The following is a 57671-nucleotide window of genomic DNA, read 5'->3' on the forward strand; positions in this document are numbered from 1 at the left end:
TAGATTGTGCTGACTATGCAAGAATAGGGAGCATATCGAATTGGGTATCGCCGAATGCTAACATTTTGAATATTGATCATCATCCTACAAATGATCGTTATGGTGATGTCGCGCTTATTCGAGAAGACGCGGCAGCTACAGCAGAAATTTTATTTGATTTGTTCGAACGGGGCTCAGTTCCATTGTCAACTGAAATCGCAACCATTTTGTATACGGGGCTTTTGACCGATACAGGAGGTTTCCGTTATAGCAATACGACACCACATGTGATGGAAATCGCATCTAAGCTGCTTGCTTTCGGTGTGAAAGGTAACGTGATTGCTGAACGTTTGCTAGAAGCGATTTCGAAGCCGCAGATGGATTTGATACAACGTGGTTTGAGCAGATTGAGCTATGCAGCCGATGAGCAAATTGCTTGGCTGTATATTACTCCTGAAGATATGCAGCAAACAGGTGCTTCTAACGAGGATCTTGAAGGATTGGTCAACTATCCGCGAAATATCGAAGGAGTAGAGGTTGGCTTATTGTTTAAAGAAGTCGTGCCTGGAAGAGTCAAAGTGAGCATGCGCTCAGCAGGTGATGTAAATGTAGCTGCGATTGCCCAAATATTCGATGGCGGCGGGCATGTTAAGGCTGCGGGGTGCACTGTGCACTTGCCGTTGGAAGAAGCAATTCAAGCAGTAGTAGAGCAGGTGAAACAAACGTTATGACACAATGGAACGGCGTGTTGTCAGTGTGGAAGCCAGAAGGATGGACTTCGCACGATGTAGTTGCAAAAGTACGAGGGATCTTAAAGGAAAAACGTATTGGGCATACAGGTACGCTTGATCCACAAGTAACAGGAGTTCTTCCTCTTTGTTTAGGCAGAGCAACGCGTATTGTAGAATATTTACAAGAACAGCCAAAGCAATATGAAGCAGTTATTTGTTTTGGTAAAGCAACGGATACAGAAGATAGCACGGGTGAGATCAAGGACACTGCTGATTGTTCTCATTTGACGGAATCTCAAATTCGTGAATCCATTCTTTCTTTTGTAGGTGAGATTGAGCAAACGCCTCCTATGTATTCTGCCGTTAAGGTGAATGGAAAGCGATTGTATGAACTCGCTAGAGAAGGAAAGGTCGTTGAGCGTAAGTCGAGAAAAGCTACGATACATGATATTTCTATCCTTGAATGTCTAGGGATTGGAACAAGTGAACCTACTGTTCGATTCCGTGTAACTTGTTCAAAAGGAACGTATATCCGTACGTTGTGTGTAGATATTGGGCGTTCGCTGCAAGTACCTTCTACGATGGGGAAGCTTGTACGTACATTATCTGCAGGACTTGAAGAGAATGACAGCTTGACGATTGAACAAATTCAACAAGCTGTAAGTGACGGTTCTTTAGAAGAGCATTTGATTTCTATTGAAAAGGCAGTCTCTTTTATCCCTTCAATCCAAATCCAAAATGAGTATGCGACTTATGCGACGCAGGGCAAGGGAATTCCTTTCCGTGCATGTTCGTTTACACCTTTAACGCAGCAGTTGTATCGACTGCATGATGAAGAAGGAACGTTCTACGGATTATTTCAAGTTCCAGAAGGACAGTTTGCTTTACGGGCAGTAAAAGCATTTCTTCCATCCTAATAGGGTTGTAGTCTGCTGGTCATCAGATGTATAATGAGTACGGTTGGCTGATGTTTAACATAGCCCTTAATTGCTCGTATGCGTCCTGATGACGCTGAACTTGTGAATAGAGGAACAACCCCTAGAACTGGATGTAGGAGCTCGATGACATATGGAAACGATAGCTTTACAACATATATTGAATGGTTCGGCTTGGCAGCTGCATTCACAGCCACAAGTTGTTGTGCTAGGACACTTCGATGGACTTCATACCGGGCATATTCATGTAATAGAGCGTGGTCTTGCATATAGTCAAGAGCATAATATACCACTTGGAGTTATGACGTTTCATCCTCATCCCAAATACGTATTTGGAAGACAAGGCTATGAACGATACTTAACCCCGCTTGCCGAGAAAGAGCGTCAGTTAGCGAAGCTTGGAGTCGATTTTATGTATGTCGTTAATTTCGATCTTGAATTCGCGCGTATTTCACCTCAACAGTTTGTTGAAGCATTGTGCAAGCTGAAGGCTCAGCATGTCGTATGTGGATTTGACTATCGTTTTGGCTTCCAAGGAGTAGGTACGGCTGAATCGCTGCGTGAAATAGGAAAAGATTGTTTCACAGTCGATATCGTCGAGCCGTTCGATGATAAAGGGCAAAAGGTTAGTAGTACCCGTATTCGTGCGTGTCTAGATGATGGAGATATGGTTCAAGCCAATCACTTGCTTGGCCGTCCATATACGATTACAGGTACGGTGGTGCACGGTGAGAAGCGTGGACGCACGATTGGATTTCCTACTGCTAACGTAGATCCGGCAGAACCGTATTATATTCCGCGTTTAGGCGTATATGCAGTACGTGTTCAAGTGCGTGGCGAGATGTATGATGGTGTGCTTAGCATAGGTTTGAAGCCTACTTTCCACAGTCATATATTAGCACCGATTGTTGAAGCGCATTTGTTTGACTTTGATGCGGATATTTATGATGAAACGTTGACCGTATCGCTGATTGCGTATTTGCGTTCAGAGAAGAAATTTAATGGCATACAGGAATTAATTGAGCAGATCACACGAGATGCTGAGGATGCACGTGCAGTGTTGCGAGGCTAATTGGCATGAAGCAGGTGCTCTGATTAGGTGTCCTGAAATTGTTGAGTTTACTTTCTCTTATAATGATGCTATACTAATATCGTTGTCTACGGACAACACTTGTCCATTGCTTGGTTACTTGATCTCACCATCGGTAACGAGGCTGTTGGAATACACTATGAATAATGAAATTGGAGGTGAATAGGATGGCATTGTCTCAAGAACGTAAGCAACAGCTTATCGAAGAGCACAAGACTCACGCTTCTGACACGGGTTCCCCGGAAGTTCAGATCGCTATCCTTACGCAAAACATCGTTAATTTGACTGATCACTTGCGTACGCACAAGAAAGATCATCATTCCCGTCGTGGTTTGTTGAAAATGGTTGGTCAACGCCGTAAGTTGTTGGCTTACTTGAAAAACAAAGATGTTAAGCGTTACAGCGCATTGATCGAGAAACTCGGTTTGCGTCGTTAATAGCTCTAACCCAAGCAGCCTGGTTGTATATCGCCGCCGTGAGCGGCATGCAACTGGGTTGCTTTTTATCGTATAGTCAAATTTATTTACATACCTATTTTTAGTTCTGACTGAATGAATGCTAGACAAGCTGATATTTATCGTGTCTCTGCATGAGAGACGGTTTTTGCAGCGTAAAGCAGGAAATAATGGTACACGTACAGAATTGGAGTATGGTTATACATTAAGGAGGGATTCCATGCATCGCATCGAGATGGACCTCGGCGGAAGACCGCTTGTACTGGAGACAGGACAGTTGGCTAAGCAAGCTAACGCGGCGGTAACTGTTCGTTATGGCGACACAGTTGTATTGTGTACCGTCACAGCGTCCAAAGAACCGAAAGACCTAGATTTCTTCCCGCTAACGGTCAACTATGAAGAACGTTTATATTCAGTAGGTAAAATTCCTGGCGGATTTATTAAGCGTGAGGGAAGACCAAGTGAGAAAGCTATTTTGGCAAGCCGCCTCATTGATCGTCCGATTCGTCCATTGTTCCCGGAAGGATTCCGTAACGATGTTCAAATCGTCGATCTTGTGATGAGTGTGGATCAAGATTGCCCGCCTGAGATTGCAGCAATGATCGGTACTTCTGCTTCCTTGGCGATTTCTGATGTTCCGTTCAATGGTCCAATTGGAGGCGTTATCGTTGGTCGTATTGACGGTCAATTCATCATCAACCCTACAGTTGAGCAAGAAGAGAAGACTGATCTTCATCTCGTTGTAGCGGGTACGAAAGACGCTATCATGATGGTAGAAGCTGAAGCAAATGAAGTACCTGAAGAAGTAATGCTTGAGGCTATTCTATTCGGTCACGATGAAATCAAGAACATTGTTGCTAAGATTGAAGAATTTGCAGCAATTTCAGGAAAAGAAAAGATCGAAGCGAAGCTTCATGCGGTTGATGAGGAAGTGAGCGCGGCAGTACGTGCATTCGCTCAATCTCGTCTAGTTGAAGCTATTCGCATTCAAGAGAAGCATGCTCGTCAAGATGCTATTGATGCTATTAACCAAGAAGCAGCTGAGCACTTTGAGCAGCTCTATATAGAGCAACCTGAAAAGATGGATGATGTTAAAGAGACATTGTACGATATCGTTAAAGAAGAAGTACGTCGTCTTATTACCCATGATAAAGTACGTCCTGATGGTCGCCAATTGAGCGAGATTCGCCCAATTGAGAGCCAAGTAGGCTTGCTTCCTCGTACACACGGTTCAGGTCTGTTCACACGTGGTCAAACCCAAGCACTTAGCATTTGTACGCTCGGTGCTCTTGGCGATGTACAGATTCTTGATGGTGTAGGTACGGAAGAGTCCAAGCGATTCATGCACCACTATAACTTCCCGCCGTTCTCTGTTGGTGAAGCAAGACCGCTTCGCGCTCCAGGCCGTCGTGAAATTGGACATGGTGCTTTGGGTGAGCGTGCATTGAGCAAAGTAATCCCGAACGAAGTTGATTTCCCATATACAATCCGTCTCGTTTCTGAGTGCTTAGAGTCTAACGGTTCCACATCCCAAGCTAGTATCTGCGCAAGTACATTGGCAATGATGGATGCTGGCGTACCGATCAAAGCTCCAGTTGCAGGTATTGCAATGGGTCTTATTAAAGACGGAGATCATTTCTCTATCTTGTCTGATATTCAAGGTATGGAAGATCACCTTGGCGATATGGACTTCAAAGTTGCGGGTACGGCTGAAGGTGTAACAGCGATTCAAATGGATATTAAGATTGACGGTATTAACCGCGATATCTTGTCTCAAGCGCTTGCACAAGCGAATGAAGGACGTATGCATATCCTTGGAAAAATGCTAGAAGCTATTCAACAACCACGCGAAACATTGTCTCAGTATGCGCCTAAAATTTTGACGATGCAAATTAACCCAGATAAAATTCGTGATGTTATTGGCGCAGGTGGTAAAGTCGTTAATAAGATTATCGATGAAACTGGCGTTAAGATTGATATCGAACAAGATGGCCGTATTTTCATTGCGTCTCCTAGCCAAGAGGCTAACGAACGTGCCCGTGATATTATTGAGGGCATCGTACGTGAAGTCGAGATCGGTGAAGTGTACACAGGTACGGTTAAGCGCGTAGAGAAATTCGGTGCTTTCGTTGAAGTACTTCCTAATAAAGAAGGTCTTGTTCACATTTCTCAACTTTCTACAGAACGTGTAGCAAAAGTAGAAGATGTCGTGAACATCGGCGACAAGATCGAAGTCAAAGTTGTTGAAATTGATCAACAAGGACGTATTAACTTGTCCCACAAAGTATTGTTGGAACCAGCTAGTGAAGCAGGAACAGCAGTTGTTTCAAGCTCCAGCTCCTCGACTGCTCGTCCTCCTCGCTCTGAAGGCGGTCGTAGACCGAATGGACAAGGCCCTCGTGGACCACGTCCAAACCAAGGCGACAATCGTTCAGATCGTTCGTAATATCATTTGCTTGTCAAATGATTTACTTAGTAAGAGCCAGATGAATCTGGCTCTTTTTTGTTTTCAGTAAAGTTTACGGGAGGAAAAGTAGTAAAAACGATACATTTCGTTCACCCTATATAGGATAGTTGCTTTGCTATATTGAATAGAACGTTCCAAAGATGCATAGAATGGAACGGATCAATATGGACAACCATCAAAGGGGTGACCGAGTTGAACGCAACGAAACAAAAGTGGATTGTTATCGGATTTACTTGTATGATCGCGTGGATTATCGTAGATTCGACCGGTGCAAGTAAATATGTGACAGAGCATAAAGCTCGTCTGGTTAATAGCGATGCGTTTCAGATGAGCAGTAATTTAGATAAAATAGACGGAGACGAATTGCGTCAACGAATTAGAAAAGCGGCCGAAGAGATGCGGGAAGCACCTATAAATGCCCGTGTAGACCGCGTATGGAAAGCAGTACCTGGTTATAACGGACTTGAAGTAGATGTGGAGGCATCTTACGAACATAATCTGAAGTTACCGAAAGGTTCTTCGTTGAAGCTTGTACATCGAGAAATGAAGCCAGAAGTGACTTTGGCGGATTTACCTGTGGAGCCTATCTATAGAGGTAATGAAAATAAACCGATGGTTGCGTTTATGATTAACGTAGCTTGGGGGAATGAACACATTGAGCCCATATTGAAGACGTTGAAAGAACACAAAGTGAAGACAACTTTCTTTTTAGATGGCTCGTGGGTTCGACGTAACCCTGAACTGGCGAAGCGTCTAACGGAAGAAGGACATGAGATTGGCAATCATGCCTATACACATCCCAATATGGCGCAGCTTAGTGAAGGTCGGCAGTATGTTGAAATGGAAAAGACAGAACGTGAAATAGAAAAGCAGCTCGGGAAGCGCAGCAGTTGGTTTGCACCGCCTTCAGGCTCGTTTAACAGCCTTACCGTAAAGACGGCACAACAATTGAAGATGCGTACGGTGTTATGGAGTGCGGATACGATTGACTGGAGTACCCCAAATGAACCGGGTACAATTATTCAACGTGTAAGGCCTAAATTGAAGCCTGGAGTGCTCGTGTTGATGCATCCGACAGCTGCGACAAGCCAAGCGCTGCCTACATTTATTCGCATGGCAAGAGAACAGAAGCTTGAGCCAGGTACCGTTAGTGAAGTGCTGTCTGAGAAACGGGTTATTTCAAAGGCGAATCGGGAATAAGTTGAGGTGATAGCACTTTTTTGATAGGATAAAGAGTGCATTGAATTGAGTTAAGGAGGAGCTCCTGTTGGAAAAAGTGCAGCTGCGAAACGGCCTGCGTGTCGTTTTAGAGAAAATTCCGACCTGCCGTTCAGTTTCGTTCGGCATCTGGGTGAAGACTGGATCGCGCAATGAGGATGAGACGACGAACGGTGTTTCTCATTTTATAGAGCATATGTTATTTAAAGGTACAGAGCGATATGATGCAAAGTCTATTGCTGAAGCATTCGATGGAATAGGTGGACATGTAAATGCATTTACTTCCAAAGAATATACCTGTTACTACACGAAAGTGCTTGATGAGCACTTGCCAATTGCTGTAGACGTGCTTTCCGATATGTTTTTCCGGTCACAAATGGCTGAAGAGGAATTACATAAGGAAAGAAACGTGATTCTAGAGGAAATATCGATGTATGAAGACACGCCTGATGATCTTGTTCATGATTTATTAACTCGTGCAGCATACGGTTCGCATTCATTGGCGTATCCGATATTAGGTACGAGAGAACGATTAGACGCAATGACTTCTGCTGATCTGAAACACTATATGAATCAGCACTATACGATCGATAATACGGTTATAGCCGTTGCGGGAAATATTGATGATTCCATTGTCGAATTACTCGAGCGTCATTTTGGTGATTTCCAAATTAAAGGGCAGTCTTTGGCAGTGGAAGCACCAACGTTCAAGAGTGATCTGTTGTTCCACCAGAAGCAAACGGAACAAAATCATATTTGCATGAGCTTGCCAGGTTGCTCGATGAACGATCCGAACTTGTACGCGATGGTGTTGCTGAATAACATTATCGGTGGGGGAATGAGTTCACGTTTGTTCCAAGAAATCCGTGAGAAGCGCGGTCTAGCTTATTCGGTTTATTCCTATCATTCTTCGCATATTGACAGTGGATTGTTTACGGTTTACGCCGGAACAGCGCCGAAGCAGACTACTGATGTGTTGGAACTTACGCTAGAAGTACTGCAAGATGTTACGGTTAAAGGTTTATCGGACGAAGAATTGCGTAAAGGCAAAGAACAGTTAAAAGGCAGTCTTATTTTAAGCTTAGAAAGCACGAGCAGCCGGATGACACGTCTAGGCAAAAATGAACTGATGCTAGGAAGACATTACACATTAGATGAGATTATTGCTCGCATAGAGGCAGTGACACAAGATGATGTGCGTGAGATTGTTAAGAACATGACATCACAGCCATTTGCAGTGTCCATGGTAGGCAATAATGACGCAGCGATTGCAGCATTCAGGAGGGACAGTCTTGTCAAATAACAGTTACGAAGTTCAAATTAAAAAATTACCAGGCAATGAGGATATTCCTCTTCCACAGCAAATGTCAGAGCTTGCAGCGGGTTTTGACCTGCATGCAGCTGTAGAGGAATCAGTTATATTAGCACCAGGTGAACGTATGCTTGTGCCAACAGGATTTGCGATGGCTCTTCCGCCGCAATTGGAAGCACAAATTCGTCCGCGTAGCGGATTAGCATATAAAAATGGAATTACATGCCTGAATTCGCCTGGTACGATTGATGCGGACTATCGCGGTGAAGTAAAGGTGCTCATTATTAATCATGGTAAACAAGCGTTCAAGATTGAGCGTAACGAACGTATTGCTCAAATGGTTATTCAAGAAGTACCTCGCATAAAGCTTGTGGCCGTAGAGGAATTGTCCGATACAATCCGCGGTGAAGGCGGTTTTGGTCATACTGGCACGAAATAATGTGGCTATGCCCTCGTATACTTTTATAACATGAATAGGACGACTGCTTCTTTGCGAAGCAGTCGTTTTTTTGCATTTTGGAGTTGTTTGCTTCTAAGCACCCTTTCTGGGCGCTAGCATATGATGTTTTAGATGTGCAAGCGGCAAGTTAGAAAGGAGTGATTCGCAACCATGTTGACCGGCGTTCATGTCGTGTTCTTAGGTGGCGATGCCAGACAGATCGAAGTCTTTCAGAAGCTGTCGGAGCTGGATGCAAGTGTGACACTAGTAGGATTTGACCAACTGTCAAATCCGTACCATGGCATTCAGCGCAAATCGCTATCTCTTGAGTTGTTGAGGGATACAGATGCATTGGTGCTGCCTGCGGTTGGTACCGATGAAGATGGCCGAGTGCACGCTATATTTACATCTGAAGAATTAACATTAACCGAAGAAGATATCGCTGCGCTCCCTAAACATGCAGTTATATTTACAGGTATGGCTAAGCCATATTTAAGTAAACTGTGTGCGAAATATCGCATTACATTGTTAGAATTATTCGAACGCGATGATGTCGCTATATACAATTCGATACCGACTGCTGAAGGTGCTGTTATGATGGCGATCCAGCATACTGACATTACGATTCATGGTGCAGAAATAGTCGTTCTTGGGTTGGGTAGAACAGGATTTACACTGGCACGTACGCTGCTTGGACTTGGTGCACGAGTAAAATTAGGAGTGCGCAGGCCAGAGCATTTCGCGAGAGGGGTAGAGATGGGATGCGAGCCGTTTTATTTGACTAATCTTGCGCAGCATGTGTCTCAAATCGACTTGCTTTTTAATACGATACCGACTATGATAGTCACAGCACAGGTCATATCTCAAATGCCAAACCGTGCTGTACTTATTGATTTGGCGTCGAAGCCAGGCGGCATTGATTTCCGATTCGCGGAAAAGCGCGGCATTAAGGCAATGCTTGCTCCAGGACTTCCCGGTATCGTTGCTCCTAAAACAGCTGGTCGTATTTTGGCGAACAGTATCAGCGAATTGCTGAATGAAGTGACGCGAAGTCGGGGGGATGGCCAATGAGTTTGGATTTTACTGGAATTACCGTAGGCTATGCTTTGACGGGTTCACATTGTACTTTTGATGAAGTGATGCCCCAAATTCAACGATTTGTTGATCTTGGCGCACGAGTTATTCCGATTGTTTCGACTACTATATTAACGACAGATACACGATTTGGTACATCTAATCATTGGCAGAAACAGTTGAAAGATATTACTGGCAATGATATGATCACTACAATTGTTGAAGCGGAACCGCTTGGGCCATCCAAGCTGCTTGATGTGCTTGTGATTGCACCTTGTACAGGTAATACGACTAGTCGATTGGCAAATGCTATCACGGATAGCCCTGTCCTTATGGCGGCTAAGGCGCAAATGCGCAATCAGAGGCCTTTAGTATTAGCGATATCGACGAATGATGGCTTGGGCTTGAATGCGGCGAACATTGCAAAGTTGTTAGTAGCCAAACATATATATTTTGTACCTTATGGTCAAGACAATCCTGTTCAGAAGCCAAATTCTTTAGTAGCGCGGATGGAATTGATTCCTGAGGCGTGTGCAGCAGCACTGGAAGGTAAGCAACTGCAGCCGCTCATTATTGAGCGCTTTCAGTATACATGATAAGTCGCAAGGAGCGTGAAGACCCCGGTCCTCACGCTCCTTTGTGCTCCATATACGGAACAGAGGGGAGAAACAACAGATGTCGAATCAGAAGCAATTTAACGTTGCAGTAGTGGGTGCTACTGGAGCAGTAGGGGAACAGATCTTAAAGCTATTAGAACAACGCAAATTCCCGATCCGTAACTTGAAGCTGTTATCTTCGGCTCGTTCTGCAGGCAAAACCGTTATTTTTAACGGAGTAGAACACACGATTGAGGAAGCAAAGCCTGAGAGTTTTGAAGGTGTTGATTTTGCCTTGTTCAGTGCAGGAGGAGATGTAAGTCGTGCGCTGGCTCCGGCAGCTGTTGAGCGCGGTGCAGTGTGCATCGATAACACAAGCGCATATCGTATGGACCCAAATACACCGCTAGTCGTTCCAGAAGTGAACGCGGATGTTATTAAGGACCATAACGGAATAATTGCCAATCCGAACTGTTCGACAATTCAAATGGTAGCGGCACTTAAACCTCTCTATGATCGTTATGGTATTTCCCGCATTATCGTATCTACGTATCAGGCTGTTTCTGGCGCAGGTAGTCATGCGATTAATGAGATGCTTCGCCAAACGAAAGAAGTATTGGAGGGACGTGAAGTAGAGGCAGATATTTTGCCAGTATCTTCACTGCCTGTTAAGCATCAAATAGCATTCAATGCAGTACCGCAAATTGATAAGTTTCAAGATAACGGCTTTACGTATGAAGAAATCAAGATGATTCAAGAAACGAAAAAAATTATGGGCGATGACGATATCCAAGTAACAGCAACGTGCGTACGCATTCCTGTTGTCTATGGTCATTCGGAATCGGTATATGTGGAACTGAAGCAAGAGTTCGATATAAACGAAGTACGGCAACTGTTAAGTGATGCACCTGGAGTTACCCTCCAAGATGATATCGGAACGCAGACGTACCCGCTTGCTACAGATGCTGCTGGCAAGCTTGATGTGTTTGTAGGCCGTGTACGCCGTGATTTGTATCATCCATTAGCGTTAAATATGTGGATCGTATCTGATAACTTACTCAAAGGCGCTGCTTGGAATGCGGTTCAAATTGCAGAGCATTTGGCATCGGAGCGGCAGGAATAGGCAGGTTGCTCCTGCCTTTTTTGCGTGTTCTAATACGGTCAGTCATCTAGTTGGAGGAATGTTACATGCGTATTTTAGTTCAAAAATTCGGGGGAACCTCATTATCTACCCCTGAAGCAAGACAACGCGTTATTCATCATATACGGCGAGAACTGGAACAAGGCTATCGCCTTGCAATTGTCGTGTCTGCGATGGGGCGTCGTGGTGAGCCATATGCAACGGATACCCTGCTTGAATGGACTGCGAACAACGGTAACGCATTGCCATCACGAGAGCAGGATTTATTGTTGTGCTGTGGTGAAATTATTTCAGCAACTACGTTGTGCAGTTTACTTCAGGCAGAAGGAATTGCATCCACTGTATTTACTGGTGCCCAAGCGGGCTTCAAGACTGACGGTCATCATGGTAATGCTCGTATTTTAGATGTAAAACCTGATCGGGTTCGTGAGGCGCTAGAGAACAATCAGGTTGCTATCGTTACGGGGTTCCAAGGACAAAGCGAGAACGGTGATTTTACAACATTAGGCCGCGGAGGTAGTGATACATCTGCTACTGCGCTTGGAACGGCATTACGTGCTGAAATGGTTGATATTTATACAGATGTTAATGGAATTTTAACAGCAGATCCAAGAGTCGTTGAAGACGCGAAACCATTATCGGTAGTTAGTTATGCTGAAATATGCAACATGGCTCATCATGGCGCGAAAGTTATACATCCGCGAGCGGTTGAAATTGCTATGCAAGCGCGTGTTCCTGTACGTGTGCGCAGTACATTCTCCGATGAGGAAGGTACGCTTGTTACCCACCCTGAATGTTTTAATCAAGTACAGGATGGTATTGTTGATCGTTATGTAACCGGTATTGCATATGTAAGCAACGTCACTCAAATTACAGTCGAGGCTCAAGAAGGTGCGGTTGACCTTCAGCTTCATGTATTTAAGGCGATGGCACACAATCAGATCAGTGTTGATTTTATTAATGTTACCCCTTCTGGGGCGGTATATACAGTATTTGATACAGACGCACCAAAAGCACTTGAAGTGCTGCATGAAATGGGATATGCGCCAAAGTCCTTGTCTGAATGTGCGAAAGTTTCCGTTATTGGCGGAGGTATAAATGGTGTGCCTGGTATTATGGCTCACATCGTTGAAGCGTTGACGAAACAAGAGATTCAAATTCTTCAATCTGCGGATTCGAATACGACGATTTGGGTATTGGTTCGTAAAGAGGATATGGTTCGTGCTTTACGAGCATTGCATGCTAAGTTTGAACTTCATCGATAGGCAGATTTCATGTGCGCGATGACATAGATATAGAAAATGAGAGGCTGAGGCTTTTTTATAAGGAGGTGTTCATTATGGATTTTGGCAGATTAATTACGGCTATGGTAACGCCATTCCATAATGATTTAACAATTGATTGGGAACAAACAGGTAAGCTTATAGATTATTTGATTGAGGAGCAGAAGTCAGATAGCCTAGTGGTAAGCGGTACAACAGGTGAATCCCCAACGTTAACCGAGGGGGAAAAAGTACAATTGTTCCAATTTGCTGTGAAGCATGCACGTGGACGCGCACGCATTATAGCAGGAACGGGATCCAACAATACAGCGCATTCTATACATTTGACACAGCAAGCAGAGGCAGCGGGAGTAGACGGGGTTCTGCTTGTCGTGCCTTATTATAATAAACCAAGTCAAGAAGGTATGTATCAGCATTTCAAAGCTATTGCGAGCGCAACAAAGCTTCCAGTTATGCTTTACAATGTACCTTCACGTACAGTTGCTAGCATGAGCGTAGATACGACATTGCGTTTGGCTAATGATGTCCCGAATATTATAGCTACTAAAGAATGTGTATCTATTGACCAAATGGGTGAAATTGCTGCTAAGGCACCGGAGCAATTTAAGGTGTACAGCGGTGATGATATTGCGACATTACCAGGACTTAGTGTTGGTATTTACGGTATTGTAAGTGTAGCGAGCCATGTTATTGGTTCTGAAATGAAGCAGATGATAGAAGCATTTATTCAAGGTCATAATCAAGAAGCACTCGAACTGAACAATAAGCTTACGCCTGTTTTCAAAGGGTTATTTAGCTGTCCACATCCAGTTCCTAATCCAGTGGCAGTTAAATACGCATTGAATTTGCAAGGTATAGAAGTAGGTGGCGTGCGTTTACCGCTTGTGCAAGCAACGGAGCAGGAACAACAATTTATTAAGCAATTGCTGGATTCCAATCGCTCGTAAAATATATAAAATAAAAGAAAGCGGCCTTGGCCGCTTTCTTTTATTTTTCCAAACAGCAAATTACATAAAAATTTTGCCGTCAATTTTCGATATAAGGAACGCGAAGATGGGCATTACTTGAGAGGATTTAGGGGATTCTATGGGCCAATAAAAACGCTTGCTTGTGTTTTTCTCACACGTTCATGTATAATGAGTTACAAGTGACTGGGTGCGGTATATTTTACAAAAGAAAGAAGTTCATTGGTGCGACGGCCAACTGAATATAGGAGGTTAAGATTGACATTGTCGAAGAAGAACAACTCGGATAAACTATTAATTTTTGCATTGGGCGGCGTAGGTGAAATCGGTAAGAACATGTACGCAGTTCAATATGGCAATGACATCGTCGTTATCGACGCAGGGCTGAAGTTCCCTGAAGAAGATATGCTTGGAATTGATATTGTAATTCCAGACATTTCATATTTAACAGAGAATCGTGATAAAGTAAGAGCAATATTGATTACGCACGGACACGAAGACCATATTGGCGGATTGCCATATGTATTGCGTCATTTGAATGTTCCTGTGTATGGTACTCGTCTAACACTTGGTCTTATTGAGAGCAAGCTTAGAGAAGCTAACCTTCTTGGAGAAACGAAACGCATCTTGATTACAGCTGATTCTGAAGTTCAGCTAGGCTGTATGCGTGCGAGCTTCTTTAAAACGAATCACTCAATCCCAGACTCAGTTGGAGTATGTTTAGATACTCCTGAAGGGGCTATTGTACATACGGGTGACTTCAAGTTTGATCATACACCTGTTAATGAGCAATACGCTGATCTTCATCGTATGGCTGAAATCGGTAAAAAGGGTGTACTAGCCCTATTGTCAGACAGTACAAATGCTGAACGTCCAGGCTTTACGCCTTCAGAAAGCAGCGTTGGTGTTGAACTAGAAAATATCTTTAGCAAAGCTCAGCAGCGCGTCGTTGTTGCTACATTTGCTTCTAACATTCATCGTGTTCAACAAGTTATTGATGCTGCATATGCAACAAACCGCAAGTTGACTGTAGTAGGAAGAAGTATGGTGAACGTCGTCTCCATCGCTTCAGAGCTAGGATATTTGCACATTCCTGACGGAATGCTCATTGAACCTGAAGAAGTAAACAAGATGTCTGCTGATCGTGTGGCCATTTTGTCAACAGGAAGCCAAGGAGAGCCGATGTCTGCATTGACTCGTATGGCGCGTTCTACGCATCGTAAAGTAGACATCCTTCCAGGTGACACAGTTGTAATCGCAGCAACGCCAATCCCAGGTAACGAGAAATATGTAGGTCGTACAGTTGATGAACTGTTCCGACTAGGCGCAAATGTAATTTATGGCGGATCGATGTCTGGTGTTCACGTTTCTGGACACGGTAGCCAAGAAGAACTAAAGCTAATGATCAATTTGATGAAACCAAAGTACTTCATCCCAGTTCACGGTGAATATCGGATGCTTCGTCATCATGCTAAATTAGCAGAATCAGTTGGCATTGAACCAGAAAACATCTTTATTACAGATATTGGTGAAACAATTGAGATACAGAATGGAGTTGCTCGTCGCGGCTCTAAAGTACCATCTGGCTATGTACTCATAGATGGTCTTGGAGTTGGAGATGTGGGTAATATTGTTCTGCGCGACCGCAAGCTGTTGTCACAAGACGGTATTCTCGTCGTCGTCGTTACATTAAGCAAGCAGGACGGTACAATAATGTCTGGTCCAGATATTATTTCTCGTGGATTTGTTTACGTTCGTGAATCTGAGGGTCTTCTCGATGAAGCGAATCGTATTGTTACTTCCACGTTGCACCGTCTTATGAATGAGAACGTCAATGAGTGGGCTTCACTCAAGACACATGTGAAAGATGCTCTTGGTCGTTTCTTATACGAACAAACACGGCGCCGTCCAATGATACTTCCAATTATTATGGAAGTATAATAATTGCTACAACTATTATATCGTGTGACCTTAGGTCGCGCTCACGTCACTGAATTCAGTCCTTTGCCTACCCGGCAAAGGACTTTTTTAGTTTGGTTCGCTGATAATTTCTATCTATATCGATCTTCATGGGTAATTGCCATGCTCTAAGTACATGATTTCAACAAAACAATTATAAATATGCTGCATAACGATAAAGTGCTCTACGCAAGCTAAACGTGTATTCCCAGATTGGAGGGAGAAGCTTGACAAAAGCACAAGATTTTTCAAATGATAGCGAAAATGAAACGCAAGCAAGTTTACATTTTCCATCTATGCATAGATGGGATTTGGATGCATTAGAAGGATGGCTACGTCAGGATGAGCCGCCACAAGGTCCACCACCAGAAGCTCCTTTGAATAAAGAAGCTCCACCAGCTATCCAAACGATACAGCAGCTGGGAACCGCGTCGATTCCGAATCCGGGCGAATCCAATATATATTGTCTGAACATTATTGGTCAGATTGAAGGACACATTGTACTTCCTCCTCAAAACAAAACGACTAAGTATGAACATATTATTCCACAGCTTGTCGCAGCAGAACAAAATCCTAAAATTGAAGGAATTTTGATCATGTTGAATACCGTTGGAGGAGATGTTGAGGCAGGATTAGCTATCGCAGAGATGATCTCGTCATTGACGAAGCCGACGGTTACGCTTGTCCTTGGCGGTGGACACAGTATTGGTGTTCCTATTGCAACGTCAGGACAAGCATCCTTTATCGCAGAAACGGCGACAATGACCATACATCCGATTCGTTTGACAGGTCTAGTTATCGGCGTACCGCAAACATTTGAATATTTGGATAAAATGCAAGAGCGGGTCGTTCGATTTGTTGTTGCACATTCAAACATTTCAGATCAAACATTTAAAGAATTAATGTTTAAAACAGGAGAACTGACTCGCGATATTGGAACAACGATTATTGGTCCAGAGGCGGTAAAGCATGGGCTTATTGATGAGATTGGCGGGCTTGGACAAGCGCTAAAGCGGTTGAATGAACTAATCGAAATGCGGAGGGTCCCTTTAGGTGAACAAACTGCAGCTGTACAGACATTGGGAAATGACACGATGCCGCCAGTTCCTCCAACATTTAGATAGGGGGAACGTTAATGACTCTATATACTGTAATACCTGAAGAAGAAATATTTAAAAACGAGTTTCAGGAGCAAACACAGCGAATATATGAATTTCATGAAATGGTGTGGGAAGGGCGATTACTGCTTGTCCAACGTCTTAATGATGATTATGTTCGCGTAGAAAGAATTTTGCAGCCATGTGGGATACAAGACTTTTTACATCCTGCCTTTCAACCAGGAACTGTTCTACAAATAAATAATATGTAAAACTTCATTATAAAATAGCGTAGGTTGAAAGAACAATTTGGCTCTTGTTCATGATAACTACGCTATTTTTCATGTCTCCATATGACTATGAAGCAGATAACGGCAGAACATAGTAAGAACGGCTGTTCTGTGATATAATGGCATGTGGAGGTGACAACAATTGGCCCGAAGAAAACGTAAGAAGCAGTCTTTAAGCAAGAGCCTGAAATTTGAAATATACGGTATATTGCTCATAACGAGCTCTGTCATTGCGCTTTCCGGCGGAGCAGCCTTCGGACGAGCGTTGTCCAAGCTGTTCGGACTACTGCTTGGAAAGTTTTATTTTGTAATACCGCTTGTCCTTATTTATGTAGGCTTAGCTGTGATGATTAAACGGCATTGGCCTGCTGGTTGGAGCGCAAGAAAAACAGGATTGTTAATCATCCTTATCGGATTTACGATGATGAGTACGATGAGTGCAGTGGAAATGCGACTGCTTCCTGTTGCAGACGACATTAGCGCGGGAAGTATATTTCAAGCAATACATAACACAATGAAGGAAGAACTAATTACAGCTGCCGAAACAGGAACGGCAAGTGATATGTGGAACAAAGACATAAGTGGCGGGTATATAGGGGCAGCACTGTATTGCCTCGTTTTTGCCTTATTTGGTGCGTTAGGGACGAAGTTGCTAATCATAGTACTATTTATAATCGGCTTTATGCTGGCCACCCAATTATCGTATGTGGAGCTCGCTCAACTGATGCGCACGCAAATTAAAAAACTAATGAAGACGATACATAAGCAGCGCAAAGCACGCATCAATGAGCGAAAAGTTCGTGAAGCGGAAGAGAAGAAACGAGAAAGTTCTAAGAACGATAACATCCCTGATTTCTCTGATGATGAAGATATCGAAGAATATGGTTCTCCACGTAAAGCCTCTAAAACACCCGTGTTCTTTCAATTATTTGGCGATAGACGTAATGTCTCTAATGAGGAAGAGCTGATTGATGCGGATGATGAATGGTTAGAGCGTTCAATGAAACGAAAAGGTAAGCGTACGAAGGCCGAAACTACGGTTGAAGCAGAATGGACGGATGTATCCAACTTCGATGCGGACGCAGATGCACGTACTGTGTCGCAAGGGCAGCATACAAGTACATCTGATAGTATGAGCACCGGCAATAACTCCATATTGGAAAATGAATCGGAAGATCGTAACGGGCCATTGTTCCGGGACTTTATGTCTCCTGATTATGACGGTTGGAGCCCCGCTTCTGCTGACGAATATATCGGTACGCAAGATGATGTAGATGAAGATTGGAATATTGACCTAGATGCTGTGTCTGACGAGAAACAACATACAACTGTTGTGGTAGCTTCTTCATCACCTTCATTGCCGCAGCTCCCAGCAGCAGGAGATGAAGGTTCTGCAGCATTAGATGTAGGGAATGGAATGCCGCTAAATAGTACTCTAACTGAAGAAGAGATTGTAGTTCCAGTTAAACCACCCGTTAAGCCGTACAAATTGCCTAACTTCTCTTTACTGGCCAAACCACAAGGTGGCGGTAAAGGAGGAGAACAAGCGGACTTCATGCAAACTGCTCGTAAGCTTGAAGCTACATTGGAAAGTTTCAGCGTTCGAGCTAAGGTATTGGAAGTAGTTCGGGGGCCTGCTGTTACTCGCTATGAAATTCAGCCAGACATCGGGGTTAAAGTAAGCCGTATTGTTAGCTTATCTGACGATATTGCACTGGCGCTAGCCGCTAAAGATATTCGGATGGAAGCGCCTATCCCTGGTAAGTCTGCGATCGGTATTGAGGTGCCTAACAATGAAGTGTCTATCGTCACCATGCGCGAAGTTATGGAAACACCGACATTTGTAGATGCAAATTCGAATATAACGATTGCACTAGGGCGCGATATTTCAGGTGCTCCTATTATAGGAAATTTAGCACGAATGCCTCACTTGCTTGTTGCAGGCGCTACTGGGTCAGGTAAGTCGGTTTGTATTAACGGGATTATCACAAGTATTTTGTACAAAGCAAAGCCTGACGAAGTTAAGTTTCTAATGATTGATCCAAAGATGGTTGAGTTAAATGTGTATAACGGCATCCCGCATTTGTTGGCTCCCGTCGTAACGGATCCTCGTCGAGCATCATTGGCGTTGAAGAAGATTGTAGTGGAAATGGAAAAGCGATATGAGCTATTTTCCAAATCTGGTACACGAAATATTGAAGGTTACAACAATTTGGTTGGGGATGACAAAGAGAAATTCCTGCCTTACATCGTTGTTATTGTCGACGAGTTGGCTGACTTAATGATGGTTGCCGCAAATGATGTTGAAGATGCAATCTGTCGCTTGGCCCAAATGGCACGTGCAGCAGGTATTCATCTTATTATTGCGACGCAAAGACCGTCTGTTGACGTTATTACAGGCGTTATCAAAGCCAATATCCCGTCTCGTATTGCATTTGGTGTATCTTCACAAGTGGATTCACGTACTATTCTTGATATGGCTGGTGCGGAGAAGCTTTTAGGTCGAGGGGATATGCTGTACCTTCCTATGGGCTCTTCCAAGCCACAACGGGTACAGGGCGCATTTTTATCTGATCAAGAAGTAGAATCTGTCGTGTCATTCTGCCGAGATCAAGGAACAGCGGAATACAATGATGATTTGGTGCCGGAAATTGATGACCTTGCCTCATTTGATGGGGAACCGGTTGATGAATTGTTTGAGCAGGCTGTTACGATCGTGCTTGAAGGGCAGCAAGCGTCTGCTTCGCTATTGCAGCGCAGATTACGTGTTGGATACAACCGTGCCAGCCGACTTATTGAATCGATGCAGATGCAAGGTATTATTGGGCCTCCTGATGGAAGTCGTCCACGAGAAGTATTGATGACCTTGGAACAATATCAACAGACAAAGATGTCTTCCTAAAAGACGTGTATAGAACATAATCCGTTATCTCATAATAAAGTTGCCAATACTGTCAAACCAAGAGCGAAAGAGGTAACGATGATGAGAAAACGGATAATCTGGATTACCGTCTGTATGGTATGCATCCTGTTCGGGGCTTATCAGTATACACATTTGTCAGATAGTACGGCTGCATTTAGTGGAGCCCAATTGCAATCTGGCTCTAGAGGACAAGACGTAACGGAGTTACAAGGACGACTTGCCTTTTTAGGATACTATTATGGCAAAGTAGACGGTGTGTTTGGAAGCAAGACACAAGGTTCTGTAAAATGGTTTCAATCACAGTTCGGACTGAAAGTTGATGGAATTGTAGGTTCGAAGACACGTGCCAAATTAGTTAAGGCAACGAAAAATTGGAGTCCATCATCTAATACTGTAAAGCCGCCACAATCATCAACAGGAAAGCCTAAGTCCAAGCCAAGCGGTTCTAATAACTTGGGTTTAACCGAAAACGATTTGAAGTTGATGGCAAATGCGGTCTATGGAGAAGCACGCGGTGAGCCATATGAGGGGCAAGTAGCTGTAGCAGCAGTTATTATAAACCGCATCAAATCACCGAGTTTTCCAAATACAGCATCAGGTGTCATATTCCAGCCGCGTGCCTTTACGGCAGTTGCCGATGGTCAAATATATTTGACGCCTAATGAAAAGGCGCGACAAGCTGTACAAGATGCAGTGGATGGATGGGATCCTTCTGGCGGCTGTCTGTACTATTTTAATCCAGTAACAGCAACATCCAAATGGATATGGACACGTCCCCAAGTGAAGACAATTGGCAAGCATATTTTTTGCATGTAGAATCGTGTCAAAGATGTCTATGAGATGAGATATCGACAGAGCGTGGTTACATTCATAAACATGTGAGCGCAGCAAGTGCTGCATGATAACGAAATAAACACATATTTCACGAGCGAAGAAGCGGTTGGCCTAACGGCACTGCTTCTTCCTTTTGTATAATTCGTTATTTAGAAGTAAGATATTGATAAGTTAACAACATGCATATACTGAGAGTAAGGAAATATGGTAAAGCTAACATCTTGATGTAAGGACAATTAACTGACAGAGAAAAGGAGATTGCCTATCGTGAAGGTTCGCCAACAAGCATTTGAACGAGGTGTTGTGAACGGTATTCGTATCCATGTAATGCCGAGTAAGCGATTCAAGACATTTGCCATCGGTGCCTATATCGGTGTTCCCTTAAAGGAGGAAACGGTTACAGCTGTTGGCTTGACGCCATTCGTATTGAGACGTGGCACAACTTCTTTACCTGAAACCATCCAATTCCGTGAACGTCTAGATGAGCTATATGGAGCGGGATTTGGCTTTGATGTGTATAAGCGTGGAGATTATCAAATTGTACAGTTTCGCATGGACATCATAAATGATGCTTTTGTTAATACGACAAAACCGTTATTGGAGCAAGGGTTTCAATTTTTAGGTGAAGCCATTACAGCTCCTGTCGTGGAGCAAGACAAGTTTCGGGATAAATATGTTCAAGAGGAAAAAGAGACGGTGCGCAAGCGTTTGGAGGCGATCGTAAACGATAAGATTCGTTATGCCCAAGAACGATGTGTAGAAGAGATGTGCAAGGATGAGCCTTATCGTCTACATCCACTAGGCAGCCGTGATGAAGTGAAGAAGGTAGAGTCGAAGAGCTTATATGATACGTATAAATGGTGGCTTGAGCAAGCCAGCATCGATATTTATGTAATTGGTGACACGGATCTCCCCACTGTACAATCGTACGTAGAAAAGTATTTTCAAGTGCAGCGTACACAAGATGTAGCTTATATTCGATCATTGTCAGTTCCGCAGACAGGTGAGCCTCGTTATGTTACTGACAGATTGGATGTTACACAAGGCAAGCTTAATATGGGGCTTCGTACTACAATTACGTACCATGATGATAAATATCCTGCTGCTCTTTTATACAATGGAGTACTAGGCAGCTACCCACATTCCAAATTATTTATCAATGTGCGTGAGAAGAACAGCCTTGCTTATTATGCTTCATCCCGCTTCGATGGACACAAAGGCATTTGCACGATTCAGTCGGGCGTAGAATTTGACAAGATTGAAAAAGCTTCAACGATTATCCAAGAGCAGTTAGAAGTCATGCGTCAGGGACGTATTGAGTCATTGGAGCTAAGTCAAACGAAAGCGATGATTGCCAATCAATTAAGAGAAATTGATGATTCTGCTTTTGAGATGATAAGCTTTGATTTCAATCGCGTGCTTTCTGGACGAGAAAGAACAACATCTAGCTTAATTGAGGAGCTGGGTGATGTTACTGCTGATGAGATACAGACCGCGGCAGCAACGTTTCATCTCGATACGATTTATGTCTTACGCAATCGGGAGGAAAAGAAGTGATGAATAAGCGGGAGTACAATCGTATCCAAGAGACACTTTACTATGAGCGTATGGACAATGGCTTAGATGTTTATGTTTTACCAAAGCCAGGATTCCAGAAGACATATGCGACTTTTTCTACTCGATATGGTTCCATCGATAATCATTTTAAGGTAGAAGGTGAAGAACCTGTTCAAGTGCCAGATGGAATCGCACATTTTTTAGAACATAAAATGTTTGAGGAGCCTGAAGGAGATGTGTTCACTTCCTTCGCCCAGCAAGGTGCTTCTGCAAACGCCTTTACCACATTTGATCGTACGGTTTATTTATTTTCAGCCACGGATCAAATTGAGAAGAACATAACGACTTTGATTGATTTCGTTCAAAATCCTTATTTTAGCGTGGAAAGTGTAGAAAAGGAAAAAGGAATCATTGAACAAGAGATCAATATGTACCGTGATAATGCGGATTGGAGGACATACTTCGGACTTATAGAAGCGATGTACCAACGCTATCCGATCTACATTGACATCGCAGGCACGGTTGAATCTATTCAGGAAATAACGAGAGATACACTTCTACAGTGTTACCATACCTTCTATCACCCTTCCAATATGATGCTGTTTATTGTAGGTGGTGTAGAGCCAGAGCAGATATTTGAGTTAGTGCGCAGCAATCAGGCGGCCAAGTCTTTCCCGAAACAAGGGGAAATCGAACGTTACTTTGATGAGGAGCCCCTCCAAGTGCGAACAGCTCGCAAAGTAACAACCTTGCCTGTATCGATGCCGAAATGTTTGTTTGGCTGTAAAGAAGATCGTCCAGGCTTGGAAGGGAAGGCGCTGCTAGAGCATGAACTGGCAACACGCATTATGCTGGATCTTATGCTGGGCAGCAGCACAAAGCTTTCCCAGACGCTATATGAAGAAGGGTTAACTTCAGATAATATAGGCTACGAATATAACTGTGATACAAATGCTGCTTTTACGATCATTGGAGGAGAGACCAAAGACCCCGATGAGCTCATAAAGCGAGTTAAGGAAGCCATTGAAGTACAGAAAAAAGAAGGATTTTCTCATGAAGCATTCGAACGAACACGAAATAAGCGCATTGGAACGTATATGCGTTTGCTAAATTCACCGGAATCGATTGCAAATGATTTCACAAAGCATACGTTTCGTGGGACAGATTTGTTTGATATACTGGATGTATATGAGCATTTAACGTTAGAGCAAATCAATCAACGTTTACAAGATCATTTCAAATGGGAACAGTTAGCTGTCTCTATTGTGGAACAAAAGACAGAACAATGATTCGGCAACAGCGACATAACATCTGGGCGTACTTCACCTATGCGGAAGTACGCCTTATGTATGTGCATATAGGGAGAAGGAGAACTGGATGATGAAGGCTTTATCAGAGACGACCGTTCTAATAACTGGTGGGAGTCGAGGAATAGGGGCTGCTACTGCTGAACGTTTCGCGGCAGAGGGCGTACGTATCGCGATACACTATCATCAGGCCCATGAAGCTGCAAATGAAGTGGCACGCCGTTGTATGGCAAGAGGCAGTGAAGTTTTGACAATTGCTGCAGATATTCGCAGCAGAGAACAGCTGATGCGGATGAAAGAGCAGCTAGATATACATGGTTTCGCACCGGATATACTTGTTAATAATGCGGGCAGTTCCACATATGGTCTTTTTACGGATGTGACGGATGAGGACTGGGAGGACTGCATGTCCGTAAATCTCAAAGGTCCGTTCCGATGTGCACAGCTTTTTGTGCCACATATGATTCGTCAGCAGTATGGACGTATTATAAACGTGTCTTCGATATGGGGAGTGACAGGTGCGTCTTGTGAGGTGCTGTACTCGACAGCGAAGGGTGGTATAAACGCTTTTACAAAAGGACTTGCTAAGGAGCTTGCCCCGTCGGGTATTACAGTCAATGCGGTTGCTCCTGGTGCGGTTCAGACAGACATGCTGTCTCACTTAGCGACGGAGGATAAGGCTGCGCTTGAGACCGAGATCCCTGCTGGTCGTTTAGGTACGCCACAGGAAATTGCTTCGTTGATTTATTTTCTTTCTCTACCTGAGTCTGCCTATATTAATGGACAAATTATTAGTCCGAACGGTGGCTGGCTTACGTAATATGTTTATGAACCTCCTATATCCATGCTCGCTGGACAGTGGTGATGTGTATCACATGCATAAGTTTTTAACGTTCGCACATATTACAAATGCGTGATATTTCACCCATTGAGCTAGCAACTGGTTAGGAGGTATGGAGTATGTCATCTGTATTAGAAAACTTTGATTCTTGGAAAAAATTCCTTGGTGAGCGTGTTCAGCAAGCGAAAAAAGTAGGTCTCAGTGAAGAAACCATTGCTAAGCTTGCTTATGAGATCGGTTCATTTTTAGATGAAAAGGTATCGCCTCAAAATGAGCAAGAACATGCAATCAAAGAGCTGTGGGACGTTGGAGATGAGCAAGATAGGAAGACGATTGCTCGTCTAATGGTGAAGCTTGCGGAACAAAAAGGCTGACACAACTGAGCGGACAGAAGCAGGATAAGCTTTCTGGCCGCTCTTTTTCCACTGCCCCATGAATACGTGCTCACAATCTGTTATAATAAGGTCATTCTACCTTGAAGAGTAATATTTCATCTATAAATTATAATTTTCGTTAATTTTCGACAAGGTCTGTGGTATTTATGTCTCAATTATTGTAGAATGGAAGCGGATAACGCAGAATGGGGTTGTGTTGTGGAATATAAGCAGTGGTATATGGAGTATAAAATACATAAAAATCGTCCCGGCTTGTTAGGTGATATAGCCTCCTTGCTGGGGATGTTGGAAGTCAATATATTGACGATAAATGGCGTTGAAGGCAAGACAAGAGGAATGCTGCTCCAGACGGATGATGATGAGAAGATTCAGCTTATGGGACAAATGATGAAGAAAGTTGACAATATCACGATTACTGCACTTCGTCAGCCTAAGTTAGTTGATATTTTGGCTGTTCGTCATGGCCGCTATATTGAACGGGATTGTGATGATCGCAAGACATTTCGATTTACGCGTGATGAGCTCGGATTGCTCGTCGATTTTCTTGGTGAAATCTTCAAACGAGATGGTCATCAGGTTATAGGATTGCGTGGAATGCCGCGTGTTGGTAAGACGGAATCCATCATAGCTGGCAGTGTATGTGCGATGAAGCGTTGGACATTTGTGTCGTCTACACTGCTTAGACAAACTGTGCGCAGTCAAATGTCTGAAGAGGAAAGTCAGCCGAATAATATATTCATTATCGACGGAATCGTGTCTACGATTCGCTCCAATGAGAAGCATGAATTACTTTTGCAAGAAGTTATGAATATGCCGTCGACGAAAGTAATCGAACATCCCGATATATTTGTTCGGGAGACGCATTATGATTATGATCTTTTTGATTATATTATTGAGCTACGCAACACACCTGAAGAAGAAATTACGTATGAAACGTTTACGCTGAATTATAACGATTTATAATATATAAATAGGAATTATAACAAGCTCGGATATTATTAGATGTAGGAGGTGAGAATGTGTCAGAACTTGGGCAAATGCTGAAAAAAGCTCGACTCGAAAAAGGATTATCGTTAGATGACGTACAAGAAGCAACAAAGATTCGCAGAAGATATTTGGAAGCGATCGAAGAGGGAGACTATAAGGTTCTTCCAGGTTCGTTTTATGTACGGGCGTTTGTAAAGACTTATGCAGAAACGGTCGGATTGAACCCGGATGAAATTTTACAATATTATCGAAATACAATGCCGGTGGAAGAGCAGGAGCAACCTGTCGAGCCAATGATTCGGAATAAGCGAAAAGTACAACATAGTGAAGGTTTTGGAAAATGGGCAACAACACTATTAATGTGGTCATTTGTCATATTAATACTGGTAATTCTCTATATTGTTGCGAATCAGGCTTCCAAAGGCGATGAATCGAAAAACATCGATAATACCAATGTTACCGAGGAGGTTCAGAAGCCTGCTGAAAATACAGGGAATGGAGGCGGTGGCACTACAGAGCCAACACCACCTACTGAACAAGAACCTGTAACTGAACCAGAACAGACGCAAGAACCGCTAATTGTTCAGGAAAGTTCAACTTCACGTATGAATACGTACGTCGTAGCAGCAACTAGTGATCAGCCTTTGAAGGTTGAAATTAAGGGTGTGGGCGGTGATAGTTGGCTTGGCGTCACTGAACGAGATGAGAACGGTAAGAAATTATTCTGGAATACGCTTGAAAATGGTAAGTCACAAGTTGTTGATATGACAGAGCAAGGTGTCAATATTCGTACGGGTCGGGCTGACCTTATTGAGATTACTGTGAACGGTCAAGTTCTTGATGACGGTGATAAAACAAGTTCGAAGACGATACGGGTTAGAGCGGTGTCTGAGGAGGAAGCTAAGCAACTTCAAGAACAGGCAGGGACGAACAATACAGGGACAGCTAACGAGACACGATAGCTTTAAGACGGACTGCTGATTTCTTGCTGAATAGATGAACCGGCATTTTATGTTCTATTTTGAAGCATATTTGATTTGGCTTCGGAGAGAATAGGACTGCGCGAGTATTCTCATGAACAGTGAGGTGTCGATTATGGCGGTTAGTTGGGTTGTAGCAGCTATTGGTGTTGTCGTCAGCTTGTTAGGTTATTATTTGACGCCTAGTGCATGGGGGTTTGGGATTATGGGGTTCGGTCTAGCGCATGTTCTTCTAGGAATATTGGACATGTTCCGAGCACCTTCTCGTGCCCGATATTAACGCCGTACAATCGGATGAAAGCACCGGGGCATTCCTAACACGCAATTGTGCGAAGAGGGATGCCCTTGTGTTGTTATAGATAATGAAAGTTAAGGAGGCATACATATGGCTGAATATTCATTTGATATTATAAGTAAGACCGATTTGCAAGAAGTAAACAACGCTATTACGCAGGCTGAACGAGAAATAGCTACTCGCTTTGATTTTAAAGGCAGTAAAAGTGCGATGTCTTTAGAAAAAGAGGAACTCGTACTTGTATCTGATGATGATTATAAGTTAAAAAGTTTGATTGATATTTTAGAATCCAAGCTAATTAAGCGTGGAGTATCTATTAAAAACATGGATTTCGGCAAAATTGAACCAGCTTCAGGTGGTACAGTACGTCAGCGTGTTCGTCTAAAACAAGGAATTGAACAAGATGTATCTAAAAAGATTAACGTACTAATCCGTGATTCGAAGCTTAAGGTAAAAAGTCAGATTCAAGGTGATCAATTACGGGTAACAGGAAAAAATAAGGATGATCTTCAAGCTGTGATGAAATTGCTGCGTGAGGCAAATTTGCCATTGGATTTGCAATTTACTAACTATCGCTAGTACTCCATTGATTTATTTCTTAAGTATATTTATTATATCATTTTTGAAATAGTGGCCATGAAGAGGGAGCATGCTTGTTTTGCATTTTGACTATATCATTTGCTCTGTATTATACTTATTAAGAAAACTTAATAATTACAGAGGTATATTACGATTCGAATAGAGGTATGTTTGAATTGTATTACCATAGTGGGAGATGCATTTATGTCAGACAAGCATACAATCATGGCATTGAAACAATCGGTCATTACACATGCACATGAGCTTTACTTGGCCGGGGAGGGTGTTTAGTTGAATCTGGCTAACAAGATTACATTGGCGCGTATTTTTCTCGTTCCAATCATGATGTTCTTTTTACTGGTGAACGTTGATTATTTCCCGCCGATCCGCATAAACGAATTCTATATTACGTATAACCAAATAATTGCGGCGCTCATTTTCATTATTGCTGCGAGCACGGATGGTTTGGATGGATACATAGCGCGCAAACGCAAAATGGTAACCAATCTAGGCAAGCTGCTTGATCCGCTGGCTGATAAGCTGCTCGTTGCAGCTGTACTAATTTCACTTGTGGAAATGGGCAAATGTGATGCGTGGATAGCTGTTGTTATCATTAGCCGGGAATTTGCTGTAACAGGCTTGCGTCAAGTTGCTTTGCTTGAAGGCAGTGTAGTTGCTGCGAGCACGTGGGGCAAATGGAAGACTGCTATCCAAATTACAGCTATTATTGCGATGTTGTTGAACAACTTCCCGTTTGCGTTTATTGGCTTCCCATTTGATGTCGTTGCAACATGGGCAGCGGCGCTGATTACGGTTTATTCAGGAATTGACTATTTTGTAAAGAATAAAAAAGTGCTGCGTCTCTCTTAGCACTGAAAGATTGGCAGCAGGCATAAGCTCAGTATATTTTGGGCAGCCTGCTGCCTTTGATATTTGTATGATAATTACAAGGTTCGTACCTATAAAATGATGGTGGTGGGCGTAAGATGAAAGCGGAGATGATTGCCGTTGGAACTGAATTGCTGCTCGGTCAGATCGTAAATACGAATGCACAGTTTTTATCGCAGCAGCTTGCCCTGTTGGGTATAGATGTATATTACCAGACGGTTGTGGGAGATAATCCACATCGCATGAAAGAAGTCGTTGATACGGCACGAAAACGGGCAGATATCGTCATTTTAACAGGTGGGCTTGGGCCGACAATGGATGATATAACGAAGGAAGTTGTAGCGGAGCTGCTAGGACGAAACATAAGCACTCATAGACCGGGTTTAGAAAAAATCGAGAATATGTTCCGTGAGCGCGGTATTCATATGGTCGAGAGCAACAAGCGTCAGGCAGATACGATTGAAGGCGCATTCCCCTTGGACAATGAAGCAGGTCTTGCGATCGGCAATGCAGTTATTACTGATGGTACCACCTATTTGCTTCTGCCTGGGCCACCCAAAGAGATGAAGCCTATGTTTCTAAATGTCGCGGTTCCGTGGCTAAAGCAGCATGTGCTTCAAGATGAGCAAGCCTTGTACACGCGTATGTTGAAATTTGCTGGTATTGGGGAATCGAATTTAGAAGAGCAACTGAAAGATTTGATAGCTGAACAGACAGATCCAACGATTGCTCCTTACGCTAAGGAAGGCGAAGTGTTGATCCGTTTAGCGACGAAAAGTGCTTCGCAAGATGAGGCTAATCATAAACTGGAGCAATTAGAGTTGCTTATACGATCACGTCTGGAATCCTATATTTATGCAACAGCGGATTTGCCGCTTGAAAGTATTGTTGTTGACTTGATGACTGCGCGTGGATTAACGTTGGCATCGGCTGAGAGCTGTACAGGTGGATTGTTTGCTGAAACGATTACATCTGTTTCTGGGGTAAGCGCGATGTACCTCGGTGGAGTTGTCACCTATACGAATGAGATGAAGCATCAGCTGTTAGGTATTCCAATGAACGTATTGGAAGGTGAGGGTGCTCCAGGTGCCATCAGTGAACAAACGGCAACGTTGATGGCAGAGGGTGTGATGGAGCGTACGAACGCGGACATAGCCATCTCGATCACAGGCGTTGCAGGGCCGACTGAATCAGAGGGAAAGCCTGTGGGCCTCGTATATATAGGGATTGCTGAACGTGATAAGCATACGGTAGTTGAACCTTTAAAAATAAATGGTAATCGAGAGATGGTTCGGGTCCGTGCTGTCAAAACGGTATTGCATCGACTGTGGAAAATGTTAAAGCAGTAGGATACTGATTAAAAGCCGTCTATCTCGCTGCTAGGCGTGTGTTGGATGCGTCTGGTATTGGGGCGATGTACCGCTTGTTATTGGCTCTAAGTGATCATATAATAGCTATACGTTCAAAAAGCGGAGGAACCGCAATGTGCCAGGTTTGTTGGTGCGTTGCGGTTTTTTGTATATTGACGCTTTCGCGCAATTTTAATAGTCTAATTGACTGTAGTTTATATGGTTGATGCTGGAAGGGGTGGGTGGAAAAAAACGAATGTATGTTCGAAAAAATGCTTGTGCATCGTCTCGAAAAAAGGTATGATAAGAGTACAAAATGAATGAAGGATGTGAGTGTGTGTCAGATCGCAAAGCAGCATTAGAGATGGCATTACGTCAAATAGAAAAGCAATTCGGTAAAGGTTCCATCATGAAGTTGGGCGAATCCAACCATATGCAGGTTGAGATTGTACCAAGTGGATCTTTAGCGTTGGATATAGCGCTCGGCACAGGTGGACTTCCTCGTGGGCGCATTGTTGAAGTATACGGACCGGAATCTTCAGGTAAGACGACTGTTGCATTGCACGCGATTGCTGAAGTGCAGAAGACTGGTGGACAAGCTGCGTTTATCGATGCGGAGCATGCGCTTGATCCATTATACGCACGCAAGCTTGGTGTTAACATTGATGAACTGCTTCTGTCCCAGCCGGATACAGGTGAGCAGGGGTTAGAGATCGCTGAGGCGCTTGTTCGCAGTGGTGCTGTTGATATTATCGTTATTGACTCTGTTGCAGCGCTCGTTCCAAAGGCTGAGATTGAGGGTGACATGGGTGATTCCCACGTTGGTCTTCAAGCCCGTCTTATGTCCCAAGCCCTTCGTAAGCTCTCTGGTGCGATTAGCAAGTCGAAGACGATTACAATCTTCATTAACCAGTTGCGTGAAAAGGTTGGGGTTATGTTTGGTAACCCTGAGACAACTCCGGGAGGTCGCGCATTGAAGTTCTATTCTTCTGTGCGTCTAGATGTTCGTCGCGTTGAGACGATTAAGCAAGGAAACGATATGGTTGGTAACCGTACTCGAATTAAAGTTGTGAAGAACAAAGTAGCTCCTCCATTCAAGCAAGCAGATATCGATATTATGTACGGTGAAGGAATTTCCAAAGAAGGTAGCATCGTCGATATTGGAACGGAGCTAGACATCATTCAGAAGAGTGGTGCTTGGTATTCCTATGAAGGCGAACGTTTGGGTCAAGGCCGTGAAAATGCGAAGCAGTTCTTGAAAGAGAATGTGGAAATGTCATTGAAGATCGAGAACTTAATTCGTGATGCTAGTAACTTGACCACTGTTATTCCTGCATCTTCTCAGGACGAAAGTGATGAGGACGAGGAAGAATTGTTGGCGCTTGATGCTGAATAATGGGATGATGGACAAGCACCTTGCCAGATGGTAGAGGTGCTTGTCTTTGTTGTAGTTATCACGTTACGTGTATGAAAAAGCGCCTTCCTTATTGCGACAGGTCACACAATAGCCAATGAGGGGGATATAGATGCAGCAAGATGAGACGATAATAGTAAAAGTCCAGCTAGATGAGAAACAGCGAAATCGATACATTGTTTTTTTTGAGAATGCTGAGTCCATTAATGTACATGAAGATACGATAGTAAAGTATCGCCTTACGAAAGGCTCAGAGGTGTCCATTTCCTTTTTAGAGGAAATAATACGAGCGGATGAACAGCACAAAGGCTATATACAGGCGTTGACCTATTTGCAGCGCAAGCCTCGTACACGGATGGAAATGGCCAAGTATTTGCAGCAGAAGGAGTATGACGACGAGACGATACCTATCGTACTGGATCGATTGGAGCGTGAATGGCTTGTAGATGATGCTGCGTATGCAGAGCAATGGGCAGAGCAGCGAATTACTCGACATAGCAAAGGCAGTCGCTGGATTCGACAGGAGCTAAAGCAAAAAGGCGTGCATGAGAATCACATTCGCACAGCCATCGAGTCTATTGATCCTGAGCAGGAATGGGAAAGTGCAGTCGGAGCCGCTGCGAAGAAGTGGCGTCAAACGCGTGGTGAAACGTATATTCGAAAGAATAAAGTTGCAGCCTACTTAGCAAGAAGAGGTTTTTCAAGTGAAATGTCGCGTAAGGCAGCTCAACAGGTGGCTGATGAGTCAGTCAGAAACGATCAAGGGGAAGAGACTTGGTAAAAGAGAAGTTGAGCTTTGCTTGACAATATCTTTTCCTGAATAATAAAATGAACATGTATCTTTATTTTCACGAAATCAATTTCCCCTTCCAGAAGTTGATTTTAGCTGATTCATTTCGCCAATGTCATAGTTCCGATTGTCACTATGTAGGGGTGATGATCGTGTGTGCGAATGCATGCAATTTTACCGACATCTTAGGGGTGCCGGTCGATCCATGAGTATGAATCAATTGAAACTGTAACAAAAACAAATGAAACCTGTCCCAAGCAGTGCTTGGAGTAACCAACGGGGAGGTGAGGCAATGAACGTCAACATTTGGCTCGCAATCGTTCTCGTTGTGGCTGCATTGTTCTTGGGGTTTGGAATCGGTTATCTGATTCGCAAATCGCTGGCGGAAGCGAAAATAACGAGTGCTGAGCATGCTGCGGAACAAATCGTGGATAACGCGCGTAAGGAAGCGGAGGCACTAAAGAAAGAAACAGTGCTCGAAGCAAAAGACGATGTCCACAAAGTTCGCACCGAAGCGGAGAAAGATATCCGTGAACGCCGGAACGAAATTCAACGTCAAGAAAGACGAATCGTACAAAAAGAAGAGTCGTTGGATAAAAAGTTAGATTCGCTCGAACGTAAAGAGGAACAACTAGCTAACAAAGAGAAGCAGATTGAAGAGACACAAGAACAAGTTGAGCGCATCCATCAACAACAACTTTCGGAATTGGAGCGCATATCGAATCTGTCCATGGAAGACGCTAGACAGATTATTTTGACGAATGTCGAGCAAGAAGTTCGTCATGAGACAGCACAAATGATTAAAGAAATCGAGCAGCAAGCTCGAGAAGAGGCGGACAAGCGCTCACGTAATATTATTACGCTAGCAATCCAGCGCTGTGCGGCTGACCATGTGGCTGAAACTACGGTATCTGTCGTTGCTTTGCCGAACGAAGAGATGAAAGGCCGTATTATCGGTCGTGAAGGACGTAACATTCGCGCATTGGAGACGCTTACGGGTATTGATCTTATTATCGACGATACTCCAGAAGCGGTTATCTTGTCTGGATTCGATCCAATTCGTCGTGAGATTGCTCGAACATCACTTGAGAAGCTGGTTGCAGACGGACGTATTCACCCAGCGCGTATCGAAGAGATGGTTGACAAATCACGTAAAGAAGTGGATGAACGTATTCGTGAATATGGTGAACAAGCTACATTTGAAGTGGGCGTGCATGGTTTGCATCCTGACTTAATTAAAATTCTTGGTCGCCTCAAATTCCGTACAAGCTATGGACAGAATGTACTTAAGCATTCCATGGAAGTTGCGTATCTGGCAGGGTTGATGGCTGGAGAGCTTGGTGAAGACGTAACTCTTGCTAAGCGTGCAGGCTTACTACACGATATCGGAAAAGCGTTAGATCACGAAGTAGAAGGATCTCACGTAGAGATCGGTGTAGAGCTGGCGAAGAAGTACAAAGAACATCCTGTCGTTATTAACAGTATTGCATCCCACCATGGTGATTGCGAAGCAACATCGATTATCGCAATGCTCGTTGCTGCTGCAGATGCACTGTCTGCTGCGAGACCGGGAGCTCGTCGCGAAACGCTTGAAACATACATCAAACGACTGGAGAAGCTTGAAGATATCTCTGAATCGTTCGAAGGTGTTGATAAATCGTACGCGATTCAAGCTGGACGCGAAGTTCGTGTCATGGTACAGCCTGAGAAGATTGATGATACGGAAGCGTATCGTCTGGCTCGCGAGATTACGAAAAAAATCGAGAGTGAACTGGATTATCCGGGGCACATTAAGGTTACAGTTATCCGCGAGACTCGAGCGGTGGAATACGCCAAATAATAATAGACGTATTGGACTTGGAGAAGTGGCCGCGTCGGCCACTTCTCCGTTTGTTAAGGAGGACTTATTTCCGATGAAAGTATTGTTTATCGGTGATATCGTGGGCAACACAGGGCGCAAAGCAGTGAAGACGCTTCTTCCCGAGTTGAAGAGCAAACATAACCCACATATTATCATTGCGAATGCGGAAAATGCAGCGGGTGGACGTGGTGTGACTGCTGCAATTATTAAAGAATTCGCGGATCTCGGTGTACATGGTTTTACAATGGGGAATCATACTTGGGATAACCGTGATATATTTGAATGGATTGATGAAGAGAAGCGTGTCGTTCGTCCGGCTAACTTCCCTCCAGGAACACCTGGAAGAGGAATGACGACGATTAAGGCGAATGGAAAAGAATTAGTCATTCTTAATCTTCAAGGGCGGACGTTCCTGCCTGCAATCGACTGCCCTTTCCGTACGGCTGACGAGTTGTTAGAGCGTGCAGGTAAGCAGTCCAAAGCGATTCTAGTCGATTTCCATGCTGAAGCGACATCTGAGAAGATCGCAATGGGTTGGCATTTGGATGGCAGAGCATCTTTCGTTGTTGGTACACATACCCATGTGCAAACGAATGATGATACGATTTTGCCAAATGGAACAGGATATTTGACAGACTGCGGAATGGTAGGTTCCAAAGAAGGCGTCCTTGGCATGGAGCGAGATGCGGTGCTTCGCAAGTTCAAGACCCAACTACCTGTTCGTTTCACAGTATGTGAAGGAAAATGGCATTTCCATGCTGTCCTTGTTGATATTGATGATTCAACAGGAAAAGCGGTACGTATTGAAAAAATTCGTATCCGCGAAGATGAGTGGATTATGAGCTAGTATTATGAATATTTCGAGAACCTTGGCTGTATACATGCTATATGCAGCTAAGGTTCTTTTTTTTGCTTGCCCAAGTTAGACGGAGGTTCTGCTTCGGTCAATTGGGGTATAGGGATATATTGGTGGTATTTTTAGCCTGTTTACGAATATGTTGTAATAGTGGAATCAACCATTATTCCCGAGGAGGTACTTTCATGGAAGTATTAAAAGTTTCAGCAAAATCCAATCCAAATTCGGTAGCTGGTGCGTTAGCAGGGGTTTTGCGTGAAAGGGGAGCGGCCGAACTGCAGGCGATTGGTGCAGGTGCTTTGAACCAAGCAATTAAGGCGGTCGCCATTGCACGGGGATTTGTGGCGCCTAGCGGTGTAGATTTGATATGCATACCGGCATTCACCGATATTGTCATTGATGGTGAGGATCGTACGGCAATCAAATTAATTGTAGAGCCAAGATAAGAGAGGATGTAGGCAACTAAGATGAAACTGCTAAGAGAACGTACTAACCTGTTTACGCTGTAAGCAGGTTTTTTGCTGTATATTTTTGTAGAGAGTGACCTAGTGTATACATAGTTAGGCATATCGTATATAGACGAAGATGCCTAGATTGCTGGAATAGGCTATAATGAAAGGCAGCGATGGGAGACAGATGGGTAGAGACAGAAGGGATGAGAATCGCATGAAAAACACAAAAATTATTGATTTCCATTGTGATGTACTTTATAAAATGCTTTATGAGAATAAGGTTAACTTTGAAGCTGCAGAATTGATGGATATTACACTGCCGCGATTGAAGCAAGGCCAAGTTGGCATGCAAGTATTTGCGCTTTATTTAGAAGCAGCCCCATTAATAGGACCTCCGCGGTTTGCCCAAGTGCTGCGTGCGATCGATCTGTTCCGTGAGCAGATTGCTGTATTACCAGAAATGCATTGGGTGAAATGGAAGGAAGATTTGGAGACGCTAGAACATGATCGTTCATTGATCGGTTCTATTCTCTCTTTAGAGGGAGTAGATGCATTAGAAGGGGACATGGTATATGTTCGTACGTTGTTTGAACTAGGTGTACGGTTTATCGGTTTATCCTGGAATCATGCTAATTGGGCTGTAGATGGTGCTGGAGAACCTCGCTCTGGTGGGTTTACGAGAGAAGGATGGCAGCTAATTGATGAATGTGATCGATTAGGAATTGTGCTCGATGTGTCACATTTAAATGAACGTGCATTCTGGGAGTTGATGGACGGAACAACACGACCAGTGATTGCTTCGCATTCCAACTGTGCGTCTTTGCAGCCGCATCCTCGCAATCTGACAGATGATCAGATTCGTGCCATCATTTCACGGGACGGAAGAATAGGTGTGACTTATGTGCCGCTATTCGTCGCAGAAAAAGAACTTGTCACGATAGAGGACTTGCTGGGGCATATCGATCATATTATTCAATTAGGTGGAGAGAATCATCTGATGCTTGGCTCAGACTTTGATGGTATTGATGACAAAATTCAAAACTTAGAGCATGCTGAGCATCATCCAAACTTACTTGCGATGATTGAGCAGCGCTATGGCAGCGCAGTCATGCACAAAATTGCATACGAGAACGCAAATAGGTTCCTTAGAACTTATTTGCCGAAGCGGGCATAGTAAATTAATATTTTTTACCTATCACAACTTTGCATCGTACTTATCTCAAGGTGCTATGAGCGAAGATGGGAAAACGCTTGCCTTTTACTAAGACTGGACATAGAATGATTATGACTCAGGCCAATAAGCCATTACCAACTATTTAATAGTTACAAGATGCGAAATGATGTGTAACATGGATAGGCAGTATTTTCGAGTCACCTTAAAGGAGTGGGCGAGCTTGATTAGTCAATTGTCGTGGAAAATCGGGGGTCAGCAGGGTGAAGGTGTGGAAAGTACAGACCGGATCTTCTCTACTGCATTGAATCGTCTAGGTTATTACTTATACGGTTACCGACACTTTTCATCGCGTATTAAAGGCGGACATACCAACAATAAGATTCGTATTAGCACGAAGCCTATTCGTGCCATTTCAGATGATTTAGATATTCTCGTTGCTTTTGATCAAGAGTCCATTGATCTGAACGGACATGAACTGCATGATAACGGCGTTATCGTTGCAGATGCGAAGTTTAATCCAGTGGTGCCTGAAGGTGTAACTGCAAGATTGTTTGCAGTACCAATTACAGCTATCGCTGAAGAACTTGGAACTTCTCTTATGAAGAACATGGTGGCGTCTGGCGCTTCATGGGCTTTATTAGGCCTGCCTTTAGAAGTGTTTAATAAAGCGGTTGAAGAAGAGTTCGGGCGTAAAGGCGCAGCTGTTGTAGAGAAAAACATTGATGCAGTTCGTCGTGGGGCTGAGTTTGTATTAGAACAAGCGGGCGGTCCTTTGGATGAGTTCCAATTGGAGCCTGCTGATGGTAAACAGAAGCTATTTATGATCGGTAACGATGCGATGGCACTTGGGTCATTGGCAGCAGGCTGCAGAATCATGTCTGCGTATCCAATTACACCGGCTTCTGAAGTTATGGAATATTTAATTAAAAAACTGCCAAAATTCGGTGGGACGGTTGTGCAGACAGAAGACGAAATTGCAGCAGCAACGATGGCTATCGGAGCTAACTATGCAGGTGTTCGTACGATGACGGCTTCTGCTGGACCTGGTCTTTCCCTGATGATGGAAGCTATCGGTTTAGCAGGTATGACAGAGACGCCGCTTGTCATTATAGACACACAGCGTGGGGGTCCAAGTACAGGTTTGCCGACGAAGCAGGAGCAAAGTGACGTAAATGCGATGATCTACGGCACACATGGAGAGATTCCAAAGATTATTATTTCTCCAAGTTCTATTGAAGAGTGTTTCTATGACATGATCGAGGCATTTAACTTATCGGAGCAATATCAATGTCCAGTTATCGTGTTAACTGACTTGCAGCTCTCCTTGGGTAAGCAATCTTGTGAAATGCTGGACTACGATCGTATTGTCATCAATCGTGGCAAGCTAGTATCGGATGTACCGCTCTTGGAGACGCATGCGCAGTTCAAACGTTATGAGTTTACGGAGGATGGTGTTTCACCTCGTGTTATTCCAGGTGAAAAAGGCGGCCTTCATCATGTGACAGGTGTAGAGCATGATGAGATTGGACGTCCATCTGAGAGCTCCATTAATCGCAAGAAGATGATGGATAAACGTCTTTCCAAGTTAGACAACTTGCAGATTACGAATGCGATTCATGTAGATGCGTCTTACGAAGAGCCAGAACTTCTTATCGTGGGGATGGGATCTACTGGCGGTACAATTGATGAGGCTCGTGCTCGACTTGAGCAAGAGGGCATCAAAACGAACCATATTACGGTTCGTCAAATCTATCCGTTCCCAACAGAGCTGTTCAAGCCTTATGCGGATCGAGCAAGCCAAATTGTTGTTGTGGAAAATAACGCAACAGGACAATTGGCGGATCAAATTAAGCTTAATGTAGGATGTGCGGAGAAGGTTCGTAATATGCTCAAGTACGACGGAACGCCGTTCCTACCAAGCGAAATCTATTCTCGAAGCAAGGAGTTGGTGTAAGATGGCAACGTTCAAAGAGTTTCGCAACAATGTGAAGCCGAACTGGTGCCCAGGCTGCGGTGACTTCTCGATTCAAGCAGCGATTCAACGCGCAGCGGCCAACGTAGGCTTGGAGCCTGAACAACTAGCTGTTATTTCAGGTATCGGCTGTTCAGGTCGTATTTCAGGATATGTGAATGCATATGGATTCCATGGCATACACGGACGTGCATTGCCAATTGCACAAGGGGTAAAACTTGCAAATCGTGATTTGACGGTTATTGCCTCTGGTGGCGATGGCGATGGATTTGCAATCGGTATGGGACATACCGTGCACGCGATTCGTCGTAATGTGAATATAACTTATATCGTTATGGATAATCAGATCTACGGACTTACAAAGGGGCAAACTTCTCCGCGTAGTGCTGTAGGTTTTAAGACGAAGAGTACACCGGAAGGCTCGGTTGAGACAACGTTAGCACCGTTGGAGATTGCATTGGCGGCTGGAGCGACATTCGTGGCTCAATCGTTCTCTAGCGATCTGAAGCAGCTGACATCTTTGATCGAGCAAGGCATCAATCACGAAGGTTTCTCTTTAATTAACGTGTTCAGTCCGTGTGTCACATTTAACAAAATTAACACGTATGACTGGTTTAAAGAGAATATCGTTAACTTGGCAACGGTAGAAGGCTACGATCCAACGAACCGAGTGATGGCTATGACGAAGCTGATGGAGACGAACGGAATGATTACAGGACTTATTTATCAAGATACTTCCCGTCGCTCCTATGAGAACTTGGTACCAGGATTCTCTCAAGAGTCTTTGGCGCATCACGATCTGACTTTGTCTCAAGATGATTTCAATGGATTGCTTAAAGAGTTTAAGTAATAATAAATGAATTCAATTAATTGTTAAAAAGGCATATGTCGAAAGATGTATGCTTTTTTTATTTTCATAGTATAATAAAAGTTGGTATATGAACTAGAGAGACAAGCGAGAGGTGGAAGAAACATGAAAACTGTACCAGTAGGCGTTTCCGGTCGTCATATTCATCTAACACAAGAGCACATTGAGGCACTATTTGGACCAGGTGCTCAACTAACAGAATTCAAAGCATTGTCCCAGCCAGGACAATTCGCAGCAGTAGAAACAGTAGAAGTTATCGGACCTAAAGGTTCCTTCAATACAGTTCGTATTTTGGGACCAGCTCGTCCAGCATCCCAATTGGAAGTTTCTCGTACGGATTCCTTCGCTTTGGGCATTAAAGCTCCTGTGCGTGAATCTGGCGCTATTGCTGATACACCTGGTGTTACTCTTAAAGGGCCGCATGGTGAAGTCGTATTGGACAAAGGGGTTATCGTTGCTGCTCGCCACATTCACTTCCATACATCTGATGCAGAGAAGTGGGGCATTCAAGATAAGCAGACATTGCGTGTTCGCGTAGGCGGAGAGCGTGGCGTTGTATTCGAAAATGTACTTGCTCGTGTGCATCCAACATTTGCATTGGACATGCATATCGATACAGATGAAGCGAATGCTGCTGGTGTTAAGAACGGCGATACAGCTGAAATTATCGACTAATAATGCATTTTAAACGGTCCCGAAGGGGCCGTTTTTTAATTTCCTGCATCGTCCTATCTTGGAATCGAATAGAAATCAATGGTATAATATTCTGGATTGTGTTTCGAACTCACTTTGAGATCAAATGAATGATGATTGTAGACAAAATTATAAATAAAAAAGGAGTGACCAAGAGGATGAGCAAGGGGAAGGATTACGCTAAGTATTTTGACTTTTCTCAGGCCAAAGTCATTTCAGAGGATGAGAACGGCAAGAAGATTCGTCTTAATGGCCGTGAAATTTATATTATGTCAGAACCTAATCAGCGTCAAGAAAAGCAGCGTGGCAAACAGGACATTCAGGTGCATTATGAAGATGCGGTTCCTGAAACGCTGCGTGAGATTGGTAATGGTAAGCGCTACATCATTTATACGTTTGGCTGTCAGATGAATGAGCATGATTCAGAGACGATGAGTGGATTGCTCGAACAGATGGGCTATGAGAAGACAGAGGATCGCAAGGAAGCGGACATCATTTTATTAAATACATGTGCGATCCGTGAAAATGCAGAAGACAAAGTGTTTGGAGAATTAGGGCATCTCAAAACATTGAAGCTTGAGCGGCCTGGACTTATACTTGGGGTGTGCGGCTGCATGTCTCAAGAGGAAAATGTCGTGAATCGCATCATGAGTAAGCATCAATTTGTTGATATTATTTTTGGAACTCATAATATACATCGTCTGCCGTTCCTCGTTCGTGATGCGCTGTTCAATAAAGAAATGGTTGTTGATGTGTGGTCTAAGGAAGGCGACATTATCGAAAACCTACCTAAGAAGCGTGCAGGCATGCGAGGATGGGTCAATATTATGTACGGCTGTGATAAGTTCTGTACCTATTGTATCGTACCGTATACGCGAGGTAAGGAACGGAGCCGTCTGCCAGAGGATGTTATTGCAGAAGTTCGAGAGCTTGCACGTCAAGGCTATAAGGAAATTACATTGCTTGGTCAAAATGTAAATGCGTACGGGAAAGACTTCACTGATAGAACGTATACGTTTGGGCATCTTATGGATGAGATTCGTACGATTGATCTTCCACGTATTCGCTTTACAACCTCCCACCCTCGTGACTTCGACGACCATCTCATCGAAGTGCTGGCTAAGCAGGGGAATCTAGTAGAGCATATTCATCTTCCTGTTCAGTCGGGCAGCAGTGCAGTGCTGAAGAAGATGAGCCGTAAGTATACACGAGAGCATTATTTACAGCTGGTACATAAAATTAAGGCCGCCATTCCGAACGTATCGTTAACGACAGATATTATTGTAGGCTTTCCAGGCGAAACCGACGAGCATTTTGAAGAGACAATGTCGTTAATGAGGGAAGTGGAGTTTGAACAGGCGTTTACGTTTATATATTCGCCGCGTGAAGGAACACCAGCAGCTCAGATGGAAGACAATGTACCTATGGAAGTGAAGAAGGAACGATTGCAACGTCTAAATGATTTGATGAAGGGCTATAGCCGCAAGGGCAATGAGAAATTGCTCGGTGAGACGGTAGAGGTGCTCGTTGAAAGTGAAAGTAAAAATAATGAACTAATCTTATCAGGCCGTACTCGTACGAATAGGCTCGTTCATTTTACAGGTTCAAAAGAGTTGATTGGTCAGTTTGTACACGTGCAAGTGACAGATATTAAATCTTTCTATATAAAAGGCGAGCTTGTCACAGAAAAGATGCAGATGAGTTCTTAAAAATGATAAGAGTATCAGGTACAATGAAAAAGGAAGATTGTACCTGTAGATGGGGGAGATTGAGGTGTCACAGCAATCCAAAGAGAAACAGAGCCAGCCTGCAGCAAAATCAGCATGTGGTGTACCTAAGTTTGAAGCGGCTGAAGTGCTTGTGCGTGAAGATATTATGCAGAAGGCGAAGCATTTGGCAGAGCTAATTTGCACGACAGAGGAAGTTAAACAGTACCAAGAAGCGGAGAAGTTGATTCAGAAGCATGAGCACGTACAAAAAACAATCGCAATGCTCAAGAAGAAGCAGAAAGAGATTGTTGCATTTGAATCCTTCAACAATACGGCTATGGTCGAAAAGATTGAAGCTGAACTAGAAGCGTTACAAGATGAGATTGATAACGTCCCACTTGTGGTGCAGTTCCAGCAAAGTCAAACGGATGTAAACTATTTGTTGCAGTTAATCATGAGTGTTATTCGTGACTCCGTTTCGGAAAAAATCAATGTAGAAGCGGGTCGTGCTGATGATCCTGAAACCTGCAGTGACTAAGAAAGGGGTTTGCTGCGTATTGTGCGGTTGAATGGTTGCACGTGCGTAGTAAGGCACATCTTTTAAAATAAGACGAACGAAGAAGCATGCCATCTCACCTTTTCGTAGTGAGCGGGATGCTTTTTTTGTATATGCACAGAAATAAATCTTTCATAGGCGACAAATTTATAAATATCCGCATAACATAAAAAGATAAAGGTCATCATCTGAGTTGAGATACCGTATACGGCAAGCTGCTCCAGCACGTCTTCTACAGGCGAATTCATTCAATCTGTCCCTCTATCCAATCGTAAAGATGATGGCATGCTTGTCTCTATTTAGATGTGAGAGGGAGGGACGAAGATGGATGTTTCAAGGCCTTGGCTGCAGCATTACCCAAGTGAAGTAGCACCCTCGTATGAATATCCTCAAATAAATGCAGGACATATGCTTGTCCATGCGACAGAAACACATCCTGACCAGTATGCATGTTCATTTATGGGCTACAATCTGACCTATAAGAAACTGCTTAGTTCGGCGTATCAATTTGCAAATGGGCTGGAACAGCTGGGTGTGAGCAAGGGAGAACGTATAGCTATCATGCTTCCGAATTGTCCGCAGATGATGATTGCTTACTTCGGTACGCTCCTTTACGGGGCAATTGCGGTCATGACGAATCCGCTTTATAAGGAAGGGGAGCTTACCCATCAGCTGAATGATGCAGAAGCATCTGTACTTGTTACGTTAGATTTATTTATGGAGCGGGTATCAAGAGTAAGAGAAAAAACGTCCTTAAGAACGATAATCGTTGCTTCGATTGCCGAGTATTTGCCATTCCCCAAAAATGTATTGTACCCATTAAAAATGAAGAAAGATGGTCAGTCTACTGTTGTGCCGGCTGGTGATGACATCTTTCGCTTTAAGCGTTGGCTGCGTACATGCAGTTCTACGCCTGTCCTTGCTGAAGTAAAGGCGCAGGAAGATGTAGCGATACTCCAGTATACAGGAGGCACGACAGGGGTTGCTAAAGGCGTTATGCTGACACACTATAACCTGGTAGCCAATACGGTGCAAAGTTCGCAGTGGTTCTATCGTGCTAAACGAGGCGAAGAAGTATTTTTGGCAGCGCTTCCTTGTTTCCATGTGTTCGGTTTAACCGTGCTGCTACATCAATCGGTTTATAACGCAGGTAGGCTTATTTTATTGCCTAGGTTCGAAGTGAAACAAGTGCTTCAGCAAATTGAGAAATATAAGGTGACGATTTTTCCGGGTGCGCCGGCAATGTATAATGCCATAATTCACGACGCTAATCATTCATCGTATCAATTACACACGATTCGTGCTTGTGTTAGTGGTGCATCTCCATTACCACATGAGGTGCAGGAAAAGTTTGAACGCATTACAGGTGGACGGCTTATCGAAGGGTATGGATCAACCGAGACATCGCCTGTTAGCCATGCCAATAATATATGGGGGTATCGCAAATTAGGCTCAATTGGCATACCTTATCCGAATACAGATGCGATGATTGTAAATTCAGAGACAGGCGAACAAGTTGAAATCGGGGAAATTGGGGAGGTTGTTGTCCGCGGCCCACAAGTGATGAAAGGGTATTGGAAACGGCCAGAAGATACAGCATCTGTCTTAAAAGAAGGATGGTTCTACACCGGAGACTTAGGTAAAATGGATGAAGAGGGATTTTTCTATATCGTAGATCGTAAAAAAGATATGATTAATGCTAGTGGATTTAAAGTGTACCCTCGTGAAGTTGAAGAAGTGTTATACGAACACCCATCGATTAAGGAAGCAGTTGTTATCGGTGTACCGGACGCCTATCGCGGAGAAACGGTAAAGGCATTTGTCATCTTGGATGACAAGGCGACGGGTGTAGATGAAGACGCTATTAAACAATGGTGTCGGGAGCGGATTGCTGTTTTTAAAGTTCCAAGGATTGTGGAGTTTCGAACGCAGCTTCCAAAAACGATGATCGGGAAAGTACTGCGGCGTCAGTTAGTAGCAGAAGAGGCGGCTAGGAAGCAGCCTGAGGGCCATTCTGAACCACCAAAGGACGAATAGACATTACGGTCATCTACATGCTTACAGAAGCTACGGGAGCTCTTTAAACTTGGTTAGATGCTATGTGCAGTGGGAGTGGACATTCAGGTTGATTGCAAGGGACTCCATAGGGTAATGTTAACTTACAAGCACACAAAAATTTGTAGAAGTGTTTGCAGTCAATCGTTCATTGAATTGTAGTTACGGTTAGTAATGCGCGATTGACTGTAAACGAACTATCATCATAGGTTGGTAGCTCGTCATCTTGGCAAGGGGGATAATAGAATGGAACACCTAGACTATACGAATGAGAATGATAACAATAGCATTTTGGAGGGAAACAAAGAAGCAGAGATGTTCATATCTCATGAAGACTGGGCTGCACTTGAAGAGAAGGCAGAGTCAACCTTTTGGGGGTTTCTTGGTTGTAAAGTTGTTTCGATAACAGCAGAAGAGACGGTTATTGGCTTGGAAGTAGGACCACACCATATGAATATGCTGGGTATTGTAAATGGTGGGGTGTCTTCTTCACTGTTGGACAACTCGATGGGAATGATGGCTGGTGCTTTGCGACCGGACTATAATATGGTTACGAGCAATTTGAATATTCACTTTGTTGCTCCTTTGAAAGGTCCAGTCATTACGACACATGCAAAAGTTCTGCACAGCAGTAAGAGAACGCTAACTTGTTATGCAGAAGTGCGCGAAGCAGATGGGACAGTAGGTGCGATAGGCACGGCAACGTTCCGAGGTATAAAGAAATAGCATTGACTTTTTAATCATATTTGTCATAATGGCTGTACAAGTTGGAAGCCTATGTAGAAATGGGGAGAAGAAACATGACAAAAGCGTTGATTGTCATTGATTATACAGTAGATTTCGTAGATGGTAAGCTGCCTTGTGGAGAACCGGCTATTGCGATTGAAAAGCCGATTACAGAGCTTGTAGAGCAATTTGTAGCCCAAGGGGATGAAGTGGTCATGGCAGTTGATATCCATGATGAGCAGGACCCTTATCACCCTGAGACCAAGTTATTTCCTCCTCATAACATTAGAGGGACAAGCGGTCGAGACTTATATGGCAGCCTTATGGATGTGTATGAGCAGCATAAAGACCGCATTTATTGGATGGATAAAACTCGTTATAGTGCTTTTTGTGGGACAGACTTGGACATGAGATTAAGAGCTAGAGGCATTCAGGAAGTTCATTTAGCAGGGGTGTGTACGGATATTTGTGTCCTTCATACAGCAATTGAAGCTTATAACTTAGGTTATAAGATCGTTATTCATGAACGTGCAGTTGCTACCTTCAATGGACAAGCCCATGTATGGGCGTTAGAGCATTTCCGCAATTCGCTAGGTGCTACTACCATCAGCTAGCTTCGACGATAGACACAAAAGGATAGGAGTAGTGGTGCGCAATGAATCACTCAATGGCTTTACATACAGATAAATATCAAATCAATATGATGTATGCGCATTGGAAAAACGATACCCATAACCAGCACACGGTATTCGAAGCGTTCTTTCGCAAAATGCCATTTGGTAATGGCTATGCTGTATTTGCTGGCTTAGAGCGCATTATTGAATACATGGAGCAGCTTCGTTTTACAGATGACGATATTGCCTATTTGGGTGAACAGGAAGAGCAATATGATGCAGCATTCTTGGAGGAATTAAGAAATTTCCGCTTTAATGGTCATATCGATGCTGTAAAAGAAGGGACGCTGGTATTTGCTAACGAGCCGCTTGTACGTGTGGAAGGCCGTGTGTTTGAGACACAGTTGATTGAGACGGCATTGCTTAACTTTATGAATTTCCAAACGTTAATTGCTACAAAAGCTTCACGGATTAAGCGAGTGGCTAAACATGATATTTTAATGGAATTCGGAACCCGTCGTGCACAAGAGGCAGATGCGTCGTTATGGGGAGCTAGAGCGGCTTATATAGCGGGTTTTCATGCGACATCCAACATGTTGGCAGGCAAGCGTTTCTCGATTCCTACGAAAGGTACGCATGCTCATGCTTGGGTCCAAAGCTTTACAAGTGAGCAGCAAGCTTTCGAATCATTTGCGAACGCCCTTCCTGATCAAGTTACACTGCTTGTGGATACGTATGACACGCTTCACAGTGGTATCCCAAATGCGATCCAAATCGCGAAGCAATTGAGTGAAAAAGGTAAAAAGCTGCAAGGAATTCGATTAGATAGTGGAGATTTGGCATATTTGTCGGTCGAAGCACGTAAAATGTTAGACGAGGCTGGCTTGTACGAAGTACGTATTGTCGCCTCGAATGATTTGGATGAGTATACGATCGCAGACTTGAAGGAGCAAGGGGCTCGGGTAGATAGCTGGGGCGTAGGTACACAGTTGATTACAGCAGCCGATCAGCCTTCTTTAGGTGGCGTGTACAAGCTTGTGGCGCGTGAGATTAATGGGCGACTAGAGCCGACAATCAAAATTTCTGCTAATCCTGAAAAGGTTACTGCGCCGGGGAAAAAGGATGTATACCGTATTATTCATCCGAAGAAGCAAAAAGCGATTGCAGATTACGTGTGTTTGGCATCAGAGTCAGACGTAGAGCGTAAGCAGAAGCTGAAGTTGTTTGATCCGCTTCATCCATATATTCATAAATATGTGGATCAATATGAGGCGGAAAAGCTGCTGAAGCCGATTTATCGCTCGGGACAACTTGTGTATGAACGTCCACTGCTAGAGGAGATTCGTGCCTATCATGAGCAGCAGATCAATCTGTTCTGGCCGGAGCATTTGCGCAAAAAGAATCCTGAGCCATTTCATGTTGACTACAGCACGAAGGCTTGGCAGCTGAAACGAGATATGATAGAAATGTATGTGCAGGAAAAGGAAAAACTTCGATTGATGCGACAAGAAGAATAGCTAATTGGAGAGAGGATGGGAAGGATGAGCGGAAACGAAGCGTCAGTAACGACACGTAAGAGTGAAGTGTGGACTCCAGCACATGGGTTCACAGGTGGTATTGAGGGGCCTGCTTGTGATAGACAAGGCAATCTATACGCGGTTAATTATGCTCGTGAAGGGACGATTGGGCGTGTTACGCCCGACGGCTCAAGTTCTATCTTCCTAGAATTGCCGAATGGGAGTATCGCGAACGGTATTCGTTTCACCCGAGATGGACGGATGCTGATGGCGGACTACACGAAGCACAACATACTTCTTTATGATTTTGCATTTCAAAAACTATCTGTGTTTGCGAATGAACCACGGATGAATCAACCGAATGATATTTGTATTACCGCTCACGATATTATCTTTGCAAGTGACCCGAAATGGGCGGATAACACTGGTCAGTTGTGGCGTATTATGCCGCATGGACAGGTTACCTTGCTGGAAGCGGGCATGGGGACGACGAATGGAATTGAAGTTAGTCCGCAAGAAAATGTGCTGTACGTAAATGAATCTGTTCAACGCTGTATTTGGGCCTATGACTTAGCGGCAGATGGTTCGATTTCTAACAAGCGGTTGTTTGCTCAATTCAGTGATTTTGGACTAGATGGTATGCGCTGCGACATCGATGGAAACTTGTACGTTGCACGCTATGGTAAAGGTACAATTGCCATCCTCAATCCATCCGGTGTGTTGATTGAAGAAATTCAGCTGCATGGCAAAAATCCAACGAATGTAACGTTCGGTGGAGAAGATGGTCGTACTGTATATGTTACTGTGCAGGATCAAGGCAATGTAGAGCGATTCCGTGCAGATCGCCCAGGTCGCTGTCGTCGCTTGTTTGGACTTGTATAAGGATAAAACATAGTACCTGATAAGCAAAGAGCAGAGAGCCTCGTTAGAATGGCTCTCTGCTCTTATTATTTCTCGGGAAAGCGCAGAAATAGTCATAAAGCGCGCTTCATCGCAAAAATAGACATGCAATGGGCATGTTTATGCATGATGAAGTTGAATGATGTCGAAAGAGACGAGGTTCATTATATGCTCAGCCCTGTTTAATTAGGGGAAAACCGTATGAATCGCTTTTTTCAAAACATCTGCCGAGTGATGGAACTTGTCTAGTTCTTCTTGGTCCAATTTCAGCTCTACGACTTGTTTAATACCATCGCGTGAGATGACAGCTGGAACACCAATGTATACATCATTCAGTCCATATTGACCTTCTAGCAATGCAGATATCGACAAGATGCTGTTCTCATTGCGCAGGACAGCTGTCGTTAGACGGGCAAGTCCCATTGCGATACCATAGTAAGTAGCACCTTTACGTTCTATAATGTGATAAGCAGCATCTCGTACATTTGTAAAAATTGTATTCAATGTCTCTTGACTTGGCTTGCCATGAGCGTGTATATAATCTTTTAGGGGCTGACCGCCAATATTGACATGGCTCCAAACAGGCAGCTCTGTGTCACCATGCTCACCCATAATATATGCATGGACGTTGCGAGGATCAACATTCAGTTCAGAACCAAGCTCAAACCGTAAGCGGGCACTGTCTAAGATCGTACCTGAGCCAATTACACGATGTGCAGGTAATCCTGAATATTTCCATGTTGCGTACGTAAGTACGTCAACGGGATTGGTAGCTACGATGAAAATACCATCAAATCCACTTTGCATGACAGCGGTTACGATTGACTTGAATATGGCCGCATTTTTCTCAATGAGATCAAGTCGGGTTTCCCCTGGGCCTTGATTAGCACCTGCGGTAATGACTACGATATCGGCATCTTTGCAATCGGAATAATCACCAGCCCAAATGCGCATATTGCTCGAAAAGGACAAACCATGATTCAAGTCCATGGCGTCGCCTTCAGCCTTTTTATGATTAACATCAATAATGACCAGTTCAGAAGCAGCTCCTTGGTTGAGCATGGCAAATGCATAGCTAGCGCCAACAAAACCAGAACCTATAAGAGCGACTTTAGCAACTTTACTTGTTGGATTCATCGGGTACACTCCTTTTATGTAATAGATTCAAACGATAATGCTCTTACATTAACAAGTATAGCAGGGTTTTATTTGCGACCCAATTATACAATAACCACTCCACAGGAAATTGATTCATTTTAGATGTTGAATAGGGGTGGGGGGTATGATATAATCCGAGTAAAGGTGGTGAATAGGAAGGCTATGACAGAAAAAGACCTAGAGCAAACAGCAGAAGATCAAACATCGTGTTGTTCATCTGATACGGTGTGTGCTGGCCACCAAGAAGATGGAGTGCGCAAGAGCCATCATTCTGCAGAAACAAAACAGAAACTTGTCCATCGCCTTAATCGAATTGAAGGTCAAGTGCGCGGCGTTAAGTCTATGATTGAGCGTGACGTGTATTGCGATCAGGTGCTGCATCAGATTGCCTCGATTCAATCAGCGCTTAATTCCGTAGGTAAATTATTACTAGATGGTCACATCCGGTCTTGTGTCGTCGAACGACTTCAAGCTGGGGAAGAAGAAGTGATAACTGAGCTCCTCACGACCATGAATAAATTGATGAAGTAGACGACAATCATTATTTTGAGGAGGACAATAGAATGAGTCAAGTAACTTGGAACGTAGAAGGAATGTCTTGTGGTCATTGCAAGGCTGCCATCGAGAAAGCAGTAGCGAATGAAAAGGCGACAGCTGAAGTTTCTTTGGCAGATAAGCAAGTAACGATTACGTATGATGAATCAGTTGTTTCATTGGATAAAGTTCGTGAAGCAATTGAAGATCAAGGATACGACGTTGTTTAATTTCCATGTACCGGATAGGATCAAGGAAGCATCGTATTTGATGATTGTATATGTAGATTGATGCTTGATTATAGTAACGGATGACTCTGTACTCTGCTTTTCAGTGGGATGGGGCTCCATGCGGCTTGTTCTCGCTACAGCTTATTTTGCTGCGGAGACAAGCCTTTTTTAGTGCAGGTGGGCGCAGGTAGGAATCATGTTATTACCTTAAGGAGACAGTCATTCATAACGCTTGCACTTGTTAACTTGTTTGCCTTATCTATAATAAATGGTATGATAGTAAACCCGTCTGATAGCTGTAGGCGGGTTTATTGCGGTCCAGAGGGCTATAAACGATAGTGCTGCATTACTTTGAGATTCATACTGCACAGTTGCGCTGATTCAGTGAAATGCTTATCTAGTATGATTGATCTTGATCTGAATCATATAATAAAAGACATACAGATTGACTACTTGCTTGCAGAGCGGAGGGCGTATACAATAAGGTACGGTTCCATCATTTTCGAGCTAGACAACAAATCAGGCAACGAGTGAATATCTATTATCAAATGAAACGTTTAAAAAGGAGGTAGCTGTGAATTTGGGAGCACGCGTACTTAAGACAGGAATAGCAGTTACCTTAGCACTGTATATTAGTCAGTTATTGCATTTCCAATCTCCGGTCATAGCTGCTGTGGCGGCTATTTTTGCCATTCAGCCATCCATTTATCGCTCTTGGCGACATTTCCGTGAGCAGTTGCAAGCGAATACGCTTGGGGCGATTCTAGCGTTGTCAGCGGGAATGATCGTTTCTAATGAGCCATTTGCCATAGGAGTCGTTTGCATCGTTGTTATTGTCATTTGTCTGAAGATGAAGATGGAAGACACGATAGGTTTGACACTAGTTACGGTTATTGCCGTGATGGAAGCATCGAGTGAGTGGCAGTTCGCTCTAGATCGATTCTCACAAGTGTTAATTGGTATTGCTTGCGCTTGCCTAATCAACATTATTGTGATGCCTCCACGTCCAAAAGAGCAGTTTAACAATCAGATTCAATCTGTATTTAATCGTCTATCGCTGCTGCTTCGTACCGTCATTTCCGACGAGATGAAGGAGCAAGCGTTCAAGGCGGAAAAGGATGAACTGGAGAAAGCTGTATCGACTTTGACTGATAAATATAAGCTCTTTGAGGAAGAGACGAAGAAGCTTCATAAGCCTAAATATCGATATACGCGTCAACTGGTTGTATATAAGCAGCTCGTGCACACGCTTCGAACGGGCTTGGATGTGTTGGAATCGATCGATGAGCATTATTTTCAATCACCACGGACAGAGGCAATCGATAAGCTTTTTGATGAGCATGTGGAAGCGTTAATGAAGGGACATGAATTTGTTCTTCTCAAGCTGCAGGACAAGGTAAAGCCAGAAAGTACCGAAATCGAAGATATGCAGCTTAAGATGGATGTGTTTCTAAATGATATGATCAAGCATAGTTCGGACGAAGAGGCTGGTATGCAGCGTTTAGCACTAGTAGCATCATCGATGTATCGGTATGGATTCCAAATTAGTCGTTTGGATCGACTCGTGGGGCATGTGGAGCCGACTCAGGCGAGTAAGCCAATTCCTTCTTGGTGGAAAACTTGGTTCAAAAGTAAGGATAGTTAAATGGGTGTGCACTTCATCGTCAGGATATTATGATGATTCTTTGATTCATTTTGTATGGCATGTAAGAGTTAACCGAATCGTATTACTGGCAAGGGTCTCTGCTGTCCGTTGAACAGTTCAGAGATCCTTTTTTATTTTGCGTCGTGGATGATTGTAACTAAAATAAGGCAACATAGCGATGACATCATCTTGGAAGGAAGAGGGCTATGCAGACGGAGCGCTTTTACCAGCAGCGTCTAGATGAATGGGTGGAGGAAAGTCGGAAAGAAGCCTACAAAGGACGAGTTGCTGAATATATACCTGGCTTGGCCGCAGCTCCTCAGCATGCGCTAGGCATTTCACTATGGGGAACAGACGGGCAGTTTTTTCAATCTGGTGATACGGATTTACACTTTACGATGCAAAGCATATCGAAAGTATTTTCATTGCTGCTTGCATTGATGGATAGTGGAGAGAAAGAGGTATTTCAGAAGGTAGGTATGGAGCCTACAGGAGACGATTTTAACTCCATTTTGAAGCTGGAGCTTGTTGATCCTGGTAAACCGTTTAATCCATTTATTAATGCAGGAGCGATTGTAATTGCTTCACTTATTCAAGGAGAGGGGCCAGATGAAAAGAGTGAACGATTGCTGCAATTTATTCGACATTTGGCTCACGATAATCGGTTAGATTATAACGAGGCTGTATATGAATCTGAACGAGAAACGGCCCATCGCAATCGTTCTATCGCATATTATTTGAAGGATAACGGTGTACTGGAAGATGACGTAGAAGAGACGTTGGAAGTGTACTTCCGCCAATGTTCGATCGTTGTAAATTGCAAGCAGCTAGCTCATATGGCGCTTGTGCTTGCTTCTGATGGCGTTGATCCGGTAACGAAGCAGCAAGTGATTCCACGTCGCTACATACAAATAGCTAAGTCATTTATGGTTACTTGCGGCATGTATAATGCGTCTGGGGAGTTTGCGATTGAGGTAGGACTCCCAGCCAAAAGTGGCGTGTCAGGAGGTATCTTGTCTGTTGTTCCTGGAAAATGGGGTATCGGTATCATAGGGCCTGCATTGAACAGTAAAGGGAACAGTGTGGCCGGCGTACAATTGCTGCGCAGCTTATCCAAGGATTGGGACTGGAGTATTTTCTGAAAATAGAATAGAAAACAACTACATTTCATCAATATGTATACTGCTTCTGCAAAAATAATAGCGGTAGTCCAAGTTAGTTGGCACTACCGCTATTCTATTATCATTTTATTTCTTTTCACTTAACCATGCAGCCAGTTGAGCAATCTCTTCATCTTTCAATTGCCCCTCAAAAGCAGGCATGCTGCCTTTACCGGCATGTATAAGCTTGTAAATAGCTTCCGTATCCATCTTGCTGCCTACTTTATTAAGAGGTAGACCAATTCCACCTTCCAAATTACCACCATGACAAGACAAGCAGCTTTGCTTGTACAACGCTTCTGCTTGAGTAGCATCTAAAGTGACCGCTGGCATCTCTGGTCCTTTTGGACCGCCTTTAGCCAATGGCTCATCTGGATTGACAACCTTCTCCATCATAATGAAGACAGCGGTTGCAACAGCTGCTAGCAAAAGATAAGCCATAATCCATTTCTTAAGATGATTAACCATGAACATTCTCCTCCTGATATGCTTGTATAGGCTTACTTCAAAAGTCTCGCAATGAAATGCTTTGTCATCTAAGGTGTATGGTTTCATGCTGGATAAGTATGTAATCGAATCTCCTAATTCACAAATTAAGGATTCGCGGTACAAGATGATGTAACGTACTAGTGCTAAGTAATAGGTGTCAGTTTTAGTTAGAGTGTTGCTGTATGGCTTGTGCACATTATATTTTAATGCGAATAGAAGTCAAATCTAGTTGTGTAGGAGCGAGGCACCTGTCTGCGTTGGCGTCTAGGAGGCGTTGATGTACCAAACCACTGTATCGTATACTTGCAGCATACTAGAGTCTACCGAGTGTGATATGTATAGAAATGCAAGTGAATCGCTACATCAATAATATGGAAAAAGTAAGCCAACGAATATATAGTATCACAGCTTTATGAATAGTGACAAAGATTATATTATACAAGCAAGAAATTAAGGGAGGAACAGCAATGATCCAAGTTGGGTTGGCAGGATGGGGCGATCATGATGAGTTGTACCCAATAGGGATGAATAGTTCTAATAAGCTAGGTCGGTATCATGAACATTTTGCAACAGTAGAGTGTGATAGCACCTTCTATGCCGTACCTTCGCAACAAGTTGTTCACAAATGGGTAGACCAGACTCCGTCTAATTTCCACTTTATAGTGAAAGCTTACCAAGGGATGACGGGTCATCGCAAGATGGATTCCACATTTACATCGAATATTCACATGTTTGACACATTTAAGCAGGCAATTGCACCGATGATCGAGACGAATAAGCTGGCTTGTGTCTTATTTCAATATCCTCCATGGTTTAAATGCGAACGTAAACATGTAGATATTTTACGGCGAACTCGTGCTTGGATGGGGGAAATACCAATAGCTTTGGAATTCCGCCATCAAAGTTGGTTTCGAGGTGATATGCGTGAGAAGACGCTTGAGTTCATGCGTGAAGAGAATTGGATTCACAGCGTATGTGACGAACCCCAAGCAGGAGAAGGTTCCATTCCTGCGGTTATTGAGGGGACGCACGCTGAGATGACGATGGTACGTATGCATGGGCGGCATATAGCGGGATGGGTAAATGAGGCTAGCAGCGATAATTGGCGAGAAGTGCGGTACTTATACAATTATAATGTGGATGAGCTGCAAGAGTGGGTGGGGCATGTTAGACAGCTTGAGCAGCATTCTAAGCACGTCATTGTCATTTTTAATAACAATTCAGGTGGACATGCTGCGGGTAATGCTAAACAGTTTATGCAGCTGCTAGGGCAGCAGACTGCGCCGATGGCTCCACGGCAAATATCGTTATTTGATTAGTTCATGAAACAAAAAGACAACCCTCTGCACGGAAGGAGTGGGGGCATCCCATGCAGAGGGTTGTTGATTAACTACATTTGCTCCGAATATTTGACGAGTTCGTCAACGAGCAAATTAGCGGAAATAATATTACCGGAAAGATTCCAAATCACTTCATCAACTTTGAATGTTTTCTTGTTCTTCGCAACTTCTAGTTGTTGGAAGAGTGGGTCTTTCATCCATTCTTCTTGTTGTTTTGTTCCAAGCTTCTCTTCTGTGAAGTCAGCGTTGAAGTAGAACATGATGTCTCCATCCATGTCAGCCATACGCTCTTTCGTTACAACTTCCATGAACTCATCTTTATCTTGTGCTGCTGGACGAGCGAAGCCTAAGTCTTTCAAAATAACGCCAGAGAATGTATCGTTCATGTAAATACGAACTTTTTCAGGTACGAAGCGTACCATGGATACTTTTGTGGACAATTTGTCGCCGATTTTTGTTTTTGCTTCAGCAACTTTATCATCGTATTTCTTCATTTCCTCTGCGCCTTTATCTTTCAAGTTCAAAGCTTCAGCATACAGAGTGAAGTTTTGCTTCCAGTCACCTGCAAGATCCTCGGATACTACTGTAGGAGCCATACCTTGTAGTTGAGAATAAATTTTCTCATGACGAACTTTGTTCGCAATGATTAGGTCTGGTTTCAAGCTTGCGATTAATTCCAAGTTAGGCTCGGATTCTTCACCAAGCTCAGTTACACCTTGCAATTGATCCTTCAAGTGAGGGAACCATGTATCACCTAAACCTGATTTAACTGCACCGACAGGTTTTACACCAAGTGCCAATACAGCTTCAGTTGCTTCATTTGTAAGAACAACAACGTTTTTCGGTGTGCCTTTAATTTCAGCTTCACCCATAGAGTGTTTCACTTTACGTACTTCATCTGTTTTAGGCGTTTCTGTAGCTGCAGGAGCTTCTGTGCTCGTTTTAGGTGCAGCTGGAGTAGTTGTTCCACTGTCTTTTGCGCCGCAACCTGCTGCGATCAATGCAATCACGCAAGCTAACATGATAGGCAGAAGACGAAGTTTGAACGTAGATCTTTTTGACTGATTTGAAGACATGTTAATAACCCCTCCGATTGATGTATGTAGTCCCTCTTCTAACTGATAATGATTATCATTATCTTGTTACTTATTATCAGTGAAGTTGGGGAAGTTTGTCAATCATTTTTTATAAACTTTTTATAATTGCTTTCGATTTTGAAGCAGCAAATAGATAAAGAATGGTGCTCCAAGTACTGCTGTAAATACGCCTGCTGGGATTTCTGTAGGCTGAAACATCAGGCGGCCGATGTAATCTGCACCGACTAATAGCATGGCGCCAATGCTAGCTGAGAGCGGAATTAACCAACCATGCATGGGCCCAATTAAGCTCCTTGCAATATGAGGTGCGATTAAGCCTACAAAAGCAATTGGCCCAGACATACCGACTGCGGAACCAGCTAGTGCGACACTGATGAAGAGTATAAGCAGGCGATAGCGCTCAACGGATTGACCCACGCTGCTAGCTGTCGCATCACCAAGCACTTGTGTATTTAGATGACGGGTCATAAAAAATGACAAGCTCATAAATACGACAAACCAGGGCAGCAGTGTCCATACATAATCCATCGAGAGACCATATACACTGCCTGTCATCCAAGTAATGATTTGCGTAGCTAAAAAGGATGGACCTGCTACAAGCATATACAACGTAATGGAACCAGCAGCTGTAGAAATACCTAATCCGATCAAGATGAGTCGATAAGGTGATATGCCATCTTTCCAAGCGAACAAATAAATGAGTATCGCAGTAACCAGTGCCCCTGATATCGCTACAAGTGGCAGCCAATGAATGCTTAACGAACCGCTTGTTAAGGTTATAAAGGTAACAGCAGCAGCAGAACCGCCGCCATTAACGCCCAATAATTCGGGTGAAGCAAGTGGATTGCGAATAACCGCTTGCAGCATGAGACCGGCAACGCCTAAGGATGCACCAATCATGAGAGCCATTAGCAGTCTTGGGAGACGCAGGTTCATAACGACCATTTCATAGGTAGGATTATCCACGCCTAATATAAGTACAGCAAATACATCTTTCATAGGAATGTACATGCTGCCAAAAGAGATGCTAGCTATTGAAAGCACAAACAAAGCGAGCATTGCGATAATCGTAATCATTAACCCGCGAGCATGAATTTGGAATGAGAAGCGGGATGACTTTCCACGCAGTGTAATATACTTCATCGCAGTATTTTCCTCCTCGCAATTACAATTAGGAACGGCACGCCAAGGAATGCGGTAATAACTCCTACAGGTACATATTCACCGCCAAGTATGAAGCGGGATACGGTATCTGCTCCTACTAATAGAATAGCGCCAGCGATTGCGCAATAAGGGAATAACCAAGCATGATCTTGACCTACTAAAGAACGGCACATATGCGGAATCATCAAACCGATGAAAGCGATAGGGCCGGCCAAAGCAACTGAGCCGCCTGCAAGTAGAATGACCGTAAATAAACAGCAGAACTTGACGAACAACGTACGCTGTCCGAGTCCTTTAGCAACGTCATTGCCCATCGCCATAACATTAATGGCCCGAGCCAGCACCAAAGCTAGAATGAGACCGATAGCAATATAGGGGGCAATCGACATCCAATGTGCCATCGTGCGCCCTGATACGGAACCAGTTAGCCAAAATAAAGCTTGATCCATCGTAAAATTGTCATATACCATAACGCCAGAAGTAACCGAAGAAGCAAGGGCAGTTACAGCTGAGCCTGCCAGCGTAATGCGGATAGGCATATTGCCCTCTGACCCTATTGAACCGATAGCCATTATAAATATAGCAATGACGGTAGCACCTATAAATGATACCCAAATCACTTCTTGTGTGCCCATATCGATCCGTAACAAGCTTATGGCTAGGACGATAAACATCGCCGAACCAGAGTTGATCCCGAGGAGTGAGGAATCAGCTAATGGATTCCGTGTCAT

55 protein-coding genes (2 of these 55 only partly in view) are annotated in these 57671 nt (G+C 43.6%); 49 read left to right on the plus strand and 6 right to left on the minus strand.

Annotation, left to right across the window (positions count from 1 at the left end):
- The 39 genes from IFO66_RS02215 to IFO66_RS02405 all read left to right on the plus strand — a co-directional run.
- Positions 1–710, plus strand: partial view of a DHH family phosphoesterase gene (locus tag IFO66_RS02215; protein ID WP_192023546.1) — the 3' portion only. The gene continues 373 nt to the left of window position 1, outside the view; the window shows 710 of its 1083 coding nt (coding positions 374–1083); the start codon falls outside the window, past its left edge; its stop codon occupies positions 708–710.
- The gene (truB, locus tag IFO66_RS02220; RefSeq protein ID WP_192023547.1) at positions 707–1627 is read left to right on the plus strand and encodes a tRNA pseudouridine(55) synthase TruB; all 921 of its coding nucleotides are present in this window, start codon (positions 707–709) and stop codon (positions 1625–1627) included. The genes IFO66_RS02215 and truB overlap by 4 nt, the downstream gene beginning before the upstream one ends.
- Before the next feature lie 151 nt (positions 1628–1778).
- On the plus strand, positions 1779–2717 hold the full coding sequence (locus IFO66_RS02225; RefSeq protein WP_192023548.1) for a bifunctional riboflavin kinase/FAD synthetase: 939 nt from the start codon (positions 1779–1781) through the stop codon (positions 2715–2717).
- A 185-nt stretch (positions 2718–2902) separates the two neighbouring features.
- Positions 2903–3172 carry a 30S ribosomal protein S15 gene (gene rpsO, locus IFO66_RS02230; protein ID WP_028595531.1) on the plus strand — a complete coding sequence of 90 codons (270 nt, stop codon included), beginning with the start codon at positions 2903–2905 and terminating at the stop codon, positions 3170–3172.
- Positions 3173–3410: 238 nt separating this feature from the next.
- Positions 3411–5636, plus strand: coding sequence for a polyribonucleotide nucleotidyltransferase (gene pnp / locus IFO66_RS02235; protein ID WP_192023549.1), 2226 nt, complete (start codon positions 3411–3413; stop codon positions 5634–5636).
- 204 nt (positions 5637–5840) lie between these two features.
- Positions 5841–6857 (plus strand): polysaccharide deacetylase family protein, encoded by a 1017-nt coding sequence (locus tag IFO66_RS02240; protein WP_420488636.1) that lies wholly within the window; start codon positions 5841–5843, stop codon positions 6855–6857.
- A 67-nt stretch (positions 6858–6924) separates the two neighbouring features.
- Positions 6925–8178, plus strand: coding sequence for a M16 family metallopeptidase (locus IFO66_RS02245; RefSeq protein WP_192023550.1), 1254 nt, complete (start codon positions 6925–6927; stop codon positions 8176–8178).
- Positions 8168–8626, plus strand: a complete 459-nt coding sequence (gene dut / locus IFO66_RS02250) for a dUTP diphosphatase (protein ID WP_225445424.1) — start codon at positions 8168–8170, stop codon at positions 8624–8626. Before IFO66_RS02245 ends, dut begins: the two co-directional genes overlap by 11 nt.
- A gap of 171 nt (positions 8627–8797) precedes the next feature.
- Positions 8798–9697, plus strand: a complete 900-nt coding sequence (gene dpsA, locus IFO66_RS02255) for a dipicolinate synthase subunit DpsA (protein ID WP_028595528.1) — start codon at positions 8798–8800, stop codon at positions 9695–9697.
- Positions 9694–10296, plus strand: a complete 603-nt coding sequence (locus IFO66_RS02260; RefSeq protein ID WP_144990891.1) for a dipicolinate synthase subunit B — start codon at positions 9694–9696, stop codon at positions 10294–10296. Before dpsA ends, IFO66_RS02260 begins: the two co-directional genes overlap by 4 nt.
- Positions 10297–10375: 79 nt before the next feature.
- A complete protein-coding gene (locus tag IFO66_RS02265) occupies positions 10376–11419 on the plus strand; it encodes an aspartate-semialdehyde dehydrogenase (protein ID WP_028595526.1) in 1044 nt (347 codons plus the stop codon).
- A 65-nt stretch (positions 11420–11484) separates the two neighbouring features.
- A complete protein-coding gene (gene dapG / locus IFO66_RS02270) occupies positions 11485–12702 on the plus strand; it encodes an aspartate kinase (RefSeq protein ID WP_192023552.1) in 1218 nt (405 codons plus the stop codon).
- A gap of 74 nt (positions 12703–12776) precedes the next feature.
- Positions 12777–13667, plus strand: a complete 891-nt coding sequence (dapA, locus tag IFO66_RS02275) for a 4-hydroxy-tetrahydrodipicolinate synthase (RefSeq protein ID WP_192023553.1) — start codon at positions 12777–12779, stop codon at positions 13665–13667.
- A gap of 282 nt (positions 13668–13949) precedes the next feature.
- Positions 13950–15626, plus strand: a complete 1677-nt coding sequence (locus tag IFO66_RS02280; protein ID WP_192023717.1) for a ribonuclease J — start codon at positions 13950–13952, stop codon at positions 15624–15626.
- 314 nt (positions 15627–15940) lie between these two features.
- Positions 15941–16768 (plus strand): ClpP family protease, encoded by an 828-nt coding sequence (locus IFO66_RS02285; RefSeq protein WP_192023718.1) that lies wholly within the window; start codon positions 15941–15943, stop codon positions 16766–16768.
- Positions 16769–16779: 11 nt separating this feature from the next.
- On the plus strand, positions 16780–17013 hold the full coding sequence (locus IFO66_RS02290) for a YlzJ-like family protein (RefSeq protein WP_192023554.1): 234 nt from the start codon (positions 16780–16782) through the stop codon (positions 17011–17013).
- A 160-nt stretch (positions 17014–17173) separates the two neighbouring features.
- Positions 17174–19933: an FtsK/SpoIIIE family DNA translocase gene (locus IFO66_RS02295; RefSeq protein ID WP_225445425.1), complete on the plus strand. Its 2760-nt coding sequence runs from the start codon at positions 17174–17176 to the stop codon at positions 19931–19933.
- Positions 19934–20014: 81 nt separating this feature from the next.
- A complete protein-coding gene (sleB, locus tag IFO66_RS02300) occupies positions 20015–20770 on the plus strand; it encodes a spore cortex-lytic enzyme (RefSeq protein ID WP_192023720.1) in 756 nt (251 codons plus the stop codon).
- A gap of 285 nt (positions 20771–21055) precedes the next feature.
- Positions 21056–22345 (plus strand): EF-P 5-aminopentanol modification-associated protein YfmF, encoded by a 1290-nt coding sequence (gene yfmF, locus IFO66_RS02305; protein WP_420488637.1) that lies wholly within the window; start codon positions 21056–21058, stop codon positions 22343–22345.
- Positions 22345–23634 carry an EF-P 5-aminopentanol modification-associated protein YfmH gene (gene yfmH / locus IFO66_RS02310; protein ID WP_192023722.1) on the plus strand — a complete coding sequence of 430 codons (1290 nt, stop codon included), beginning with the start codon at positions 22345–22347 and terminating at the stop codon, positions 23632–23634. Before yfmF ends, yfmH begins: the two co-directional genes overlap by 1 nt.
- A 91-nt stretch (positions 23635–23725) precedes the next feature.
- The gene (ymfI, locus tag IFO66_RS02315; protein WP_192023723.1) at positions 23726–24472 is read left to right on the plus strand and encodes an elongation factor P 5-aminopentanone reductase; all 747 of its coding nucleotides are present in this window, start codon (positions 23726–23728) and stop codon (positions 24470–24472) included.
- 140 nt (positions 24473–24612) lie between these two features.
- Positions 24613–24867, plus strand: a complete 255-nt coding sequence (locus tag IFO66_RS02320; protein WP_192023555.1) for a DUF3243 domain-containing protein — start codon at positions 24613–24615, stop codon at positions 24865–24867.
- Between the two features lie 219 nt (positions 24868–25086).
- The gene (locus IFO66_RS02325) at positions 25087–25851 is read left to right on the plus strand and encodes a DUF3388 domain-containing protein (RefSeq protein ID WP_028595515.1); all 765 of its coding nucleotides are present in this window, start codon (positions 25087–25089) and stop codon (positions 25849–25851) included.
- Between the two features lie 56 nt (positions 25852–25907).
- The gene (locus IFO66_RS02330) at positions 25908–26837 is read left to right on the plus strand and encodes a RodZ domain-containing protein (RefSeq protein ID WP_192023556.1); all 930 of its coding nucleotides are present in this window, start codon (positions 25908–25910) and stop codon (positions 26835–26837) included.
- Between the two features lie 133 nt (positions 26838–26970).
- Entirely contained in the window at positions 26971–27135 is a 165-nt protein-coding gene (locus tag IFO66_RS02335; RefSeq protein ID WP_192023557.1) for a hypothetical protein, read from the plus strand.
- A 105-nt stretch (positions 27136–27240) separates the two neighbouring features.
- Complete coding sequence (locus IFO66_RS02340; RefSeq protein ID WP_192023558.1) at positions 27241–27729, plus strand: YajQ family cyclic di-GMP-binding protein; 489 nt, start codon at positions 27241–27243, stop codon at positions 27727–27729.
- Between the two features lie 291 nt (positions 27730–28020).
- A complete protein-coding gene (gene pgsA / locus IFO66_RS02345) occupies positions 28021–28599 on the plus strand; it encodes a CDP-diacylglycerol--glycerol-3-phosphate 3-phosphatidyltransferase (protein WP_192023559.1) in 579 nt (192 codons plus the stop codon).
- 116 nt (positions 28600–28715) lie between these two features.
- The gene (locus IFO66_RS02350; RefSeq protein WP_192023560.1) at positions 28716–29966 is read left to right on the plus strand and encodes a competence/damage-inducible protein A; all 1251 of its coding nucleotides are present in this window, start codon (positions 28716–28718) and stop codon (positions 29964–29966) included.
- A 337-nt stretch (positions 29967–30303) separates the two neighbouring features.
- On the plus strand, positions 30304–31362 hold the full coding sequence (recA, locus tag IFO66_RS02355) for a recombinase RecA (RefSeq protein ID WP_192023561.1): 1059 nt from the start codon (positions 30304–30306) through the stop codon (positions 31360–31362).
- 130 nt (positions 31363–31492) lie between these two features.
- A complete protein-coding gene (locus IFO66_RS02360) occupies positions 31493–32161 on the plus strand; it encodes a regulatory protein RecX (RefSeq protein ID WP_192023562.1) in 669 nt (222 codons plus the stop codon).
- A gap of 301 nt (positions 32162–32462) precedes the next feature.
- On the plus strand, positions 32463–34010 hold the full coding sequence (gene rny / locus IFO66_RS02365) for a ribonuclease Y (RefSeq protein ID WP_192023563.1): 1548 nt from the start codon (positions 32463–32465) through the stop codon (positions 34008–34010).
- A 73-nt stretch (positions 34011–34083) separates the two neighbouring features.
- Complete coding sequence (locus IFO66_RS02370) at positions 34084–34878, plus strand: TIGR00282 family metallophosphoesterase (protein ID WP_192023564.1); 795 nt, start codon at positions 34084–34086, stop codon at positions 34876–34878.
- A gap of 194 nt (positions 34879–35072) precedes the next feature.
- Entirely contained in the window at positions 35073–35333 is a 261-nt protein-coding gene (locus IFO66_RS02375; RefSeq protein WP_006286829.1) for a stage V sporulation protein S, read from the plus strand.
- 220 nt (positions 35334–35553) lie between these two features.
- Positions 35554–36513, plus strand: a complete 960-nt coding sequence (locus tag IFO66_RS02380) for a dipeptidase (RefSeq protein ID WP_192023565.1) — start codon at positions 35554–35556, stop codon at positions 36511–36513.
- A 220-nt stretch (positions 36514–36733) separates the two neighbouring features.
- Complete coding sequence (locus tag IFO66_RS02385) at positions 36734–38467, plus strand: 2-oxoacid:acceptor oxidoreductase subunit alpha (RefSeq protein WP_192023566.1); 1734 nt, start codon at positions 36734–36736, stop codon at positions 38465–38467.
- Between the two features lies 1 nt (position 38468).
- Complete coding sequence (locus IFO66_RS02390; protein ID WP_192023567.1) at positions 38469–39335, plus strand: 2-oxoacid:ferredoxin oxidoreductase subunit beta; 867 nt, start codon at positions 38469–38471, stop codon at positions 39333–39335.
- 123 nt (positions 39336–39458) lie between these two features.
- Entirely contained in the window at positions 39459–40028 is a 570-nt protein-coding gene (locus IFO66_RS02395; protein ID WP_144990850.1) for a phosphate propanoyltransferase, read from the plus strand.
- Positions 40029–40204: 176 nt separating this feature from the next.
- Positions 40205–41755, plus strand: a complete 1551-nt coding sequence (gene miaB, locus IFO66_RS02400) for a tRNA (N6-isopentenyl adenosine(37)-C2)-methylthiotransferase MiaB (RefSeq protein WP_192023568.1) — start codon at positions 40205–40207, stop codon at positions 41753–41755.
- 64 nt (positions 41756–41819) lie between these two features.
- Positions 41820–42293, plus strand: a complete 474-nt coding sequence (locus IFO66_RS02405; RefSeq protein ID WP_337912555.1) for a YlbF/YmcA family competence regulator — start codon at positions 41820–41822, stop codon at positions 42291–42293.
- A 62-nt stretch (positions 42294–42355) separates the two neighbouring features.
- On the opposite strand, the gene IFO66_RS02410 is transcribed toward IFO66_RS02405, so the two are convergent.
- Positions 42356–42559 carry a hypothetical protein gene (locus IFO66_RS02410; RefSeq protein WP_192023570.1) on the minus strand — a complete coding sequence of 68 codons (204 nt, stop codon included), beginning with the start codon at positions 42557–42559 and terminating at the stop codon, positions 42356–42358.
- A gap of 76 nt (positions 42560–42635) precedes the next feature.
- On the opposite strand from IFO66_RS02410, the gene IFO66_RS02415 reads away from it, so the two are divergent.
- The 5 genes from IFO66_RS02415 to IFO66_RS02435 all read left to right on the plus strand — a co-directional run bounded on the left by IFO66_RS02415 (position 42636) and on the right by IFO66_RS02435 (position 48105).
- Positions 42636–44348: a long-chain-fatty-acid--CoA ligase gene (locus tag IFO66_RS02415; protein ID WP_192023571.1), complete on the plus strand. Its 1713-nt coding sequence runs from the start codon at positions 42636–42638 to the stop codon at positions 44346–44348.
- A gap of 264 nt (positions 44349–44612) precedes the next feature.
- The gene (locus tag IFO66_RS02420) at positions 44613–45092 is read left to right on the plus strand and encodes a PaaI family thioesterase (RefSeq protein ID WP_225445428.1); all 480 of its coding nucleotides are present in this window, start codon (positions 44613–44615) and stop codon (positions 45090–45092) included.
- A 74-nt stretch (positions 45093–45166) separates the two neighbouring features.
- Entirely contained in the window at positions 45167–45706 is a 540-nt protein-coding gene (locus IFO66_RS02425; RefSeq protein ID WP_192023572.1) for a cysteine hydrolase family protein, read from the plus strand.
- 41 nt (positions 45707–45747) lie between these two features.
- Complete coding sequence (locus tag IFO66_RS02430; protein WP_192023573.1) at positions 45748–47223, plus strand: nicotinate phosphoribosyltransferase; 1476 nt, start codon at positions 45748–45750, stop codon at positions 47221–47223.
- 24 nt (positions 47224–47247) lie between these two features.
- Complete coding sequence (locus IFO66_RS02435) at positions 47248–48105, plus strand: SMP-30/gluconolactonase/LRE family protein (protein ID WP_192023574.1); 858 nt, start codon at positions 47248–47250, stop codon at positions 48103–48105.
- A gap of 204 nt (positions 48106–48309) precedes the next feature.
- Here the strand turns inward: IFO66_RS02435 and IFO66_RS02440 are convergent, their stop codons facing one another.
- A complete protein-coding gene (locus IFO66_RS02440) occupies positions 48310–49260 on the minus strand; it encodes an L-lactate dehydrogenase (protein WP_192023575.1) in 951 nt (316 codons plus the stop codon).
- 183 nt (positions 49261–49443) lie between these two features.
- Between IFO66_RS02440 and IFO66_RS02445 the strand changes: the two genes are divergently transcribed.
- The 4 genes from IFO66_RS02445 (at position 49444) to glsA (ending at position 52832) form a co-directional block, all read left to right on the plus strand.
- On the plus strand, positions 49444–49812 hold the full coding sequence (locus IFO66_RS02445; RefSeq protein ID WP_192023576.1) for a metal-sensitive transcriptional regulator: 369 nt from the start codon (positions 49444–49446) through the stop codon (positions 49810–49812).
- 32 nt (positions 49813–49844) lie between these two features.
- Positions 49845–50045 carry a cation transporter gene (locus tag IFO66_RS02450; RefSeq protein WP_144990833.1) on the plus strand — a complete coding sequence of 67 codons (201 nt, stop codon included), beginning with the start codon at positions 49845–49847 and terminating at the stop codon, positions 50043–50045.
- A gap of 574 nt (positions 50046–50619) precedes the next feature.
- Positions 50620–51690 (plus strand): aromatic acid exporter family protein, encoded by a 1071-nt coding sequence (locus IFO66_RS02455; protein WP_192023577.1) that lies wholly within the window; start codon positions 50620–50622, stop codon positions 51688–51690.
- Positions 51691–51896: 206 nt separating this feature from the next.
- The gene (glsA, locus tag IFO66_RS02460; RefSeq protein WP_192023578.1) at positions 51897–52832 is read left to right on the plus strand and encodes a glutaminase A; all 936 of its coding nucleotides are present in this window, start codon (positions 51897–51899) and stop codon (positions 52830–52832) included.
- Positions 52833–52937: 105 nt separating this feature from the next.
- Here glsA and IFO66_RS02465 read toward each other — a convergent pair whose 3' ends face one another.
- Entirely contained in the window at positions 52938–53318 is a 381-nt protein-coding gene (locus IFO66_RS02465; protein ID WP_192023579.1) for a c-type cytochrome, read from the minus strand.
- A gap of 488 nt (positions 53319–53806) precedes the next feature.
- Between IFO66_RS02465 and IFO66_RS02470 the strand changes: the two genes are divergently transcribed.
- Positions 53807–54658, plus strand: coding sequence for a DUF72 domain-containing protein (locus tag IFO66_RS02470; protein WP_192023580.1), 852 nt, complete (start codon positions 53807–53809; stop codon positions 54656–54658).
- A gap of 71 nt (positions 54659–54729) precedes the next feature.
- Here IFO66_RS02470 and IFO66_RS02475 read toward each other — a convergent pair whose 3' ends face one another.
- From IFO66_RS02475 to IFO66_RS02485, 3 genes are all read right to left on the minus strand, one after another.
- Positions 54730–55755, minus strand: a complete 1026-nt coding sequence (locus IFO66_RS02475) for an ABC transporter substrate-binding protein (protein ID WP_225445429.1) — start codon at positions 55753–55755, stop codon at positions 54730–54732.
- A gap of 120 nt (positions 55756–55875) precedes the next feature.
- Entirely contained in the window at positions 55876–56919 is a 1044-nt protein-coding gene (locus IFO66_RS02480; protein WP_192023581.1) for a FecCD family ABC transporter permease, read from the minus strand.
- On the minus strand, positions 56916–57671 hold the 3' portion of the coding sequence (locus IFO66_RS02485; protein WP_225445430.1) for a FecCD family ABC transporter permease. It continues 252 nt past the right edge of the window; only the last 756 of its 1008 coding nucleotides appear in the window; the start codon falls outside the window, past its right edge — the gene reads right to left on this strand; the stop codon is at positions 56916–56918. The genes IFO66_RS02480 and IFO66_RS02485 overlap by 4 nt, the downstream gene beginning before the upstream one ends.

Origin of the sequence: Paenibacillus arenosi (assembly GCF_014841135.1) — a bacterium.
In the GTDB taxonomy this organism is placed as follows: domain Bacteria; phylum Bacillota; class Bacilli; order Paenibacillales; family Paenibacillaceae; genus Paenibacillus_B; species Paenibacillus_B arenosi.

Coding starts and splice junctions, on each gene's coding strand:
- truB (WP_192023547.1), top strand. CDS start 707: ATGACACAATGGAACGGCGTGTTGTCAGTGTGGAAGCCAGAAGGATGG.
- IFO66_RS02225 (WP_192023548.1), top strand. CDS start 1,779: ATGGAAACGATAGCTTTACAACATATATTGAATGGTTCGGCTTGGCAG.
- rpsO (WP_028595531.1), top strand. CDS start 2,903: ATGGCATTGTCTCAAGAACGTAAGCAACAGCTTATCGAAGAGCACAAG.
- pnp (WP_192023549.1), top strand. CDS start 3,411: ATGCATCGCATCGAGATGGACCTCGGCGGAAGACCGCTTGTACTGGAG.
- dpsA (WP_028595528.1), top strand. CDS start 8,798: ATGTTGACCGGCGTTCATGTCGTGTTCTTAGGTGGCGATGCCAGACAG.
- IFO66_RS02260 (WP_144990891.1), top strand. CDS start 9,694: ATGAGTTTGGATTTTACTGGAATTACCGTAGGCTATGCTTTGACGGGT.
- IFO66_RS02265 (WP_028595526.1), top strand. CDS start 10,376: ATGTCGAATCAGAAGCAATTTAACGTTGCAGTAGTGGGTGCTACTGGA.
- dapG (WP_192023552.1), top strand. CDS start 11,485: ATGCGTATTTTAGTTCAAAAATTCGGGGGAACCTCATTATCTACCCCT.
- dapA (WP_192023553.1), top strand. CDS start 12,777: ATGGATTTTGGCAGATTAATTACGGCTATGGTAACGCCATTCCATAAT.
- IFO66_RS02285 (WP_192023718.1), top strand. CDS start 15,941: ATGCATAGATGGGATTTGGATGCATTAGAAGGATGGCTACGTCAGGAT.
- IFO66_RS02290 (WP_192023554.1), top strand. CDS start 16,780: ATGACTCTATATACTGTAATACCTGAAGAAGAAATATTTAAAAACGAG.
- sleB (WP_192023720.1), top strand. CDS start 20,015: ATGAGAAAACGGATAATCTGGATTACCGTCTGTATGGTATGCATCCTG.
- yfmH (WP_192023722.1), top strand. CDS start 22,345: ATGAATAAGCGGGAGTACAATCGTATCCAAGAGACACTTTACTATGAG.
- ymfI (WP_192023723.1), top strand. CDS start 23,726: ATGAAGGCTTTATCAGAGACGACCGTTCTAATAACTGGTGGGAGTCGA.
- IFO66_RS02320 (WP_192023555.1), top strand. CDS start 24,613: ATGTCATCTGTATTAGAAAACTTTGATTCTTGGAAAAAATTCCTTGGT.
- IFO66_RS02335 (WP_192023557.1), top strand. CDS start 26,971: ATGGCGGTTAGTTGGGTTGTAGCAGCTATTGGTGTTGTCGTCAGCTTG.
- IFO66_RS02340 (WP_192023558.1), top strand. CDS start 27,241: ATGGCTGAATATTCATTTGATATTATAAGTAAGACCGATTTGCAAGAA.
- IFO66_RS02350 (WP_192023560.1), top strand. CDS start 28,716: ATGAAAGCGGAGATGATTGCCGTTGGAACTGAATTGCTGCTCGGTCAG.
- IFO66_RS02360 (WP_192023562.1), top strand. CDS start 31,493: ATGCAGCAAGATGAGACGATAATAGTAAAAGTCCAGCTAGATGAGAAA.
- rny (WP_192023563.1), top strand. CDS start 32,463: ATGAACGTCAACATTTGGCTCGCAATCGTTCTCGTTGTGGCTGCATTG.
- IFO66_RS02370 (WP_192023564.1), top strand. CDS start 34,084: ATGAAAGTATTGTTTATCGGTGATATCGTGGGCAACACAGGGCGCAAA.
- IFO66_RS02375 (WP_006286829.1), top strand. CDS start 35,073: ATGGAAGTATTAAAAGTTTCAGCAAAATCCAATCCAAATTCGGTAGCT.
- IFO66_RS02380 (WP_192023565.1), top strand. CDS start 35,554: ATGAAAAACACAAAAATTATTGATTTCCATTGTGATGTACTTTATAAA.
- IFO66_RS02390 (WP_192023567.1), top strand. CDS start 38,469: ATGGCAACGTTCAAAGAGTTTCGCAACAATGTGAAGCCGAACTGGTGC.
- IFO66_RS02395 (WP_144990850.1), top strand. CDS start 39,459: ATGAAAACTGTACCAGTAGGCGTTTCCGGTCGTCATATTCATCTAACA.
- miaB (WP_192023568.1), top strand. CDS start 40,205: ATGAGCAAGGGGAAGGATTACGCTAAGTATTTTGACTTTTCTCAGGCC.
- IFO66_RS02410 (WP_192023570.1), bottom strand. CDS start 42,559: ATGAATTCGCCTGTAGAAGACGTGCTGGAGCAGCTTGCCGTATACGGT.
- IFO66_RS02415 (WP_192023571.1), top strand. CDS start 42,636: ATGGATGTTTCAAGGCCTTGGCTGCAGCATTACCCAAGTGAAGTAGCA.
- IFO66_RS02420 (WP_225445428.1), top strand. CDS start 44,613: ATGGAACACCTAGACTATACGAATGAGAATGATAACAATAGCATTTTG.
- IFO66_RS02425 (WP_192023572.1), top strand. CDS start 45,167: ATGACAAAAGCGTTGATTGTCATTGATTATACAGTAGATTTCGTAGAT.
- IFO66_RS02430 (WP_192023573.1), top strand. CDS start 45,748: ATGAATCACTCAATGGCTTTACATACAGATAAATATCAAATCAATATG.
- IFO66_RS02435 (WP_192023574.1), top strand. CDS start 47,248: ATGAGCGGAAACGAAGCGTCAGTAACGACACGTAAGAGTGAAGTGTGG.
- IFO66_RS02440 (WP_192023575.1), bottom strand. CDS start 49,260: ATGAATCCAACAAGTAAAGTTGCTAAAGTCGCTCTTATAGGTTCTGGT.
- IFO66_RS02445 (WP_192023576.1), top strand. CDS start 49,444: ATGACAGAAAAAGACCTAGAGCAAACAGCAGAAGATCAAACATCGTGT.
- IFO66_RS02450 (WP_144990833.1), top strand. CDS start 49,845: ATGAGTCAAGTAACTTGGAACGTAGAAGGAATGTCTTGTGGTCATTGC.
- glsA (WP_192023578.1), top strand. CDS start 51,897: ATGCAGACGGAGCGCTTTTACCAGCAGCGTCTAGATGAATGGGTGGAG.
- IFO66_RS02465 (WP_192023579.1), bottom strand. CDS start 53,318: ATGGTTAATCATCTTAAGAAATGGATTATGGCTTATCTTTTGCTAGCA.
- IFO66_RS02470 (WP_192023580.1), top strand. CDS start 53,807: ATGATCCAAGTTGGGTTGGCAGGATGGGGCGATCATGATGAGTTGTAC.
- IFO66_RS02475 (WP_225445429.1), bottom strand. CDS start 55,755: ATGTCTTCAAATCAGTCAAAAAGATCTACGTTCAAACTTCGTCTTCTG.
- IFO66_RS02480 (WP_192023581.1), bottom strand. CDS start 56,919: ATGAAGTATATTACACTGCGTGGAAAGTCATCCCGCTTCTCATTCCAA.